The organism is Flavobacterium sp. (assembly GCF_036405015.1).
Taxonomy (GTDB): domain Bacteria; phylum Bacteroidota; class Bacteroidia; order Flavobacteriales; family Flavobacteriaceae; genus Flavobacterium.
Genome location: NZ_DASWYK010000016.1, coordinates 1 through 44627, shown reverse-complemented (window position 1 = coordinate 44627; position 44627 = coordinate 1). Strand labels below are relative to the sequence as shown.

The 44627-nt window shown below is 33.1% G+C and carries 43 protein-coding genes and 1 tRNA gene; 18 read left to right on the top strand and 26 right to left on the bottom strand.

The window, feature by feature from the left end:
• The first annotated feature begins 60 nt into the window (after nt 1–60).
• Genes VGE71_RS01760 through VGE71_RS01745 form a run of 4 tightly spaced genes read left to right on the top strand, consistent with a single transcriptional unit; the run spans nt 61 to nt 783 of the window.
• Nucleotides 61–201, top strand: a complete 141-nt coding sequence (locus VGE71_RS01760; protein ID WP_331136760.1) for an rSAM-modified peptide — start codon at nt 61–63, stop codon at nt 199–201.
• A gap of 53 nt (nt 202–254) precedes the next feature.
• Entirely contained in the window at nt 255–395 is a 141-nt protein-coding gene (locus tag VGE71_RS01755; RefSeq protein WP_331136759.1) for an rSAM-modified peptide, read from the top strand.
• Nucleotides 396–449: 54 nt separating this feature from the next.
• Complete coding sequence (locus VGE71_RS01750; protein ID WP_331136758.1) at nt 450–590, top strand: rSAM-modified peptide; 141 nt, start codon at nt 450–452, stop codon at nt 588–590.
• A 52-nt stretch (nt 591–642) separates the two neighbouring features.
• A complete protein-coding gene (locus tag VGE71_RS01745; RefSeq protein WP_331136757.1) occupies nt 643–783 on the top strand; it encodes an rSAM-modified peptide in 141 nt (46 codons plus the stop codon).
• 11 nt (nt 784–794) lie between these two features.
• Here VGE71_RS01745 and VGE71_RS01740 read toward each other — a convergent pair whose 3' ends face one another.
• Entirely contained in the window at nt 795–2567 is a 1773-nt protein-coding gene (locus VGE71_RS01740; protein WP_331136756.1) for an AraC family transcriptional regulator, read from the bottom strand.
• Between the two features lie 165 nt (nt 2568–2732).
• Here VGE71_RS01740 and VGE71_RS01735 point away from each other — a divergent pair, with 165 nt between their 5' ends.
• The 3 genes from VGE71_RS01735 (at nt 2733) to VGE71_RS01725 (ending at nt 5608) form a co-directional block, all read left to right on the top strand.
• Nucleotides 2733–3911, top strand: coding sequence for an acyl-CoA dehydrogenase family protein (locus VGE71_RS01735; protein WP_144215928.1), 1179 nt, complete (start codon nt 2733–2735; stop codon nt 3909–3911).
• Between the two features lie 90 nt (nt 3912–4001).
• Entirely contained in the window at nt 4002–4784 is a 783-nt protein-coding gene (locus tag VGE71_RS01730) for a DUF3050 domain-containing protein (protein ID WP_331136755.1), read from the top strand.
• Between the two features lie 65 nt (nt 4785–4849).
• Nucleotides 4850–5608, top strand: a complete 759-nt coding sequence (locus tag VGE71_RS01725) for an SGNH/GDSL hydrolase family protein (RefSeq protein ID WP_331136754.1) — start codon at nt 4850–4852, stop codon at nt 5606–5608.
• A 143-nt stretch (nt 5609–5751) separates the two neighbouring features.
• Here the strand turns inward: VGE71_RS01725 and VGE71_RS01720 are convergent, their stop codons facing one another.
• From VGE71_RS01720 to VGE71_RS01680, 9 genes are all read right to left on the bottom strand, one after another.
• Nucleotides 5752–6771, bottom strand: a complete 1020-nt coding sequence (locus VGE71_RS01720) for a hypothetical protein (protein WP_331136753.1) — start codon at nt 6769–6771, stop codon at nt 5752–5754.
• Entirely contained in the window at nt 6749–8377 is a 1629-nt protein-coding gene (locus tag VGE71_RS01715) for an NAD(P)/FAD-dependent oxidoreductase (RefSeq protein ID WP_331136752.1), read from the bottom strand. Before VGE71_RS01715 ends, VGE71_RS01720 begins: the two co-directional genes overlap by 23 nt.
• On the bottom strand, nt 8352–9872 hold the full coding sequence (locus VGE71_RS01710) for a polyamine aminopropyltransferase (protein WP_331136751.1): 1521 nt from the start codon (nt 9870–9872) through the stop codon (nt 8352–8354). The genes VGE71_RS01715 and VGE71_RS01710 overlap by 26 nt, the downstream gene beginning before the upstream one ends.
• Nucleotides 9865–10080, bottom strand: a complete 216-nt coding sequence (locus VGE71_RS01705) for a DUF350 domain-containing protein (protein ID WP_223707051.1) — start codon at nt 10078–10080, stop codon at nt 9865–9867. The genes VGE71_RS01710 and VGE71_RS01705 overlap by 8 nt, the downstream gene beginning before the upstream one ends.
• A 13-nt stretch (nt 10081–10093) precedes the next feature.
• On the bottom strand, nt 10094–10279 hold the full coding sequence (locus VGE71_RS01700) for a hypothetical protein (protein ID WP_331136750.1): 186 nt from the start codon (nt 10277–10279) through the stop codon (nt 10094–10096).
• Between the two features lie 6 nt (nt 10280–10285).
• A complete protein-coding gene (locus VGE71_RS01695; protein ID WP_331136749.1) occupies nt 10286–11512 on the bottom strand; it encodes a DUF4178 domain-containing protein in 1227 nt (408 codons plus the stop codon).
• Nucleotides 11513–11515: 3 nt separating this feature from the next.
• Entirely contained in the window at nt 11516–11878 is a 363-nt protein-coding gene (locus VGE71_RS01690) for an S-adenosylmethionine decarboxylase (RefSeq protein WP_331136748.1), read from the bottom strand.
• A gap of 334 nt (nt 11879–12212) precedes the next feature.
• A complete protein-coding gene (locus VGE71_RS01685; RefSeq protein ID WP_331136747.1) occupies nt 12213–12548 on the bottom strand; it encodes a hypothetical protein in 336 nt (111 codons plus the stop codon).
• A complete protein-coding gene (locus VGE71_RS01680; RefSeq protein ID WP_331136746.1) occupies nt 12548–13123 on the bottom strand; it encodes a hypothetical protein in 576 nt (191 codons plus the stop codon). The genes VGE71_RS01685 and VGE71_RS01680 overlap by 1 nt, the downstream gene beginning before the upstream one ends.
• A gap of 160 nt (nt 13124–13283) precedes the next feature.
• On the opposite strand from VGE71_RS01680, the gene VGE71_RS01675 reads away from it, so the two are divergent.
• The gene (locus VGE71_RS01675) at nt 13284–13703 is read left to right on the top strand and encodes a helix-turn-helix transcriptional regulator (protein WP_331136745.1); all 420 of its coding nucleotides are present in this window, start codon (nt 13284–13286) and stop codon (nt 13701–13703) included.
• 267 nt (nt 13704–13970) lie between these two features.
• On the top strand, nt 13971–14414 hold the full coding sequence (locus VGE71_RS01670; RefSeq protein WP_331136744.1) for a hypothetical protein: 444 nt from the start codon (nt 13971–13973) through the stop codon (nt 14412–14414).
• Nucleotides 14415–14473: 59 nt separating this feature from the next.
• Here VGE71_RS01670 and VGE71_RS01665 read toward each other — a convergent pair.
• Both VGE71_RS01665 and VGE71_RS01660 read right to left on the bottom strand, forming a co-directional pair.
• A tRNA-Ser gene (locus tag VGE71_RS01665) sits at nt 14474–14560 on the bottom strand.
• 49 nt (nt 14561–14609) lie between these two features.
• Nucleotides 14610–15491, bottom strand: a complete 882-nt coding sequence (locus VGE71_RS01660) for a LysR family transcriptional regulator (RefSeq protein ID WP_331136743.1) — start codon at nt 15489–15491, stop codon at nt 14610–14612.
• Nucleotides 15492–15582: 91 nt separating this feature from the next.
• On the opposite strand from VGE71_RS01660, the gene VGE71_RS01655 reads away from it, so the two are divergent.
• Entirely contained in the window at nt 15583–16824 is a 1242-nt protein-coding gene (locus VGE71_RS01655; RefSeq protein ID WP_331136742.1) for an MFS transporter, read from the top strand.
• A 219-nt stretch (nt 16825–17043) separates the two neighbouring features.
• Here VGE71_RS01655 and VGE71_RS01650 read toward each other — a convergent pair whose 3' ends face one another.
• The 6 genes from VGE71_RS01650 to VGE71_RS01625 form a co-directional block, all read right to left on the bottom strand.
• Entirely contained in the window at nt 17044–18072 is a 1029-nt protein-coding gene (locus VGE71_RS01650) for an asparaginase (RefSeq protein WP_331136741.1), read from the bottom strand.
• Complete coding sequence (locus VGE71_RS01645; RefSeq protein ID WP_144215964.1) at nt 18062–19198, bottom strand: 1-acyl-sn-glycerol-3-phosphate acyltransferase; 1137 nt, start codon at nt 19196–19198, stop codon at nt 18062–18064. Before VGE71_RS01645 ends, VGE71_RS01650 begins: the two co-directional genes overlap by 11 nt.
• A gap of 64 nt (nt 19199–19262) precedes the next feature.
• The gene (locus VGE71_RS01640) at nt 19263–20042 is read right to left on the bottom strand and encodes a TatD family hydrolase (protein ID WP_331136740.1); all 780 of its coding nucleotides are present in this window, start codon (nt 20040–20042) and stop codon (nt 19263–19265) included.
• Between the two features lie 286 nt (nt 20043–20328).
• Nucleotides 20329–21981, bottom strand: coding sequence for a S41 family peptidase (locus VGE71_RS01635; protein ID WP_144215966.1), 1653 nt, complete (start codon nt 21979–21981; stop codon nt 20329–20331).
• A 132-nt stretch (nt 21982–22113) separates the two neighbouring features.
• Complete coding sequence (locus tag VGE71_RS01630) at nt 22114–22839, bottom strand: tetratricopeptide repeat protein (RefSeq protein ID WP_331136739.1); 726 nt, start codon at nt 22837–22839, stop codon at nt 22114–22116.
• Nucleotides 22840–22841: 2 nt separating this feature from the next.
• Nucleotides 22842–23426 (bottom strand): sigma-70 family RNA polymerase sigma factor, encoded by a 585-nt coding sequence (locus VGE71_RS01625; protein ID WP_331136738.1) that lies wholly within the window; start codon nt 23424–23426, stop codon nt 22842–22844.
• Nucleotides 23427–23556: 130 nt separating this feature from the next.
• Between VGE71_RS01625 and VGE71_RS01620 the strand changes: the two genes are divergently transcribed.
• From VGE71_RS01620 to VGE71_RS01600, 5 genes are all read left to right on the top strand, one after another.
• Complete coding sequence (locus VGE71_RS01620) at nt 23557–23856, top strand: hypothetical protein (RefSeq protein WP_144219789.1); 300 nt, start codon at nt 23557–23559, stop codon at nt 23854–23856.
• A 190-nt stretch (nt 23857–24046) separates the two neighbouring features.
• The gene (locus VGE71_RS01615) at nt 24047–25018 is read left to right on the top strand and encodes a hypothetical protein (RefSeq protein ID WP_331136737.1); all 972 of its coding nucleotides are present in this window, start codon (nt 24047–24049) and stop codon (nt 25016–25018) included.
• A 113-nt stretch (nt 25019–25131) separates the two neighbouring features.
• Complete coding sequence (locus VGE71_RS01610) at nt 25132–27084, top strand: PKD domain-containing protein (RefSeq protein WP_331136736.1); 1953 nt, start codon at nt 25132–25134, stop codon at nt 27082–27084.
• Nucleotides 27085–27258: 174 nt separating this feature from the next.
• A complete protein-coding gene (locus VGE71_RS01605) occupies nt 27259–29904 on the top strand; it encodes a CHAT domain-containing tetratricopeptide repeat protein (RefSeq protein WP_331136735.1) in 2646 nt (881 codons plus the stop codon).
• Nucleotides 29856–30293: a retropepsin-like aspartic protease gene (locus VGE71_RS01600; protein WP_331136734.1), complete on the top strand. Its 438-nt coding sequence runs from the start codon at nt 29856–29858 to the stop codon at nt 30291–30293. The genes VGE71_RS01605 and VGE71_RS01600 overlap by 49 nt, the downstream gene beginning before the upstream one ends.
• Before the next feature lie 46 nt (nt 30294–30339).
• Here the strand turns inward: VGE71_RS01600 and VGE71_RS01595 are convergent, their stop codons facing one another.
• The 6 genes from VGE71_RS01595 to VGE71_RS01570 form a co-directional block, all read right to left on the bottom strand.
• Complete coding sequence (locus VGE71_RS01595) at nt 30340–31584, bottom strand: TCR/Tet family MFS transporter (RefSeq protein WP_331136733.1); 1245 nt, start codon at nt 31582–31584, stop codon at nt 30340–30342.
• A gap of 335 nt (nt 31585–31919) precedes the next feature.
• Nucleotides 31920–35096: an efflux RND transporter permease subunit gene (locus VGE71_RS01590; protein WP_331136732.1), complete on the bottom strand. Its 3177-nt coding sequence runs from the start codon at nt 35094–35096 to the stop codon at nt 31920–31922.
• 93 nt (nt 35097–35189) lie between these two features.
• Nucleotides 35190–36257 carry an efflux RND transporter periplasmic adaptor subunit gene (locus VGE71_RS01585; protein ID WP_331136731.1) on the bottom strand — a complete coding sequence of 356 codons (1068 nt, stop codon included), beginning with the start codon at nt 36255–36257 and terminating at the stop codon, nt 35190–35192.
• Nucleotides 36258–36269: 12 nt separating this feature from the next.
• A complete protein-coding gene (locus VGE71_RS01580) occupies nt 36270–37604 on the bottom strand; it encodes a TolC family protein (protein ID WP_331136730.1) in 1335 nt (444 codons plus the stop codon).
• A gap of 88 nt (nt 37605–37692) precedes the next feature.
• The gene (locus VGE71_RS01575; RefSeq protein WP_331136729.1) at nt 37693–38292 is read right to left on the bottom strand and encodes a TetR/AcrR family transcriptional regulator; all 600 of its coding nucleotides are present in this window, start codon (nt 38290–38292) and stop codon (nt 37693–37695) included.
• 110 nt (nt 38293–38402) lie between these two features.
• A complete protein-coding gene (locus VGE71_RS01570; protein WP_144215997.1) occupies nt 38403–38921 on the bottom strand; it encodes a YceI family protein in 519 nt (172 codons plus the stop codon).
• Between the two features lie 267 nt (nt 38922–39188).
• On the opposite strand from VGE71_RS01570, the gene VGE71_RS01565 reads away from it, so the two are divergent.
• Both VGE71_RS01565 and VGE71_RS01560 read left to right on the top strand, forming a co-directional pair.
• Nucleotides 39189–40163, top strand: a complete 975-nt coding sequence (locus VGE71_RS01565; protein WP_331136728.1) for a polyprenyl synthetase family protein — start codon at nt 39189–39191, stop codon at nt 40161–40163.
• 64 nt (nt 40164–40227) lie between these two features.
• Nucleotides 40228–40581: a hypothetical protein gene (locus VGE71_RS01560; RefSeq protein ID WP_331136727.1), complete on the top strand. Its 354-nt coding sequence runs from the start codon at nt 40228–40230 to the stop codon at nt 40579–40581.
• A 38-nt stretch (nt 40582–40619) separates the two neighbouring features.
• Here VGE71_RS01560 and VGE71_RS01555 read toward each other — a convergent pair whose 3' ends face one another.
• Complete coding sequence (locus VGE71_RS01555) at nt 40620–41288, bottom strand: hypothetical protein (RefSeq protein WP_331136726.1); 669 nt, start codon at nt 41286–41288, stop codon at nt 40620–40622.
• A gap of 31 nt (nt 41289–41319) precedes the next feature.
• Nucleotides 41320–41871: a hypothetical protein gene (locus tag VGE71_RS01550; RefSeq protein WP_331136725.1), complete on the bottom strand. Its 552-nt coding sequence runs from the start codon at nt 41869–41871 to the stop codon at nt 41320–41322.
• 116 nt (nt 41872–41987) lie between these two features.
• Between VGE71_RS01550 and VGE71_RS01545 the strand changes: the two genes are divergently transcribed.
• The coding region (locus VGE71_RS01545; RefSeq protein ID WP_331136724.1) for a 2-oxoglutarate dehydrogenase E1 component at nt 41988–44627 on the top strand (2640 nt) is incomplete at its 3' end.

Below are 44627 nucleotides of genomic sequence, written 5' to 3'. Positions count from 1 at the left end.
CGGTTAATCACCAATTGAAATAAAAACATAAAGAAAATCTCATCCAAAAAAATTTAAATCATGAAAACTAAAATATTCACATTCAAAGATTTCCAAACAGAAACAATTTCTAGAAAAGAGCAAAAAATAATTATTGGCGGTGGAAATGATACCGATCCTAATGATCCAAGAAAAAACAATGGCGGAAACGGAAACGGTTAATCACCAATTGAAATAAAAACATAAAGAAAATCTCATCCAAAAAAATTTAAATCATGAAAACTAAAATATTCACATTCAAAGATTTCCAAACAGAAACAATTTCTAGAAAAGAGCAAAAAACAATTATTGGCGGTGGTGACGATATAGATCCTAATGACCCAAGAAAAAATAATGGTGGAAACGGAAACGGTTAATCACCAATTGAAATAAAAACATAAAGAAAATCTCATCCAAAAAAATTAAAATCCATGAAAACTAAAATATTCACATTCAAAGATTTCCAAGCAGAAACAATCTCTAGAAAAGAGCAAAAAACAATTATTGGCGGTGGTGACGACATAGATCCTAATGATCCAAGAAAAAACAATGGTGGAAACGGAAACGGTTAATTACCAATCGAAAGAAAACTTACTGAAAAGCTAATCCAAAAAATTTAAAATCATGAAAACTAAAATATTCACATTCAAAGATTTCCAAACAGAAACAATCTCTAAAAAAGAGCAAAAAACAATTATTGGCGGTGGTGACGACATAGATCCTAATGATCCAAGAAAAAACAATGGTGGAAACGGAAATCCTTGATTTTTTCTTACCTATATATTATTCGCAAATTGAGCTGGAGATACTCCAGTTCTTTTGCGAAATGATTTTGCAAAAGAAACAGCATTTTTAAACCCTACACTTTCAGCAATAGCCTGGGTTGAATATTTTCTATACAGATGATTCGTAATCATTTGATTAATTACATAATTTATTTTTAATTCGTTAGAGTATTCTCCAAAAGATTTTCCAAATCTTTTATTTACTACGTAAGACAAATAAGTCGTGTTGGTTTTTATTTTCTTAGCAGCGTACGAAAGCGTAAAATCTGCATTGAGGTATTCTAATTTTTCTTCAAGTGCTAATAATTTCTCTACGATTTTATTTTCTTTAGCCTCGTCAATACTCAAATTAGCATTTTCTTTTTTGAGCTGAACATCTTCAAGTTCAGCAATTTCAACTACAGGTATTTCCTGTTGTGTTTTCTCAATTTCAGCTTTTTCAAGTTCTTTTTTCTCCAGATTTGCTTTAAATTCTTCTATTAAAGCATTCATTTTCTTCTGAGCTTTATTTTTATCTCTAATATTTTTAATCAGGAAGAAGATAATTCCTATTACAAGAATTACGTAAAATATTTTTAAAGCTTTATTCCAGAATACCTCATATTTATACTTTTCTTGTACACTTAACATTTCATCACTTAAGTCAGCTGTACCAAGTTTATAGTTAACATCCAGAGCTTCTTCTCTCATATTTCCTTCATATTTTTCATATGAATCCAAATATAATTTGGAGTGTTTGTAGGCAAGTTCTGGTTCGTTCTTAATACTATAAATTTTTGCCTGAATATAATTTGACTTAAAATAGCTATTATCAATAGTTTTGTTTTTTACACTAATAGAATCTACCTTTTTTAAGAAAATAAGTGCTCTGTCATATTTTTTAAGAGAATAATACAGATCTCCCAAATTATAACTTGCGATCTGAAACAACGATTCGTTATTGGTTTGCTTAGAATAAAATGAGATATCGTAATAGATCTTTTCGGCACTATCAAAATCTTTTTTAAACAGATAGATGTTTCCTAAGCTTAATTTGGAAGTAATTTTATTATCAATAAATTTATCAGAATAAGAGATTGCTTTTTTATAAAAATATTCGGCAGAGTCTAAAAGTTCAACTTTATCTCTGTTTTTGGAATAATATCCTTCATAACAGTTACCTAAATTGGTATAAGTATTACTTTTTGAATTCTGAAACTGCTCTTTTTCATAGAGATTTTCATTTTTGTCCAAAAAAGCATCATTCTGTCTTAAAATTTTAATTGATAATTGATAATTTCCAACACCTTCATTTAGTAATGCAATATTGGCTTTAAATTTTACAATCTGAATTACATCATTAATCTTGGTCGATAATTTAATTCCTTCCTGATAATTACTAAGAGCTTTACCATAGTTACCACGTTTCCAATAAGTCAATCCTCTGTAATTACATATATAAGAATGAAGTTTTGTTTTCCTATCCGATTCCGGAATTTTCTGTAAATGCTTTAATGCCTCTTCATATCTGTGATCAGACTTAACTACGTCACCTTTTAATTGATATAAATAGGATCCAGCAGAATAAGCAAATGCTAGTCGCTCCTCATTTTTTGATTGGTATAATTTTTCAAGATATGACAATCCCTCATCGAAATCTCCATTTATGGCGAAGCGAATCTTATCTTGCAGATCTAAATACTCCTGTTCAGTAAGCTCTTTTGTAGGTTGAGCCATACTAGTATTAAGTACGAATAAAAATAAAAAAGAGATGATCAGCCTCATTTAATTTAGTTTTGGTATTCAAAAATAGTCTATAAATTATCAATAAACTACAATTTATTTGCCAAATTCCTATTAATTTTATTTTTGACATAAATAAATATAACAAAATAACATGTATTTGTTATATTTTTATTGTGTAAATTTGTTTTGTTAAAAATTAAAAACATGAAACCAGACCTATTTCAATCTCCAGATTACTATAACTTAGACGATTTACTATCCGATGAACATAAATTGGTTCGCGAATCTGCTCGTGCGTGGGTAAAAAAAGAAGTTTCTCCTATAATAGAAGAATATGCTCAAAAAGCTGAATTCCCGAAACAAATTATTAAAGGTCTCGGAGAAATTGGTGGTTTTGGACCGTATATTCCAGTTGAATATGGCGGCGCAGGATTAGATCAAATTTCTTACGGTTTAATCATGCAGGAAATCGAAAGAGGTGATTCTGGTGTTCGATCTACGTCATCTGTCCAATCTTCATTAGTTATGTATCCAATTTGGAAATATGGAAATGAAGAACAAAGAATGAAATACCTTCCAAAACTGGCAACAGGAGAATTTATTGGTTGTTTTGGTTTAACCGAACCAGATCACGGTTCTGATCCTGGAAGTATGATTACCAATTTTAAAGATATGGGAGATCATTATCTTTTAAATGGTGCCAAAATGTGGATTTCAAATGCACCTTTTGCTGATATTGCTATTGTCTGGGCTAAAAATGAAGAAGGAAGAATTCACGGTTTAATTGTAGAGCGTGGTATGGAAGGTTTTACAACTCCAGAAACACACAATAAATGGTCACTTCGCGCCTCTGCAACCGGCGAATTAATTTTCGATAATGTAAAAGTACCAAAAGAAAATCTTTTACCAAATAAATCTGGTCTTGGAGCTCCACTTGGTTGTTTAGATTCAGCTCGTTACGGAATTGCCTGGGGAGCAATTGGTGCCGCAATGGATTGTTATGATACGGCTTTAAGATATTCTAAAGAAAGAATTCAGTTTGGAAAACCAATTGGAGGAACACAATTACAGCAAAAAAAATTAGCCGAAATGATTACCGAAATCACAAAAGCACAATTATTAACCTGGCGTTTAGGTGTTTTGAGAAACGAAGGCAAAGCTACAACTGCACAAATTTCGATGGCAAAACGCAACAACGTAAACATGGCAATTAACATCGCTCGTGAAGCCAGACAAATGCTCGGAGGTATGGGAATTACTGGCGAATACTCAATTATGCGCCACATGATGAACCTTGAAAGTGTTATTACTTACGAAGGAACTCATGACATACATTTATTGATTACCGGAATGGATGTAACCGGAATTCCAGCATTTAAATAATTGATAATTATTAAAATATATACAAAATCAATCTAAAAAGCTTCTTCTAACAAAGAAGCTTTTTATCTTTGCATCAAAATTTTTCCAAAAATGAATATCGAAACGATAAACAAAAGCATCCAACCACAAAAAGACCAACTATTAAACCATTCTTTATACAATAAGATTCAAAGCATAGACGACCTGCATAGTTTTCTTGAAACCCACGTTTTTGCAGTTTGGGATTTTATGTCTTTATTAAAAGCATTACAAGCCAAACTTACTTGTACTACAACACCTTGGTTTGCTACTAAAAATCCAGATACACGATATTTAATCAACGAAATTGTTCTTGCAGAAGAAACCGATTTAACATTGGACGGAAGAAGACAAAGCCATTACGAAATGTATCTAGAAGCAATGGAAGCTTGTGGCGCCAATACAACCGGAATTTTAAGTTTCTTATCAGAAGTACATTCTCTTCATAATATATTTGTTGCTATTAAACAAAGTCCAATGCAACCAAATGTAAAAGCTTTCCTTGATTTTACTTTTAGAGTAATCGAAGAAGGAAAACCACACGAAATTGCAGCAGCCTTTACTTTTGGAAGAGAAGATTTGATTCCGAGTATGTTTACTCAAATTCTGAAAAATTTCCAGAAAAACCTTCCAGAAACCGATTTGACAAAATTATTATACTATTTTGAAAGACATATCGAACTGGATGCTGATGAACACGGACCAATGGCCATGCAAATGATCACAGAATTATGTGAAGATGATGCACAAAAATGGAAAGAAGTAGAAGAAGTTTCTATTCTTGCCCTAGAAAAACGTATCGGACTTTGGAATGCCATCGAAGAAGATATCTTGATGAAAACCGAAATGGTTTAAAATCCAAAACAACATATTTCACGTAACTATTTGTTTAAAGCGACCTCAATTAATTTAAACAAATTATGAAATCAGAGTTTAAACAAATAGTTACTATTATCCTTTCTGTGTTTCTTCTGAGCTGTAATTCAGACGAAAATACTCCTGCGCCTGTTACAACTACTCCACCTGTTACAAACCCGCCTGTAACGCCAAATCCTCCCATTGCAACTTCTATAAATTATTTAGCCTTAGGAGACAGTTATACAATTGGCCAAAGCGTTTGTGCTACCTGTCGTTTTCCCGAACAACTCAAAACAAGTTTGACCGCAATGTATTCCAGTACTATTTCGCTCAAAATAATTGCTACAACGGGCTGGACAACAGCTGATTTACTTTCGGCAATCGAATCTCAAAAACCAGAATCTAATTATGATTTGGTAACGCTTTTAATTGGCGTCAATAATCAATATCAGCACAAAAACTTTTCTCTTTACGAGAAACAATTCCCCGAATTGGTCAACAAAGCCATTATGCTTGCAAAAGGTGACAAAAAAAATGTTGTGGTAATTTCTATTCCAGATTACGCTTACACACCTTACGGAAAAAGTCTTGCTGGAGATCAAAGCAACAAAATTTCGGCAGAAATTACCCAATACAATAATTTTGCAGAAAACTACTGTAACAACAATCAAATTGCATTTGTATCGATTACAGAAATAACCCGCGAAGGACTTAATAATCCAAGTTTGGTGGCATCAGACGGTTTGCATCCTTCCGAAAACGCATATAAAATGTTTGTTGATAAAATGATGCCGAAAATTAGAACAGCTTTACAAAATTAATTTTCAGCAGCAGAAGATTCATTTTCAAAACAACGTTTACTCCCGCTATTCGCTATATCTTTTGTGTTGAACCCCAACACAAAAGGATATCGCTCCTATCGGGGCTAGATTGGAAGTTTTGATTTTTATTAGAAGTAAAAACATCACTTTTTAGATTTCCAGATAAAACCATCCAATAAATAATGTGTAAACTGAGGAACCGTCAGCAAAGGAACCAATAAAATCTGCCAGCTCGAAAAATCAAAATTCGTCACGCTGATGTTTTCATTCCAGACAAAAAGCTCCCAAAGAAATTCTTCCGAAAAGGCAATTATTAAAAGAATTCCAATGTAAATCAAGAGTCCTTTACATTGTTTTAAAAAAGACAAACGCCCCAATTCTACTTCCGATTTCCCGTCAATTTCTTTAAAATAAACCAAAGCCATGTATGGAATTCCATGCGAAACTACATTCAGTAAAGTAAAAATCAAATCGTCATTAAAATAAACGATTCCGAAATACCAAGACAGCGCAGTTCCCAAAATAATACTGTTCTTCGGGATATTAAAAAAGCGATTTTGAATGGATTTCACAACAGTATAAACTACATACAAAATCAAAATTGCAATATAAATCCAAAACAGAATTTCTAAAATCAATTGATTTTCAAACCTAAAAAACTCATTTTCTACAAACCAGTTGAACTTTCGCTTTGACGAAAAAAACCAATACAGCATTGGAAATCCCGTTGAAGCATAAATCGCTAAATTATCAATCCAAACCGAGATTTTGGTTTTTACTTCTTTTCTCGCATACAATCTCATGAATCCGTATTGCTGTCTGATGAAATGAAAAACAGCGACGTAAGCCAAAAACGACCAAAATACTAAACTTCCAAAGGAGAAAAGCACAATTCCGATAACAAAACAAAAAAGAGGCAAAAGAATCAATCTGCGTTTCTGTTTCTGAAATTCATCGGCAACAAAATACGTTTTGAATAATGTCGCATAAACGTGTGCTACATCAATAAAAACAATCAGGAAAAGCCATGTGTAAAAAGAATAATTTCCCTCAATTTCAGTAATATAATCCTGAAAAATAAAGATAATCGCCAATACAAAAAACGAGGGCCAGATGATAAAAGTTAAATCGGTTTTGGCTTTATGAATCCACGGTTGTTCCATCTAAAATCTCATTTACAATATTAATTCCTTGATGAAAAGCTTCTTCAAAAATAGAAATGCCAGATAAATCGGTATGCGCGAAATAAATCTTCTTTTCAATATTTTGTTTGGCTTGTTTCTTTGCTTCACCAAAAATAAATCCTGGCGCAGGCGAAATCATTCCGTGACCTAAAAGAAAAACTTCAATATCTTCTGTATATTCTTCAATATCGGGATGCGCGATTTTTAAATCATTTAGAACAAATTGTTTCCAATATTCTTTGTCTTTTTTATAAAGTTCTTTTCTGGTTTTCCTTAAATCTCCAGATGAAAAACTATAATAATACGTAATCACTTTTTTATCCTGAACCTGATTTACAGTCTGATGCTGATCGTAAACATAACCCAAACCTTTGGCATCGTAAATGACATTATCCCACGAAAGTGGAAAACTAAAATTATCGGATAAATCATTGACAATCAAAGTCGCTAAGAGCCAAGGCGTATAATGAAAATCTTTTATAAACGTTTTTCGATCTGGAATCAAATATTGATTTACAAATTGTGGTGAAGCCATAATTACTTTATCAGCAACAATTTCAACAGACGTTTTTGTTGCATCGTCAAAAGCTTTTGCCACCACTTTTTGATTTTCAATTTTCACTTCATAAACCAAATGATTCTGCAATGATTTATCTTTAGTATATTTTTTCAGATGAGTTGCCAAGCGGGCATTTCCTTCGGCCCAAGTCAAAACGCTATCATGTTTTTCGGGTGTACTATCTTGCTTTCTTCCTGCAAAATAATGAATTCCAGCCCAAGCCGAAACGTATTCAATTCCTAAACCGAAATCGTCTTTACAGCAATAATCGATATAATTAAACAGCGGCTCAGAAGTAAAATGATTGTCTTGAAACCATTGTTTCATTGTGATTTTATCTAAAGATCTAGTCTTTTCATCTTTTGAAGAAAGGTACATCGGAATATCAAATAAATACTTTTGATCTTCTCCTTTAGAAGTTCTAAAAACATCCATTTGTTTGAAGAATTTATTAAACTCCAAATCATCCGAAATTAAATTTCCTTCTTTTGGCACTACGCCTTCCTGCCAATTGTTTTTGTAAAACAAACGTTCATCTGGTGCAAAAGTCAATTGCAATTCATCAAAAATGGGAAATCCTTTTTCGTTGTAACCCAGAATTATTTTTTCTTCTTCTAAAAATTGAAGCAATTCTTTGTCCTGAAAATTCGGCAAAGGCAAATAATGCGCACCCAAAGGATATTTCGAATATTTGTTTTCTCCGTTTGAAGAATTTCCTCCCAAATGATTTTCCAATTCTACCATTAAAAAATCTGAAATTCCTCTTTTTTGAAATTGTCGAGCTGCACTCAAACCCGAAATTCCACCGCCAACAATCAAATACGGAATCTCAATTTGTTTCGTCGGTTTTGGAAAATCCTTGATCCATAAACGATGTCCGAGCAAATGTTTGGTTCCAGACAAACGAATCATTAGCACCGCAATTTTATCAGAACAAAACTGCAGAAACGGAATTAAAAGCAAAGAAGCTCCAACGCCTTTTATAAAATTTCTTCTGGATTTATTGCAATTTTCCCCACTCTTCATCAAAATAACGTACTAAAATCTGGTTGTCTAAACGATTAATTTCAACTTGATTCGAAATCATATCGTTGGTAAAATAATTGAAACGGTCAAATTGATAATTATAGAATTTCAATTTGTCTGCTTTTCGGTTTACGGAATTAAAAGTAGTTCCAAAACCATTTATGGCAAGCGTATAACCCCATTCTCCAAATGACGGAACATAGGCGTGATACGCATCGACCTGCGGAAAAACCTGCATCACGGTTTTATTGATACACCAAAAAGATTTTGGCGCAAAATAAGGCGAAGTAGTCTGAATTACGACCGCTGCATCTGGTTTTAAAATAGTTTTAATAGTCTCATAAAAATTCAGCGAATACAATTTCCCCAAACTATAATTGGACGGATCTGGAAAGTCGATTATCGCAACATCAAACTGCTCTTTACAGCTTTTTGCCCAAATGTAGGCGTCTGTATTGATTACGGTAACTTTAGGGTTGTTCAGCGAATTTTGATTGAAATTGGTTAAAACTGTATTTGTTTTAAACAACTTTGTCATTCCTTCGTCCAAATCGACTAAAGTTACTTTTTCAACGTCTTTATATTTCAAGATTTCACGAACTGCCAAACCATCACCTCCGCCCAAAACCAAAACATGTTTAACACTTTTTGCCATTGACATTGCGGGATGCACTAAAGCCTCGTGATAACGATATTCATCAGCCGAACTAAATTGTAAGTTGTTATTCAAATAAAGTCTGTAATCGCTCTTATTATGCGTTAAAACGATACGCTGATACGGTGTTGAATTGGTATAAATGATATTTTCTCCGTATAACTTTCCTTCTGAATACGCGAGAATGTCATTCGAAAAAACAAAAACTCCAAGCAATAATACAAATGAGAAAACGGCTTTTGCTTTCAAAAAATAAACGTTTTTTAATTCTCTTTTCAAAAGAAAACATAAAACGATCGCAATACTCACATTAATCATTCCGAAGAAAAGAGAAGTTCCCATGATTCCTAATTTCGGAACCAAAACCAACGGAAACAAGATTGAAGCCAATAATGCTCCGATATAATCAAATGTAAAAACATTCGAAACCAGATCTTTGAATTCGACTCTATCTTTTAAAATATTCATTAAAAGCGGAATCTCTAAACCAACTAAAAATCCGGTTACGAAAACAAATAAATATAAAATGAACTGAAATGACCCAACATTTTCAAATAATAGAAACAAAACCACCGAACTCAATCCTCCGATAAGTCCGACCAGAATTTCGATTTCTACAAATGTGTTGAGTAGATTTTTATGAAAAAACTTTGAAAAAAAAGAGCCAATACCCATCGAAAATAGGTACACGCCAATAATAAACGAAAATTGTTTTACCGAATCGCCTAATAAATAACTCGCCAGCGTTCCTGCAACCAATTCGTAAATTAGTCCGCAGGTGGCAATTATAAATACGGCAAAGAGTAAAAGAAATTCAAACCTAAGAAACTTTTTACCCATGAATTGCGGCACTAATAATCATGGAAATTCCAATGATAAACGCTGCCAAAACTATAGCAACAGCAACATTATTTTTTTCTACCACTTCTTTCCAGGTATTTTCTGGAGTCAGTTTTTCGATAATAAAATAACCAATTAGCAAGATCACAATCCCTAAAAGAGAATAAATAATTGAATTTACTATTGGCTGAGCGTGAATTAATTCCATATTGTTAAAGTTTTTATTTGTGGTAAAAATGATTATAAGATGCACGGCTTCCTGAGCTGGTTGGTCTGTATTTTTCTGTGGTTTCGCAATCGCAAATTCTATTTCCTGCAAGGGCAAAATAGATGTAAACGCCAAAACAAAAGAATCCAATTGCTAGCGGAGCCCAATTATTTGTAAAGAAATTAGAAATTCTATTCATAATTAATTATCCGTAAGTCGAGTAGGAACTATCCGCCCATCTCTTTTTTTCAAATTCGTTCCTAGCATATCGTATTATAAAATAAAGCACAACCATACCAATAATAACCAGCCAAACATTTCGGTTTGAAGGCTGATTCCATACTACACTTACATTCATTGTACTATTTGAAAGATCTTCGGGAGCTTTCATCGGCGTGATCGAAAGATGATATTTCCCCGCTTTTACACCACAGATATTAAATTTCTCAGACTGACTACCTTCTGTCCAAGATTCTCCATCAGAACTACCATAATAGTATTCTATATCTTTATTAGCATAAATTTCATTACCGTTGTCTTCGTTAATTAAAGCGATATTTAAGTTGGCCCATGAATTATTGACACCCGTCGAAACATTAATCGTCATAGGAGCCGAAGCGCCATTGAGCACAAACGATGGACTGGTCATTTCTTTTTGATCAAATTCGCTGAATTTAATAGTACTGTCAAAAACTTTTTGCTCCACCTGATCTCTATAAATATACCAGTTTGCGGTTAAAATCAGCAAGGCAAAGAAACAGAAAATAACAGCAGTATTGGTAAGATCAAATCTAGAAGGCTCAATCATTCCAGCTCCAGACTGATAGGGCATTGTTCTTTTAGGAAATGCTTTTTTGATGACACTTTTTCTCACATACTCGCCATGAAAAGCGGTCTCTACATTATTCATTTTTTCAATAGAAATAATATAGGGTGGGTTTATAAATTCGGCCAAATGAATTAATCTAGGTCGAAGTTCAAAATCAAAAAAACCTTGTGCATCTATAATTTGAGCATCTGAATGTTCGTATAAATCATATCTTTCATTATTATGATTTAGAACTTTAATGCCTTTTTTTAGTGTATCCATTTTTTCCATTTCGGTAAGCATCATCCAATGCCCATTCGAAACCGATAAATAAAGAAACTCTTTAGCTTCATTCTGTAGAATAAACTCATTCCAGGTAAAATCTGGATTCACTTTTTTCTTCAAAATACCTGTAACCTTGTATTCGCTTCCTTTCAAATACCCAATATCGCCAAGTTCTAGAGGATAATCTTGAAGTATATTAGTATATTTATTTCTTCTTCGAAATTGTCCCTCATCATCACGTACATATACGCTGTGACATTTAGGACAAACAAAATTTACTACTTCAAAACCAACCTCTAATTCGGTTTCTGTATTACAATCGTAACAAGGAATCTTCATCTCTTATCGGTTAATTTCAAAATCTTTAATAATTTCTGCTTCAAAATAAGCCACATAATCTGTCATTACGGCGCGTACTTTTGCCGAATTATCCTGAAGATAATTGCACAAATAAACATCTAAAGTAAGCTGATTGTATTCTGGCCAAGTGTGTATACAAATATGTGATTCTTTTAGGCAGTACGAAATCGTAAAACTATCATTTTCAAAGTCGTGAACCACTGCCCCAACCTTCTCAAGTTCGTATTTTTCTAAAATAGAATTCGTAACGGCAACAAAACCACTACTGTCAGTAAGTTTCGAAGTTTTGTCGACCTGTAAAGTAACCAGTTTATGCAATCCTGGCGAATAAGGAGGTAAATCCATCAAGTTATTTATATTACACAGGAGCCAAATATATATAATTTCTAGAATAAAATAATGTGGGAAACCGTATTTTGAGTATAACTTTTCAGCACTATCTTTTTGTTGTTTTCAATGTTTTTAGGACAAAATATATTCTGGTTTCTCTTTAATAAAAAACATAAATTAAATATTTCAACTGCTTAAAGATCGCGAAAGGCTTATCTTTGAAGATTCATCATTTACCAGCTGCGGTTTTGAATACAAAGGAATAAGTACTATAGAATGGACAAACGAATTACCTGAACATTATAAGGAAGGTTTTTTTAGTTTATTTGAGATCAGATTGTAGAAAATGCTATCGGTACTTTTCGAAATCAACCTCAACTTTTTTAAACCATTTCGAATTTTGCAATATCGAATTAATGCGGATTAAACCATCCTGATTATTTTCGGCCATTATAAAAGCAAAACCCCAAATGTCTTTTGAAAGTGTAAATTGTCCAATCTCAGAATCATAAGAGAGTAGAATTTCATCATTCATCCATAAATCTGAAACTTCTATAATTTTAGGCTGTATTTCGCTTATGGCTGAAACAAAATCTGGAACAAAAGATTCATTTTCTGCGCCATCGAAAACTTCAATCAAAAGATTTTCTGACTTATAACCGGGACGAAAATAGTAATGATACATTATTCTATTTTTTTATAATGAAATCCCAGATTGTAAGCAGATCCAGCCCAAAACATAAACAATACAGCACCAGAATTATCATAAGCATAATTCACCAAAAGTCCGTTATCTTTAGAAAGTCCGATTCTGGTTTTACGATTATCGTAACCGCCAGCAAGATATGGAACTCCATTGCGTTTTAGGTATTTATTATCCAAGTAGAAAAATCCGTTTTTTAGTTCGCCACCTACTTCGGCATTCTCCATTATTTCATTGTCTTTTTTAGTAATAAACTGCAGTAGGTTTTTATTCAAAAGTTTTACCTCAACACTATAAGAATCTGAATAATCGACTTTTGATTTTTCTGACTTTACGAAATAATTCAGGTTATATCTCGAGCGAGATTCCTGAGAATCTATGGTTTGAACATTTCCTTTTTCATCATACTTCAAGTCTGGAAACAGTTCGTATTTACCTTCCAGCTTTGATAAATCATTTTCTAATAAGGGAGATTTGTTATCCTTAACCATTTTATCTGAAAATGAAGCGCAGGAACAAAAAAGGAAAACCATTGTAAAACCAATTATTATTCTCATGAATTATTTGTTTACTACTTTAAAGATAATCTTTATTTCGATAAAAACTCATTCGAAAAGCGTTACTTTTGTTTAGAAAATGAAAACCGTATCTTACAAAAAAGAACCTGTTTTTTACTGAAATCTATTTTCTTTAAGAATTTTAAAATACCTTTGATTGATGAGCACAGCAACAAAACCATATCACATAGGACGCAAAATTAGCCGAATTCGTGAATTGAAAGACATGAAACAAGAGGCATTGGCGCAAGCTTTAGGAACAAATCAGCAAGCAATTTCTGCTATGGAAAACAGCGAAACCATAGACGACGAAAAACTGAAAGAAGTGGCAAAAGCACTTGGTGTTACTGTTGAAGCAATTAAAAACTTTTCTGAAGAAAATGTGATTAATTATTTTAATAATATCTACGATAATGAAATTAATGGAAGTATTGTTGCTCCGCAATCTAATCATTGTACATTCAATCCATTAGATAAATTGGTTGAAGTTTATGAGGAAAATAAAAAACTTTACGAACGTTTATTGCAAGCTGAAAAAGAAAAAAATGAATATCTGGAGAAATTGTTGAATGGAAAATAATTCCTAAAAATAATATGGAAAAGAGATCTTTTAGATCTCTTTTTTTATGCAAATCCACCAATAGAAAAAACTACTCATTAAATAGAGAGAATTTCTAAATTCAATCTATTGACGTTTTATTTCATTGCAAGTTCCCACACTATTTGATGTTCGAGAATTGATTTGACAAAATTTTAGACACAACAACGCAACCATTTCACCATATCGCTATCTCATTAAAATACAGCATATTATTTCTTTAATTTTGTAACCATCAAACCTAAATAAATGAAAAACCTAATTTTAATTGCAGCTATATTTTTATTTGTCGGCTGTTCAAACGACGACAACGATAAAACAACTGAAAATATTACATTTACATCAGTTGGACAAGGAGCTTTACGCGGTTCAACTATTAAACAACAGAATATAGTAATTAAAGATCTTATAACTTGGGAAGCTTTAAAGAAAAAAATGAATGAAACGGATAAGTATCATACTGAAGAGTCTCTAAAAGAAACTGATATAGATTTTTCTAAATTCCAACTTATTGTCGCCTTTTATAAGCAAAGTAATAGTGCAACCACGATAGATATTACTAAGGTCACAATGCGTTCTGGTAAAATTTTCATTAAAATAGAAAACCTACAATTAAGTGTGATCCAAAACGTTGCACAACCTTTTCATATCGTAAAAATTCCTAAATCTTCAAAAAAAATCGTTTTTGAATAGATTACAGAAAATTACAAGCATAAAAAAACCTCAGCGTAAACTGAGGTTTTTATTTTTAGCAGAAAGGAAGGGATTCGAACCCTCGATACAGTTACCCATATACTAGCTTTCCAGGCTAGCTCCTTAAACCACTCGGACACCTTTCTAATTTGGTCTGCAAATAACACAAAAAAAAATGAGTTTAACAAAGTAAATTTAAGATTCGTTTATGCTTTTTCTGAATTCTTCCATAAATAGTTTGACCGCTTTTTTTTGATAACCTCCGATCGTTAACATGTAAGAATCGCGCTTGGTCACAACTCCTGTAATCTGAATCGCTTTAAGACTATGTTCCCAACCTTTCAATGCCTTTTCTGCTACAATTGTTGCCCAGTCACTATTTTCTACCATTTGCAGCAAGGCATTAATCGAATTTAACTCTATAGAAATCTTCGGTTTCATATGATGTTTTGCAAACAATATTTCAACATATTCCCTAGAATTCGATCCTTTTCCGGGAAGAATCAATGGTACTTCTTCTATTTTTTTAAATGGCATTTTTTCTAAAACCGCTAAAGAATTTGTTTTAGCAACTGCCATTACCATATTGGATGTAAACAAAAACACTTTTTGAATTGGAGGCCCAATTTCATGCGACGAAATTACCAAAACCAAATCTAATTCATTTGCCAGTAATTTCTGTTCCAAAACTTCGGTTGTGCCATGTTCTACTATAATTCTTAGATTTTGGTAGGTTTTGGCGAACGTATTTACAACGGGTAAAATTAAAAGACCAAAAATATAGGTAACCCCAATTCTAAGTTCTCCGCCAATCATTTCGTTTAAATCTTCAATAGCCTGTTTTCCATTTTCGACATTTTCGACTACTTTTTTGGCATGAATTAAAAAAACAGAACCAGCTTCTGTCAATTGTACTTTTTTACCAATTCGCTTAAACAAAGGCATTCCGAGTTCTTCTTCCAGTTTTTTAATTTGCTGCGAAAGTCCCGATTGCGTCACAAAACACAATTCTGCCGCTTTGGTAAAGTGCAAAACTTCAGCGGTTTTAATAAAATATTCGAGTTGATAGATTTCCATATTGATAAGTTTTAATACTTATTATAAGTAAAATTATTAATTTTTCTAATGAAATCATAATCCCGACCTTTGTATCAAATAATTTCAAGTCATGTTTAAAGCGTTAAAATCAAAAAATTTCAAGTTATTTTTCTACGGTCAATCTGTTTCTGTTATTGGAACCTGGATGCAAAAAACGGCCGTAAGCTGGATGGTTTACAGTATAACAGGATCTGTTTTTTTGCTTGGATTAGCGACTTTTTTAAGTATGATTCCTTCTTTATTTCTGGCTCCATTAGCCGGAAGTATTATTGGTCGTTATGACAGACACAAAACCATGTTGTTTTTACAATCTCTTGCCATGCTTCAGGCAGGAACTTTGGCTTTGCTTATTTATCTTAAAATCTACAATATCAATTTTATTTTGGCTTTGAGTCTTATTCAGGGAATTATCAATGCTTTTGATATGACCTGTCGTCAGACCATGATGATTGATATTGTCGACAATAAAGAAAATCTTCCGAATGCAGTTGCACTTAACTCAACTTTGAACAATTTTGCACGTATCGCGGGTCCTGCGCTTGCCGGAATCATTCTGCACGAATATGGTGAAGATATTTGTTTTATTGGGAATTTCATTAGTTATGTTCCTGTTTTGATTTCATTAATGATGATGAAAATTACACCGCACATTAAAGCCGAAAACAAATTAAACATGCTGGACGATTTAGTTGAAGGTCTGGATTATGTAAAAAAAGAAACCGAAATGGCGAGAATGCTTTTAATGTTAACCTGCAGTAGTTTGTTTGTAATTTCGTTCAACACTTTGATGCCAGTTTTCGCCAAAGATATTTTTAGAGGAAATGCCGAAACTTTTAGCTGGTTTGAAAGCGCTGCCGGAATTGGTTCTGTTTTATCTGCCATTTATTTAGCCAATCTAAAATCTGCTGAAAACATGAGCAAATTGATGATTGCCGCAAGTTTACTTTTAGGTTTCAGCGTCATTATTCTAGCCATTTCAAGCAGCATAACAATTGCTCTAATCTGTATGACTTTAAGCGGAATCGGAATGATGGGACAAACCTCATCTATCAATATTTACATTCAAACACACAGTTCTGTTAATATGCGTTCCAGAAGTATTAGTTATTATATGATGGCGTATCAGGGAATGATTCCTGTTGGAAGTCTAATTATTGGGTATGTTTCTCACTCTCTTGGAGTAAGAGCTACCGTTGCCATTCAGGGAATTATTTGTATTATTTCTGTTGTTGTTTATGTGTATTATAAAAAACATAAAGCTTCAGATGAATTGGAGACTTGCCCTGTTCCTTACGGAAATTCCAAAAAATAAATTTCAAATTTTACTTTTTACTTTTTGAACCATATAAGTGATATAAGTTCATTTAATTAAACTGGTTATTTTGCAAATAAGAACTCGTTAATACAAACTGTACCCTTCAACTTTGTCAAAGTTTGAAACTTTGACAAAGTTCTAACCGCAAAGTATTTGGAATTTGGACCCGAGCGATAGCGAACAGGCGAAACAATTTAAAAAAATTGGAATTTAACTCTAAGAAATCTCCCCACGCAAAGCCGTTTCAAAAATCTCTTTAAAACCTTTTTGAGGAATATTATGACCTAGCAAATACATCAATTTTGTAATTGCTGCTTCTGTAGTAATATCTTTTCCAGAAATAACTCCAAGTGATTTTAAGGCTGTACTGGTTTCGTACTGTCCCATGTTTACGCTTCCACCTGAGCATTGTGTTACGTTTACAATGTGCATTCCCGATTTGATGGCTTTTTCTATTAAGTTTAAAAACCACTCTTCTGTTGGTGCATTTCCAGAACCGTAAGTTTCCAGAACAATTCCGCGTAAACCAGATGTAGCAAGGATTGAAGCCAAAACAATTTCGCTCATTCCAGGGAACATTTTAATAATCGCTACATGATTATCCAGCCTTTTGTGAACAATCAGTTTTGCATCTTTATTTATAGGTAGAAATAAATGTTTATTCAATTTTAAATGAACACCAGATTCTACTAATTCCGGATAATTGGGTGCTGTAAAAGCTCTAAAATGTTCTGCATTTACTTTAGAAGTTCGGTTTCCGCGATATAATTTGTATTCAAAATACAAACATACTTCGTTAATAACTGGTTTTCCATTTTCTAAAAGTGAAGCAATCTGAATCGCTGTAATCAGGTTTTCTTTTGCATCGGTACGCAAATCTCCAATTGGCAATTGCGAACCTGTAAATACTACTGGTTTTGATAAATTTTCCAGCATAAAACTCAATGCCGAAGCCGAATAGGACATAGTATCCGATCCGTGAAGCACTACAAATCCGTCGAAAGAAGCATAACTTTCTTCAATAATAGTGGCAATTTTAGTCCACATTTCAGGATTCATATTCGAAGAATCTATTGGATGTTCAAATGAAATCGATTCGATTTCGCAATCCAATTGTTTGATTTCTGGAATCTTCTGTATTAATTTACCGAAATTGAAAGCTTTAAGTGCGCCAGTCTCAAAGTCTTTACTCATACCGATAGTTCCTCCGGTATAAATCAGTAATATTTTAGCTTTAGATGACATCTTGGTATTTTAATTTATTGACAACAGGATTGGCATACATGGCCAAAAACCCTTGTCTTGTAATAGGGTTATCGCTTCCGATACGCATTTCTAAACGACGCTCAAAAAGTTGTTTTTCGCTCTCTTTGTATTTGTCAGCAAATTTATTTGTTTCGTTTAAAATATCGTATGCGATAAAGTTAGTCGGCCATAATTGATAGTTTTTCAAAATAACATCATCAATAGTCTGTGCCAAAGCCTGAACTTGTTTGTTTGCATTATCATTTTCAGCCACGATCTGATCGATTTCTGTATCTAAAACATCGCCTACTGAAATGTGTATTCTTTTTTTAGTTCCCATGATACCACTTATAATGGTCATGAAATCCTCGTTTTTATCTTTAACGTAAACTTCGTTATTGGCTTCTGCCATTAATTGTGGCATTTTCAACACGTCTGTTGGATCATATTCATAAGAAATAGAAACTGGAACAATTTTTAATTTCTTAAAATAAGTCATTAAATCTTCTTCATCAGAACCCATTCCGATCATTTTTAAAACTCCTGGATTGGTTTCGTCATTTCCGTCTTTCGTTCTTCCTTCTCTTTGCGCAATCCAAACCGAACGATTTTCGCGAAGCAATAACTGTCCCATATATTCTGCCAAAAGTTTAGAACTTTGAAGCATTTCTCTAGGTGTTAATCCTCGTAAAACCAAGAAGTTTCGGTTTAATTTGGCTAAAGTTGCTAAAAAGGCCTTTTGTACTAAATTATCTCCAATCGCAGAAGCTGTCATTACCAAACCATGTTCGAACAAACAAACATTTAATAATGTAGTATCTAAAAGAATATCTCTATGATTTGAGATAAATAAATAAGAAGTATTGGGTTCCAATTTTTCAAAACCTGAAGTCGTTAATCCTTCAGAGCTTTTTTCAAGCACTTTTTGAATGGTGTTATAAATAAAATTGCATTGGAAATCACGAATTGAGTGTGTTTTCTTTAATTGTTCCTTCCAAACCTCATCTTCCACATCCGGAAAAGTAAAGTTCATCATGGTTTTCATCATCGGATGATTGACAACACCATGAAGTGCTTCATTTATTTCGGAATCATAAAAAGGTCGAATGGCATCAAATCTCTGCATTATTTATATTGGTTTTAAGTGGGCAAAAGAACAAAAAAAAAATTAAAGTTTTGTAAGGCACAGGTTAAATCCCAAAAACGTCTTTGGAATTTTGAGTTGTAATTGTGGCGATTTCTTCTTCAGAAACACCATAAATACTGCTTAACTTGGCTATAACATTGACCAAATAACTGCTTTCGTTTCTTTTTCCTCTATATGGAATTGGGGCTAAATAAGGTGAATCTGTCTCCAGAACGATGTGTTTTAAATCAATTTCATTTAAAAACTGATCAATTTTTCCGTTCTTAAAAGTCACAACACCTCCGATTCCTAATTTCATATTGTAAGAAATTGCCTGTAATGCTTGTTCTAAAGTTCCGGAAAAACAATGAAAAATCCCAAATAAATCTTCAGATTTTTCTTCTTCTAATACTTCAAAGATTTCATCAAAAGCTTCACGGCAATGAATTACAATAGGCAATTTGTGTTGTTTTGCCAACTGAATTTGTCTTTTAAATGCGATTTGCTGCTCTTTTAAATGTGTTTTATCCCAATATAAATCGATCCCGATTTCGCCAACTGCATAGAATTTTCGTTTTGATAATTCAGTTTCTACATGTTGTAATTCTTCCAGATAATTATCTTTCACATAAGTAGGATGCAATCCCATCATTAAGAACACATTATCAGGATAATTTTTCTCTAAATCGTACATAGACTGAGTTGCCGCAGCATCTATTGCAGGAATAAAAAAACGGGTTACTCCAGCAGCAATGGCACGTTCCATCATTTCGTCACGATCCTGATCAAATTCTTCAGAATATAAATGCGTGTGAGTATCGGTAATTATGGGTGTTGAATTCAAGGCTTGTAATTTTAAAGTGGTCAAAATTACGACAATATTAAAAGAATACCAATTCCGGATGAAATGGAACGCTGATGAAAACGGATTTTTACTTTTTTGAGATGACTTAAAAACAAAAACCTTTGCCAAAGCTTAAAAACTTTGACAAAGGTTTACAAATTAAAAACTAAATTTTTGTCTTCTTGAAGAACGAAGAACCTCACAAGTAGCTTCGCAAAGAAAACCCCCATTTTTTCCGCAAATTAACTAGTGTGGTCCTTCGTTCTTCAGGATTACAAATTGTGCTTTACTTTCCTGTTTCTATATATAGCAAAGCCCGTTCCAAAACCTCATCTTTTCCTGCTTGAATTCCTTTTATTGTTGGTTTTACTTCAATATCGGGTACAATTCCTACACGTTGGGTTTGTCTACGATCCGGATAATAAACTCCAAGTCCCGTATATCTGGTATGAAATCCTTTGAAATCAATATCAATTGCATTTCCGTCTGTACCTGCGGTTTGACTTCCAATAATTGTAGTATTATCAGCAGTTTGAAAACACATCGCTGTCCATTCTGACTGACTAAAAGCGTCTTCATTAAGCAAAACAATTACTTTTCCTTTATAATTGTCTTTGTTTGCAAAACCCGCTTTTCGTCCTTCTATCCATTGATATTTCCCTGGATATTTTAAATATGGTTCGGTATAATCACAAAATTTCTTTTCCTCAGCGTTTAAAAAATCTGAAATCTCTTTCCAAGTATCATTCGGATAATTTCTCATATCAAAAACAATTGCTTTTGTCGATTTAAGCGCATCAATCATGTCTGGAATGTTTTTTGATTTTATTACACCCATATCAACATAACCAATATTATTATCGAGAAGTTTAAATTTATCTTTCTTTTTTAGCGCTCCTTTTTTAAATTCATTTCTGTGAGAATCATGATAATCAGACCATATCATTGCTCTTGTTTCGTACTTACCATCAGATAAAAATTCAACTTTAACATTCTCAGATTCGCTAGTCAAAATTCTCTTTACGGCTTTATCCAAATAAGACGACTCGTTTGATGCGCAAATTAAATTTCTCTTTTCTTCCGCAAGTTCTTTGATAGTTTTATCGTTGATTTTAGTAATTACAGTTCCTATTTTAATGTTATTTGCTTCAGCCAAACTATCTGCTAAAATCTCCGTAATAACCAATTTATCATCAATTATTTTACCTGTTGCTGGTAAATAACGTCCTGTAGTAATTCCGGTTTTAGGAAAATCTCCATAAAGCACAAATTCAACATGCGTGTCGTTAAGTTTAGTCGACAATTTTTTTAATACAATATAGAAATCATATTCAGTTGTAGCATTTCTGACTTCTGGCAATGCTTGTTCTAAACTCAAGTCCCATTTTTGATCCATTATATATTTATAAGGAAAATAATATTCAATTAAATTCCAGTACGCAAAAAGCATTAACAGTCTAGAATTCTTATTATTATAATCCAAATCAAAATAGTTTTTTAGTTTTTTAAAACCGTCAAAACCATAACCAAATTCTTCTTCATTTTGAAATCTATTGTCTTCAATAAATTTCAATTTTTTAGAAAGTTTTTTAGAAAAAAGTTTATTATTAAACCAGCTTAAATCGAAGTTTTTGTCGAAAAGTTCAACCTCTTTTGGAATAATAATTGGCGCAATTTCTTGTACTGGACCAAGTTCATCGATCCAATTTTCTAGAATTAATGAAAACTCTTCTTTGGTTTGCGCTTTTTCAATTTTAGGTAATTTCTCCAAAAGCTGATTGTCCCAATTGAATTCTCCGTTGGCTACTTTCGGATGGTAATATTTTAAGAAACCCCATACTTTACAGGTTGCAGTCAATTTTTCTACTTCAGTAATTTTTGAAGCACTAAAAATAGTTTGCGACAACATAACAAGAAAAACTACAACAGTTTTTTTCATTTAGATTTCTGGGTTAAGTTAATTTGCGTTTGGGGCAATTCTTTTAAAAAGAAAATCGAATTTAGAACTAAAATTCCAAATTCGATTGAGGTTTCCCGTATTAGAGCTAATTTTTTTTAAAAAAGTTGAAATTTATTCCAATTCTTCTAATAAATGTTCTACTTCATCGTAATCTTCATAATTCTGAGAAATGGTCTGTAAAACCTCTTTACATTCTTTATATTTTCCTTGTTTCAACTTAGATAAAGCCATATTCCACTTTGCTTTTTCTTTATAGACTGAATTTCCAGATTCTAACTCTTTAAAGATAGTTTCAGCTTTTACGTATTTGCTTACTTGCAGTAATGAAACACCATAGAAATATTTAATTTCTGGTGAATTATCTTCTTTCAAAATACTTTCAAAAAGCGGAATTGCTTTTTCATATCGTTTGCCATTGAAATCATTTTCAGCTTTCTTTAATGTCTCCTCAGAAACACCTCTTTCTGTAAAATAAGCACTTTCGGGATGATTGTAATCTTCAAAATTCGGATAATGATTATAATCAAAATAAAACAGTGCAAACATAATAGCCACTGAAGCCGCAACCGCCAGATACCAAGGCTTAAGCGAAACAACTTTTGTTTTCTTTTTGTTGAAATATTTATTGGAAATTCGAGTCAGATTTTCTTTAAAAACTTCGCGTTCCTGTTCGTGACTGAATTTATTTTCTAATTGAAAATGCATTTCTTTGAAACTTTCCAATGCCGATGCCAATTCTGGATCTTCGGCTAATTGTTTCTCTAAATTGCTTCTTTCATCAACGGATAGTTCGCCCTGAAGATATTGATCAAATAAGATATAGCGTTCTTCGTTCATGATTAATTATTTTTTAAAGAGTTAAAATTTTTCGCTTCCTGAATCCACTGCGTTAACTGGCCCACACATAACGATTTCTTTTTTCGAACATAACCGTAAGTTACATTGAGTTTTTCGGCCACTTCTTCCATAGATTTTAAACTGAAACTAAGTTTTAAAACTTCCTGACATTTCTCTCCCAGTTTTTGAAACATGGTATCAAAAAGCTTTTGTTTTTCGTCAAATTCTTCTGTTTGAGCAATTAGTTCGTGTGCAGATTCATTGATAGATACTACATTCTCGTAAATTGTTACCCCTTTGTTAGATGATTTTTTCAATTCGTTTAGCCATCGTCTTTTGCATAATAGGAAAAAGTAAGCATCAAATGGACAAGTCAAATGAAGTGTTTTGGCTTTCGCCTGATTAAAAAGCAAAATCATAATTTCCTGAATCACATCCTGCGCCTGATCTTTATCTCCCGAGTTGTTGGTAATAAACATTACCACTTTTGGAGCATACTTCTTATATATCATTTCGATTACAACCGAATCATTTGCGGCTAGTCCATCGATATATTTTTGGTCAGGATGAATTTTGTTTTGATCCATAGAAAGAAATTTTAATAGCTAATTTAAAAAAAGAATCTCAAAAAATTTTAAAACAATGGGTAACAATAATTCAGTCAATTGTATCTATCGAAACAAAAGTCTTTTAAAAACCTTTAAAAAATTAAAAGAAATGGAAAGTTACCAATTTGTAAATGAGAAAAATTTAGATCGTTTTTACGAAATAATCGCAGCCAAAACACGCAGTGGTTTTGTAATTACAGAACATAGTGAGAAACTCCCTTATGTAGTTTTATCGAAAGAAAAAAAAGCAATCAATCACGCACTGCATTTATTCATCAGCTGTATGACTTTAGGTTTTTGGCTGATTGTATGGATTTATCTTATTCTAAATTTCTCCCGCAAAAAAGACATTCTCGTTGCTGTTGATGAAGACGGAAATCTCTTTGAAGACAAATGTCTTTCGGCTTAAATAAAAAAAAATCAAAAGCAGGGTAACAATTTTTAAAGCCAATTGATATAACGATATAAAAGCCTTTAAAATTATTTTTTTGAAAACAGGGGTAACAAAACAAAACCCAAATTGATTTAATCCTATAATTAACAACCAAATCTGAAAACCACTTGAAACAATCAAGCCAGATTTATAAAAACTAGAAATTATGAAAACAAATTTTAGAAAAATCGGACTTTTAATAATAGCTATGACAATTTTCGCAAGCTGCGATAACAGCGACGGAGAAGACATCAAACTTTCTCCTCCAACAGCAGCCGCTTTTAAAAGCATCAGTGAAAAAGGCTTAAAAAGAAACACGCAAAATTTTACCATGACAGCGGGCAACGGAGTAGTAACTCTAACATCCGCAAAGGGTGTCAAGCTTTACATTAACGGAGACTGTTTAACCAAAAATGGGAATCCAGTAACGGGACAAGTTGATATTGAGTTTGTCGAACTTTTTGATAAAGGAAATATGCTTGTGACCAATAAACCAACAATGGGAATTACAGCAGACGGAAAGAAAAACTTGTTAATCTCAGGGGGTGAATTCTTCATCAAAGCAACTCAGGGGGGAGTCGAATTACAAACTTCATGCTACATGAACATGATTGTTCCAACGGCACTAACAAATGGTTTTGATAACTTAATGACTTTATGGACTGGAGTTATTGATGAAGATGGCGAACTAGCCTGGAAAGATGCTAGAGGCGCTGACGGAAAAGGTGGCGTACAAGGCGAAGGAAACAATTATTATGTAACTTTTGGCAACTTTGGATGGACAAACGTGGATCGTTTTTACAGTGATCCAAGACCAAAAACAACTATTCTGGTTGACGTTCCTGAAGGTTATGACAATACAAACAGTGCTGTTTACCTTTCTTATGATGGTGAAGGAACAAATGCTCTGGCTAAATTAGACACGTACACAGCTGAAGGTTTGTTTAGCGAACACTATGGACAAATCCCGATTGGATTAGCTTGTCACATCATTTTTGCAACCGAAGACAATGGAAACTGGCGTTATGCAATCAAAGGAGTAACCACAACAGCAAATGCCGTATATACCTTTAATCTTGCCGAAACAACAGTCGGTACCGAAGCTCAACTTGTTGCTGCAATTAATGCCATTCAGTAACTTACAAATGCTTTTTTTAAGAAAAAGTGGTGATTTGCTCATCACTTTTTTTTACATTTAATCCTGTTTGAAAGTTTGACTAAGAAATTTTTGAACCCAAAAACTGTCTAGTTATGAAACCACAACTGTCTATTTTCTTTATTCTATTTTCTCTTTTTTCGATAGGACAAACCAAAGTCAAAGACACTATAACCCGAAGAGCCAATATTGGTTTTACCCAAAACGGAAATCGGGTGAGTTTTAAACCAGAAACACCGCCTTTGATTCCGATTGCGGGTGCTCCAAAACCAAGTTATTCCTATTTATGGGAATTGGGTGATGGACATTACAGTAAAGAAGCAGAACCTAAACACGTTTATAAAAAGAAAGGAAACTACACCACAAGACTGGCTGTAACTAATAATTACGATAATGGGAAACCGCCGGCAACACGTCCGAAAAAAGTAGCGATAAACGATATTACAGATACTAATTTCAACGACATTGCTTCTATTGCCGATCAAAATGGTTTTGCGATTATTAAGAACTGTGATCCTATTCCAGAACAGGAAATGGTAGTCGTAGTAAGTTATCAAAATCTGGAGAATTATGTTTCAAACGGAAAGCTGTATTTATTTTATAATGAAAAGCAATTCAAACACAATAATTTCGAATTGAGTGATTTTAGAACCTATGCCGGCGAACGTGAAGTAAAAGAAAACCTTGTTGCCTCGGTTAATGATCTAAACGATTCGAATCATTTTCTGGCTTCTGCCGAAGGGAATTTCAAAACCAAAAAATATAGAAATACAACTACAGAAGAAGATTTAGATGCTTCGCTTTTAGATGCCAATAAAACCTATCACAACGTTTCTGTTTTAGAATTTGATGATGCTAATCCGGGAGAAACACGTAATGTTTTTTATACTTTCAAAACTACTCCCGAAATGATAAAAGATACGAGTGCCACAGTCACCATACGTGGTATTTTTGTTCCAAATCGAAGTTATAAAAACCATAAAGTAAAAAAACTGGAAATGGAAATTGTAACTTCTCATGACCCGAACAAAATGGGGTCTAATGGAAGTTTTATGAATTATAGATTAGTTCGTTTTAAAAGGGTTAATTTCAAAACCCGTTTTCAAAACAACGGAGAAGGTCCTGCAAGAAAAATTCGTTTAGAAACCGATATTCCAGATATGTTTGATAAAAAGACTTTTCAGATCGAAAGTATGTATCCAGAATGTCCAATTTGCCCGAAAGGCGAAGAACCAACTGTAAGCTGTCTCGATACGATTATCAAACAAAAACAGATTATTTTTACTTTCAAAAACATTTATCTTCCTGGAAGCGAACAGAAAAATGTTCATGAAAAAGATTCTACAAAAGGTTTTGTCAAATATTCGATGAAGTTTGGAGAGGATTTTCATAAGGTAAAAACCAAAAGCCGAACTGCGATTATTTTTGATAAAAACGAACCGATAATTACCAATTATGCCACTACCCGATTCCTGCCTGGAATTTCGATTGGTGCAAAAGCAGGTTACAATTTTTATTCGGATCTGGATAAATCGACCAGTTATTTTGTTGGTGCAACGCTTTCGCCTTTTAAATCGTATCGTTTTTATTGGCAAGTCGAATGGGTAAATGCTTTAAACCAATATAACAGTGCAAACAATGTGGTGGATGCCTTTAATACCAATGCAAACGGAACGAGACAATTAGTACGCACAACAACGACAACAGAAAATAAAAACATCAATTGGGAAGTTCCTGTTTTAATTCGTTACAACATCAATAATTATATCGGAGTTGGAGCTGGAATTCAAGCCAATGTAAATGTCTCTGCCGAGCAAAATCAAAATATAACGGTTGATACTTATGAAGGCGACAAAGAGAATTTTTTAATCAGTTCGACTACGAGTTCTAACAAAATCAAAAACTCTTTTACAGATGTAAAAACAGGCGTATTATTTGATTTAACAGCCGGATTTGCAAGAATTGGTCCGAGTTTGGGCGCACGCTATGTGATTAATTTTGAACAGAATTTTAATTACTTTCAAGTTTATGGGATTTGGAAGTTTTGATTTTTTCACCATATAAGTAATATAAGATGATTTAAGTTTTATGCCGCAGATTAAAAGGATTGGATTGATTTCTCAGCTAATCTGATTGATAAAAAAAGTAATTTAGTATAAATTTAAAACACCTTTTGGCTTTTCTCAACCTATTTTAGAAATCCTTTTTAATCCTTTTAATCTGTGGCATACAAAAACTTACATAACTTATATGGTTTAATTTTCTTTTTCCTGAGTCTAAATGTTTTTGGACAAAATCAGGAAGATAAAATCTATAATGTTGTAGATAGTTTTACAGCTAATCCTTCCGCGGAAGCGTTACAAAATTTAAGAAATACAGAAAGTGTTTTTTGGAAAAGTGCTAAACCAAAAACCAAAGACGAACTGCTGGCAATCGTTATTTTAAATTGCAATAAAGCCTATTATGAAAATCAGTTTGGGCAGACTCAAAACGCGATTTCGAGTTATGAAAAAGCCTGGATGATTTACCAAAACTACAAACTACAAAATTATGATATTGTCGAATTCTGCCTGAAACCTTTGGGAAATTTGTACACGATTTTGGGCGATTATAAAAATGCCGAAAACACTATCAAACAATATTATTTTATTGCTAATGAAGAAAAGAATGAAAAACAAAAAACCGCCGCAATTTTAAACTTATCAAACGTTTATCAAAACTCAGGAAGAGTTACAGAAGCAATTAAAATGCTTGAAAAAACGATTCGTTCAGAAAAATTGGCGCCCACTCAAAAAGGACTTTTGTTAAACAATTTAGGCGCAAATTATCTTTTAAGGAATATTAACGAAGACAATTCTGAAGCAGAAAATGCTTTTTTGAAAGCTATTCCGCTATTAAAAAATGATAAAACCGTCTTAGAAAATTTATACAATACTTACATCAATCTTTATAGAATAAAAATAGCTTTTCATACAAAAGAAGCAGTACAATATTTTACAAAAGCAGAAGCAATTTTTGAAAAACTACCGCAACAGGAACCTAGAAAAAAAGCAAAATTTTATCTGGAAAAAGCATATCTGTTACTAAAACAAAACAATTTAGACGAAGCACAATCTGAACTAAAAACAGTTTATAAAATTTTAGTTCCTAATTATCAAAATCAGAAAAATGTGCTTCCAGACAAAAATACACTCTTTGCTGAAACTGTTTTGCTGGACGCTTTAGATTTACAAGCCGAACTTTATCTCGCTCTTGAAGAGCCCAAAAATGCATTAAAAAGTTATTCGCTTTCTTTTTATATTGAAGAATTATTTCGATCACTTTTGGTTTACGAAGATTCTAAAATTATAACTCAAATTAGAAATCGAAATCGCACTGAAAAATGTCTCGATATTTATCAATCTCTTTTTGAAACCGAAAAGAAAACAAGTTATATCGAAGCTGCTTTCAAGCTTGCCGAACATACTAAATCTGTTGTTCTAAAAGATCATCTTCGTAATTTGGAATCGCTTTCGAGAGAAGAAAAAATAATTTTGCAGCAGATGCAGAATTGGAATACCATTATTCTAAAAGAACAGCAGAAACAAGAACTGGCAGATATTTCAAAAATAAATGAAGCCATTCAAAAGCAAAATAAATTAATGCTTTTGTTGAAATCAAACGAAGAAAAAAACAACAAAAAGAATCAGACTTCATTTGATTTACAAAATTTATACACCAAACTCAACAAAGATAATGCTGCAATGTATGAGTATTTTTGGGGCTCTAAAACCATTTATTTATTTGTAATTCAAAACCATCATATTGAATTAAAATTTATTTGTATTGGTCACATATGTGGTGAATCTATACTATCTTACACTAATCTTTTTTTTAAACCAGAGTCTATTTTAAGCGATATTGGGTATTTTCAAAAAACAGCGTTCCATGCTTATAAAAATCTTCTTTTACCTGCAAAATCTAACTACAAAAATCTAATTATTATTCCAGACGGACTTTTGAGTTTATTGCCTTTTGAAGCCTTAATTACAAAACAATCCAAAACGACAAATTTTGCCAAAATGAATTATTTGCTAAATGATTTTGACATTTCGTATAATAATTCGGCTGAATTGTATTTGAATTCAAGTGCTATTTCAAACGACAAAAGAAATATTTTGGGTATTTTTCCAATTTTTGAAAAGACCAGTTATGCGCTTCGATTTTCTAAGAATGAATTACAATCTATCAAACAAAATTTTGACGGTCAGTTTTTTGAAAATGAAAATGCTACCTTTTCTAACTTTAAAAACAATATTACAGCGAAATCTATTATACACCTTAGTACTCATGCTTCTTCTGGTGATTTTGAAACGCCCGCCAGTATTAGATTTTACGATCAGGAAATCTTATTTTCTGAATTGTATAATTTACAACTCAATCCTGATTTGGTGGTGTTAAGTGCTTGCGAAACCGGAATTGGTAAATTGTATAAAGCAGAAGGCACAATGAGTATAGCAAGAGGTTTTCAGTTTGCAGGAGCACAAAACTTGTTGTTTTCTTTATGGAATGTAAATGATTATACGACTTCTGTTTTTATGGATTATTTTTATAAAGATCTGAAACATAATACTTCTTTTGTAAATGCCGTTTCAGATGCAAAAAGAGCATTTCTAAAAGACGAAAATATTCCGAATGCAAAAAAATCGCCTTATTACTGGAGTGCTTTTGTGTATTATGGGACGATTGAAAAGGAAGCCAAACCAACAAATTATATCTTCTATATCATTAGTTTTTTGGCTGTAATTGGCTTATTTTTGGTTTTCAATCATTACAGAAAATGGAAGATCTTCACAAAATTCTCAAAATTGGGAATTACAAAAAAATAAAATTCAAGATTACTAAAACGCAGCATTTGCAGATAAAAGCCAAAATTAATGGTATCAAGGGAAGTTTTATTTTAGATACGGGCGCATCAAATACCTGTGTTGGTTTTGAATGTATTGAACATTTTGAACTTGCTGCAAAAAATTCTAAGACCAAAGCTTCCGGAGCTGGCGGAACAGGAATGGATACACAGATTTCTTCTCAAAATAAATTACAATTAGGAAGCTGGAAAAATAAGGATTTTAGTATCGTTATTTTTGATCTTTCGCATGTTAATGAAGCCTTAGAATCTTTTAAGGCAAAACCAGTTCATGGAATTATTGGAGCTGATGTCTTACTGGAAGGAAAAGCAATTATTGATTATTTTAACCATTATTTGTATTTGAAGTAGAAATTCCAAATAATAAAAAAGTCTTCATTTTACTGAAGACTTTTTTTTATACTATTTCTTGATTTTCTAATTTTGGAGTAATATGCTTTTTCAAAGAAAAATAAGCTACAATTGTACTCAATAGCATTAAAACTCCACCCAAAATAAATGGCGCTCCTGCAAATTTAAAAGGGGCATCTTCGTGAGTAAAAAAGTAAAAAGTATTAGCCATCATCGGCGGGCCAATAATAGAAGACGCACTCATTAAACTGGTTAAAGTTCCCTGAATTTCTCCTTGCTCACTTGGTTCAACTTTACTTGCAACTACAGATTGTAATGCTGGACCGGCAATTCCTCCAAGGCAATACGGAATTAAAAACACAAACATCATCCAACTTTCAGTTGCAAAAGCGAATAACAACATTCCGATTGTATATAAAGCTAAACCTATATAAATACTTTTTTCATTTCCAATTTTCGGATTGATAAATCGAACCAAACCACCTTGTACAACTCCAACCAACAAACCGATTATTCCCAATGAAATTCCGATCATTCTTTCGTCCCAGTTAAATTGGTAAATGGTGAAGAAACTCCAGTTACTTTGTACGGCATGTGAACCCACATACAAGAAAAAAATCGCTGCAATTAATCCGATTAAAGTAGGATGTTTTCTTAAACCTAAAATGGCTCCAATTGGGTTGGCACGTTTCCAGTCAAAAGGTCTTCGGTTTTCTTTTTTAAGGGATTCTGGTAGAATGAAAAATCCGTAAAGGAAATTTACCATACATAAAATGGCTGCAGCATAAAAAGGAACTCTAGAACCGTATTGACCTAAAAGTCCTCCAATAACAGGTCCGATGATGAAACCTAATCCGAAAGCAGCACCAATTAATCCGAAGTTTTTAGCTCTGTTTTCAGCAGTACTCACATCGGCAATATAAGCCGAAGCGGTTGTAATACTTGCACCAGTTACACCAGCTATAATTCTTCCGATAAAAAGCCAAATAATTGTTGGTGAAAATGCTAATAAAATATAATCTAATGAAAATCCGAAAAGTGAAATTAAGATAATTGGCCTTCTTCCAAATTTATCACTCAAATTTCCAATTACTGGAGCAAATACAAATTGAGTTATCGCATACGCGAAAGTCAACCAGCCACCTATTTTTGCTGCTTCGCTGATGTCTCCATGAATCAGTTCTTCAATCAATTTCGGGATTACTGGAATAATAATTCCCCATCCTGTGATATCAATTAACATGGTTATGAAAATAAAACCAATTGCCGCAGATTTATCTTTTTGTAGCATAGTAATTTTTATAAGGTGATGCAAATAAACGAAAAAGCCTACTTATAATTAAATTTCAATATAAAAATCCCAAATTCCAATTTTAAGGAACTTGTCATTTTATTACTGAACAATTAAAAACTGATGATGATTTTTTCACGCAGATTTAATAGAATTTAAGCAGATAAATAGAGATTTTCTAATCTAATTTGATCTGCTAAAATCTGTATAATCTGCGTGAAATATTTAAAAAAAAATCAATAAAAAAATCCCAAATTCCATTTTTAAGGAACTTGGGATTTTTCATTTTGAAATTCCAATTCGGACTTTGGAATTTCGATCAAAAATTAAAACTATTAATGGGTATGTTTTGGATTAAAACCGTCTTCGCTTAATTCTGTGTGCTCATAATCGGCAACCATTTCAGCTTCATAGTCGATTTTTTCTCCTTTAGAGAATTTTCTAATGATTTTCTCCATAATATCATAGATAACTGGAACCACAATTAACGTTAGGAATAATGATGAAATCAAACCTCCAATAATTACCCAAGCTAATCCGTTTTTCCACTCAGCTCCTGCTCCAGATGCTAATGCAATTGGGAACATACCGAACACCATCGCAATTGTCGTCATCAAGATTGGACGTAAACGAGCGTGGTTTGCTTGGATTAACGCTTGTCTAATAGATTCTCCTGCAGCTCTACGCTGATTGGTATAATCTACAAGCATGATCGCGTTCTTACACACCAGACCAATCAACATGATTACCCCTAAGATGGTAAAGATATTTAATGTATTATTTGTTAATGCCAAGGCAAATAAAACTCCAATAAACGAAAGCGGAATAGCAAACAATACAACAAACGGGTGAACGAAACTGTCATATAATCCAACCATTACAAGGTAAACCAAAATAATAGCGGCTAATAATGCGATTCCTAAAGTACCAAATCCTTCTGATTGGTTCTCTTGGTCACCACCCCAGATGTAGTTTACTCCAGTTGGTTTTTGCAATTTATCTAATTTTTCTTGCCATTGCGTAACGATTGTTCCTGCTGGTACCCCAACGTTCTGACCTTGTACGGTTACAGAAGCTGTTTTATCTCTACGCTCTAATTTACTTGGTCCTGAACCTTCTGTAATAGTAGCAAATTGGTTTAATTTAATTTGTTGACCTGCATTGTTTATGAAAATCAAGTTACTAACGTCTGTGATATTTTTTCTATCAAATTCGTTGTATTTGATGTTGATATCATATTCGTATTCACCTGCTCTAAATTTACCATCAGTATTTCCACTATAAGCAGTTTGCATTGTTAAACCAACTGTTTGAAGTGTTAGTCCTAAAGCAGCCATTTTATCTCTGTCAACCTGAACGTTGATCTCTGGGTTTCCGTCTTCAACGGTTAATTTAATCTCCGTTGTTCCAGGAATAGTACGCAATTCAGCTTCTGCCATTTTCGCAAATTTCATCGCGCTTTCTACGTTTGGACCTGTTACAATCAAACCTAAAGTAGCATCCTCAGCAGTACCTAAGATACCTACTGGAACTGTTTTTACTTTAGCTCCAACTAATATCTTTTCTAGTTTACGTTTTGTTTTAGCAGCATAAACGTTGGCATCATCAGTACGATCTTTTTGCTCGATCATTTTAACGTCGATCTCCGCTTTGTAAGCAGTTGCTTGCGCCGCTCCTAAACCTTCACTGGTTTGTCCTACCGTTGTAATTTGGCTGAAAACATATTTCTCTCCTTTTAAGAAAGCTTCTGCTTTTTGCGTCATAAAGTTAGTTTGCTCTAAAGAAGCATCTTTTGGCATCTCGATTTGTACTAAGAACTCACCACTATCAGATGATGCAAAGAATTCTCCTCCAATATATCCACCTCCCATTAACCAGAAGATCGTTCCAAAGAACATCACTAGGATGATTCCCATCGTTTTGATATAGTGATCTAAACACCAGTTTAACAAATTAGACACCCAATCAGTAAAACGAGTTAAATAGCTTTCAAATCCAAGGATAACTCTTCCGAAAAGATTTTTACCTTCAATATGCTCTAATTTTCCAAAACGAGAAGACAACCATGGAATAATTGTAAACGAAGCCAATAAAGAGAACATGGTTGATATAATTACCGTAACACAGAACTGTGTAATAATGTTAGATACCAATCCAGTACTCATTGCAATTGGTAAGAACACCACCACAATTACCAACGTAATCGAAGTTACCGTACCGCCAATTTCGGCAGTACCATCGTAAGCTGCACGAATTCGGCTTTTACCCATCTCCATGTGTCGGTAAATATTCTCCAATACCACAATCGCGTCATCCACAAGAATACCAACCACAAGAGACAAACCAAGTAAAGACATTAAGTTAAGCGTATAACCTAACAAATAGATTCCGATAAATGTAGCAATCAAAGAGGCTGGAATCGATACCATTACGATTAAGGAGTTTCTAATACTGTGCAAGAAGAACAACATTACGAAAGCTACCAGAATAACCGCAATTAATAAATCGTGTACAACAGAATCTGCTGCTTCAAGAGTAAAGACTGTACTGTCTTTTGCTACTTCTAATTTTAATTGAGCCGATTTGTAATCGTTCTCTAAAGTCTTAATTGTTTTAATCAATTGCTCACTTACCGCAACGGCATTGGCATCTGATTGTTTCACGATTTGAAGTACAATCGCACTTTTCTGATCTACACGTGCAATTTTCTCTGCAATTTTTTGTGTATCCTGAACATCTGCGATTTCTCCTAAACGAACCTGAATTCCGTTTTGAGAAGAAACTACTAAGTTTCTTAATTCTTCAACGTTTTTGTATTTACCCGCTAAACGGATTAAGATTTTCTGATTACGAGTTTGAATGTTACCCGTTGGGAAATCTAAGTTAGAACTTAAAATAGTCTGCTGTACTTGTGGAACAGAAAGTCCGTAACCTTGCATTTTTACCGCATCAAGATTTACCTGAATCTCACGCTCTTGTCCACCAATAATATTTACCTGAGCAACCCCTTGTACACGAGATAAAACTGGAGCAATCTTTTTATCGATCAAATCGTAGAAAGCCGCTTCGTCCATTTTACCATTTGCACCCAGCGTCATAATTGGTAAATCACTCAAAGAGAATTTAGTCAATGACGGCGGATCTGCATCATCTGGTAAATCACTCAAAATCGCATTAATTTTACGCTGTGCATCATTCATCGAAATATCAACATTAGCAGTAGAAAGCAATGTGATAGACACTACAGAAAGAGATTCGTAAGATTTCGAGTCAATTTTCTTGATATTTTCTAAGGATGCAATCGCATCTTCAATTTTCTTTGTTACCGTATTTTCAACCTCACTTGGAGAAGCTCCAGGATAAACAGTTGAAACCGTAATAACGTTGGTTTCGAATTTTGGGATCAGCTCGTAGCCCAACTGGCTGTAGCTGAACAATCCACCTAATGTCAGAATTGTAAACAATACAATTACCAACGACGGACGTTTTATGGATATTTCGGCTAATTTCATATATTTTGTTTTAGGCTGTAGGCTGTAAACAGTCGGCTTTAGGCTTTTATTGAAATGCTTAAAGCTTAGTGCTTACGGCTTAAAGCGGTACAATTACTTAATAATTTCTACTGTATTTCCGTCTTGTAAGTTGATTTGACCTGTAACAATTACAACATCACCGTCATTCAAACCGTTAATGATTTCAACTTTATCTCCTAAGATTCTACCAGCTACTACTTTTTTCAATTTTGCGATGTTGTTTTCAACTACGAAAATTTCATTACTGCTTACACTTCCAACAAAAGCATTTCTAGGAACTACTTTTAAGTTTTGTTTTTGGTTGTTTGAACCAAAATTTGCTGTTCCGTACATACCTGCTTTTAGGTCGTTGTTAGCATTGTTTGTAATTTCGATTTCAACTGGGAAGTTTAATGACTCATTTGCTTTTGCAGCGATGAATGTAATTTTTCCAGAGAAAGTTTTATCAGGATAAACACTTGCAGTAATGTTTACTGTGTTTCCTAATTTTAAGCTTGCTACTTGGCTTTCGTTTACAGTAACTGTCAATTTCAATTTAGAAACATTTACGATGTCAAATAAAGCAGTTGCAGGCATTCCAGCCAAAATAGATCCTGGTTCGATGTATTTTTTGTTGATGTATCCGTTGATTGGAGCTTTTACTTTTGTATCACCAACGTTGATATTAGCTTGTGTTAAACTAGATTGTGCATTTGTCAAAGCCAATTTTGCCTGATCTAATTGTTGTTTTGTAACTCCACCTGTTTTAAAAGCATTTTCGTATCTCGCATAATCTGCTTTTGCATTTTGATAAACAGCCTGAGCTTGTTGTGCATTTACATTAATAACGTCACCTCTTACTGTTAAAAGAGTTTGTCCTACTCTTACATAGTCTCCTTCTTTTACTAAAACACTGATTACTTTTCCAGATTTTTCAGCAGAGAAAGTCAATTCCTGAATTGGCACAAAGTTTCCGTTTGCAGTAAAACCAAGATTTACATCTTCTGTTTTTACTGTTGCAACTTTTACAGAAACTGCAGCATTTTTTTCTGCTACGATTGCAGTTTTACCTTCATTTTCAGCCTTATTCTTATTTAAAATGTAGTTAATCCCGACAAGAGCCACGACTATGATTACGATTGTTATAATTATTTTCTTCATTGTAATAATTTGTTATTTAGTAAGAGATTTAAGTTCGCCTTTTGATTTGATTAGAGATATTTCGGCAATTTTATAATTTAAAACTGCTCTGGTATAGTTATTTTGAGCTTCAAGTGATGCATTTTCTGCGTCTAACAAATCGGTTAAAGATGCTAATCCCTGAAGGTAATTGTTTTTGGTATTGCTAAGAATTTCAGTCGCCAAACGCATATTTTCTTTTTGATTTTCGATTGTTACCAGATTATTATTAATCTGAGTCATAGCATTTCTATAATCTAAATCAAGAGATAATTTAGTGTCTTTGATATCTTCCTGAAGCGATCTGATTTCAACATCTGCCTGTCTTACTTTCGCACGAGTTCCAAAACCTGTAAAGATTGGCACGTGTAAGTTTAAAGCAATTGCAGAGAAATCTGACCAGTAAACTCCTTTTTCTGGTTTTGCAAACCAAGGAAATTCAGGTCCCTGACCAATATAGTTATAACCTGCAGACAAAGAAAGTGTTGGGTAATATCCTGCCTGCATTGCTTTTTTATTGAATACCAATAGCTCTTCTTGTTTTTTCAAAAGTAGATATTCTGTTCTGTTTTCAATATTAGGTTCTTGAGTTAAAGCAGCAGGAACAACTTCAAATTCTTCTTTTGGTAATACAATTTGAGTTTCAATTGGCATACCCATATAAAACTTCAATGCATTTTCCTGTAAAGTAATCTGGTTTTTAATTTGTTGACGCTCTGTATCGATATTAGACATTTTTACTATGATACGATCTAAATCAATTTTTTTAGCAAGACCATTATCAAATTGTCCTTGTACGATATCACGAACTTTTGTAGTATTAACGTAGTTACTGTCTAACAGAATCAATCTTTCTTGTTGTACATAAACTGAGTAATAGTTATTTGCTACTCTCTCAATAACCTGTTCTTCTGTTAATTGATCGTTTATTTGATAAAACTCACGTGTAGATCTCGCTGCTTTTAATCCTGTAAAAACAGATTGATCAAAGAGTGCCTGAGTCAAAGAAATCCCTGCAGTAGAAGTCCATTTTTGACCAAATGCTGCCTGAATTGCGGTTCCTGGTGCACCAAACGCAGCTCCATCAATAACAGTTGTTTGTATAATTGGATTGTGTGTTAAATTCCCGTTTGCACTAATTTGAGGCAAAGCTCTTGAACGCACTTCCTGAATTTTATATTCACTATTTTCAACCTGAAGTTTTGCTTTTTTAGCATCAGCTTTATTTTGAAGCGCATAATTGACTGCGTCTTTCAGAGTTAAAGTAGTGGTTTGTGCAGTGGCAGACAAGCCTATTGTACACAAAACTATTAGAAAGATTCTTTTCATAAATGTTACTATTTATTTTTAAATTTGAGATGAGACCGTCATTTCATCTTTACCCTAACAGAAAAATGACAGTCAATTTTTGGAATGGTTAATTATTAATTCTTTTTAATTGCTTTTCTAACTCGTCGACTCCTTTATCGGTAGCCATTGCTCGAGTGTGGTATTCTAAAGCTTCTAATTCTATTCTTTGCGCTTCGCTTTCAGAAACGGTATTTTCGTTAATATGAAAAACCAGCGTGTAATAAAACTTCACATAAACCTCCACATTCAAATCACTTCTGTAAAGTCCTTCTCTAATTCCTTTTTCGATATTATCTCTAAAACATTGTGTGCATTGCTCAATCTCAAACGAAAGAATGTTTTGGTAAATCTCAGGATAATGCTTTTTCAACTGATAAATTGGAGAAGTATCAATGTTATTTTTAAACATGTCTCGAAACATTTCTCTAATTTCAAAATTCTCATGAATAGCATTATAATTCTTTGCGATAATGGTATCCATAATTTCGTGTACCTGGCTGTGAACCATTGAAGTGCTTTCTTCAATCAAAACTTCTTTATTGCAGAAATATTTGTAAATCGTTTTTTTCGAAATACACATTTCTCCTGCAATATCATCCATTGTAACACTTTTAAAACCAAGCTTTAAAAAAAGTTCGCTTGCTTTTGCTATTATTTTCTCTTTCATCTTAAATTCCTCGTATTCTATTACAAATATACCTCGGAAACTCAAATCAAAAAAAATAGTTTCCGTTTTATTTGTAATAATTTTACATTAACTTATTGATTAAGTAAGATTTATATGCTAAATTCTAAATTTGCAATCAATTTTATATCTTTTCCTAACGCCGAACCATTGTGATGAAATGAATTATAATCTAATCCAAAATCTTGACGTTTAATATCTCCTTTAATTTCAAAAGCAACTTTTTTCTCTCCGTTATAAGTATTTACTCCAATAAATTCTGCATCAAGCTCTACCACTCTTGTTACATCTTTTATGGTTAAATCTCCTTTTATAAAGTTGATATTGTTGTTTACTTTTTGAAATGAAGTCGATTTAAAACTGATGATTGGATGCTCATCTTCTTCAAAAAAATCTTGAAGTTGTAAATAAGCGTCTACTTGCTGGAAACTCTCATCTTTATTATTAATATCAAGTGAAAACTCTACCGATGCATCTTCAAGTTCATTATCTTCTAGACTCACATAACCACCAAATTTATTGGTAGCTCCTCCTAAATAGGCAATTTTTGAATGTCTCATTTTTATTAAAACATCTGATTGTGTTGAATCTAAGGTCCATGTTGTTTTCATAAATAACTGATTTTAATGAGTTTATAAAATACTCTAATCTTACTCGGAAACTTTTCTAGTGTTCTTAGTTTCCGTTTTACGGTGCAAATATAAACAGGAAACTAAGAACACCAAAAAAGTTTCCGTATTTTTTTTTATTTTTTTAACAATTTAATTTTGAGTTCATTCTACAAGAAACATGAAATCTTTGTCAGCATTTGATATTTATCAGGAAATAATTCATAATTGAATTGTATCTTTGAGGCACTTAAATCAGAATTTCGTTTTATGCATGACATTACTCAGTACCAGGATTTTTTTATAAAATATTTAGAAAATCAGAACATACACAAAGAGCCTGTTAATCTTTATGAACCGATTGAATATATTTTAGGTCTTGGCGGGAAACGCATTCGTCCGGTTTTAACTTTGATGGCTGCGGAAGTTTTTAATACTGATTACACAATTGCTCTTCCTGCTGCAATGGCGGTAGAAGTTTTTCATAATTTCTCGTTAGTTCACGATGATATTATGGATGACGCACCTTTACGAAGAGGACAAGTGACCGTTCACGAAAAATGGAATTTAAATACAGGAATTCTTTCTGGAGATGCCATGTTGATTTTGGCTTATCAGTATTTTGAACAATACGAACCAATTGTCTTTAGAAATCTAGCAAAATTATTCAGCAAAACAGCTCTTGAAGTTTGTGAAGGACAACAATGGGATGTAGATTTTGAAGTTCGTAAAGACGTTACAATTCCAGAATATCTAAAAATGATTGAATACAAAACAGCTGTTTTGGTTGCTGCTGCAATGAAAATGGGTGCAATCGTTGCTAAAACTTCTGAAAAAGAAGGCGATTTAATTTACGATTTCGGATTGAATTTAGGATTGGCTTTCCAACTTCAGGATGATTATCTGGATGCTTTTGGCGATCCTGAAACCTTTGGAAAACAAGTTGGAGGTGATATCATCGAAAATAAAAAGACCTATTTATATCTTAAAGCTTTAGAATTTTCTTCTAAAGAAAAAGCTGCAGCATTAGAACAATTATTTACGCTTCAATTAGAAGATAATACTGAAAAAATAGAAACAGCAAAAGCTATTTTTAATGAATCTGGCGCTTCAAAAGCAACACAAGAAGCTATCGAAATGTATACTTTTAAAGCTTTTGAAACTTTAGAAAAAATGGAAATAAGTTCTGAAAAGAAGGAAGTTTTAAGAACTTTTGGAGAGAACTTAATGGGACGTAAAGTCTAGTTTTCAGTATTCAGTATCAGTATTCAGTAAAATCTACAATCATCAATCTAAAATCTAAAATATCATGTTTGTAGCACCCGTAAATACAGAAGCTTTATTGGCTCAGGCGCAAGCGGAGACGTTATACTTAAATCTTATTGAGCAGATTAATAAAGATTTTAATTTGGCGAATGAAGGAATTGATTTTCCGTTGAGCATTTCGCCAGATGAACTAAAGATTCAGCTTCACGAAAAAATCTACAGAATGATTCAGTACAAGTTTGCTGAATATTTGAATCTGCTTTACATTATTGATGTTCCTGAAAATGAGATCAAAAGTCTTGATGGATCTGATTTAGTCATTTTAGCAGAACAAGTTGCCTTTTTAATTTTAAAAAGGGAATGGCAGAAGGTTTGGTTTAGGAATTATTATAAGTAAGGTTCTAAGCTGCTGAGTTGCTAAGGGACTAAGGTTTTTTAGGCTTTTTCTCCTAACTTTTTATTTTCAATTATTTTTTGAACTAAATCTCGAAAAGTAATAATTTCACCCGCAGTTAAACTTCTTTTATAAATTAAATTCGGCACTATCTTGTCTATCCAATATTTATATCTTCTTTCAGATTTTATCTTTCCATATTCCAGCTTATCAAACACCTGAACGCCAGTCAAAGTAATTTCTTCTATAAGAGGAGAAAAATTATCATCTACATCTAAAAAATCTTCAATTTTTGTTGAAGGCCTTAAATTTGCCACATCAACACCTTTATTCTTTAGGTTTCTTTTTAAAGTCAAAAATGTAGAGGCTGAAAAGCATTCGGTTCCTAAAATCTTGATTGGATCCACAACTTCTTTTTCAGCAACTTTAGCTATAAAAACACATAAATCTCCTAAAGTTCTTTTATCATCTGGATTCAAAACAGAATCCCATGTTTCTAATGACTCTTCAATCTTAAATTCCTTATTGAAAAATTGAGCAAGTTTTTTCCAATGCAGTAAATCCAATGCTTCGCTCCATTCATAAATTAATGTTTTTTTTGTTAACACAAAAGAAACATCAGCCATAAAATCTAATGGACTACAAAGTCGATGCTGTTCATTAAATATTTCGAAAATTTCGTTAGATGTGTAACGTATCTTATTATTCATTTCAATACAAAACTTAGAATCTTAGCAACTTTTAAAAATAAACTCTCACAAAAGGCATAAATCCGGAACCATAAAGACTTTTATTAGGATCATAAAGAACATCGTAACGAGCACCAATTGTAACATTTCCAGTTCTATAACCTGCTCCGAGATAAAGTGCCGTATTCCAATAACTATCAGAAAAAGCGGGTCTATTTATATTAGATTCATATCTTGTGTCTACTTTTACTTGCTCTAATTCTGCAGACAATTGAATTTCTGGAATTGGGTTTACAAGCGTAATTAAGCTTCCTCCGTAAACATAAGATTCATAATAATTTCTTGAATTCAAATATCCAAACTGCAATCCAACTCCAACAGCAACAATTTCATTAACATTATAGATTGCACTAGGCATTACAGAAATATCTGTATATCCAGAACCGAAGCCTAGACCCAATCCACCTCCAAATTGAACTTTTTCCCAAAAATTATTGCTATTATCAATCACATACTTTTGCTGTGCAATTGTGTAACTTGAGAATAAGACTGCCAAAATCACAAAATAATATTTGCAATCGATTGAAAATTGAATTTTATTCATAGTTAACGTTTATTTTAACAAATTTTTACGTAAAAGTACGTAAAAAAAAGATTTAAATAAATGTGATTGTTGTACTTTTGCTTTTCTATATAACAAAAAGTATATTCACTCATATTATGGATAGGTTTTCATTTTTAAACGCAGCGCATACCGAGTTTTTTGCACAATTATACGATCAATATTTAGTTAACCCAGACAGCGTTGAGCCTAGCTGGAGAAGTTTCTTTCAAGGTTTTGACTTTGGACAAACAACTTATAACGACGAAAACCCTGTGCAAACGATCGTTGAGTACGTGACTAGCGACAATACAGATTACAGTCAAGTTTCAGAAAAACTAAAGAAAGAATTCAATGTTCTTAAATTAATTGACGGATACCGTACGCGCGGGCATTTATTCACGAAAACAAATCCTGTTCGTGACCGTAGAACTTCATCTCCAACTTTGGATATCGAAAACTTCGGATTATCAACAGCTGACCTTTCAACTGTTTTTGACGCTGCTCAAACAATTGGAATGGTACCATCTTCTTTACAAGATATCGTAAATCGTCTTAAAGCTATTTACTGCCAGCATATCGGTATTGAATATATGTATATCAGAAATCCTGGCGTTGTAAAATGGATTCAGGACAAATTATCCGTAAACGTTAATCAGCCTACTTTCTCTTCTGCAGAAAAGAAAACTATCTTAAATAAATTAAACGAAGCTGTATCTTTTGAGAACTTCCTTCATACGAAATATGTGGGTCAAAAACGTTTCTCATTAGAAGGTGGAGAATCTATCATTCCGGCTCTTGATGCTTTAATCGAACAAGCTGCTGAAAAAGGTGTTGAACAATTCGTAATGGGAATGGCTCACCGTGGTCGTTTGAACGTTTTGGCAAACATCTTCGGAAAATCTACTCAAGACATCTTTGGTGAATTTGACGGAAAAGATTACGATCAAGAATATTTTGACGGTGACGTAAAATACCACTTAGGTCTTACTGCCGACAGAAAAACAAGATCTGGAAAAAGCATCAACATCAATTTAGCACCAAACCCTTCTCACTTAGAAACTGTTGGAGCTGTAATTGAAGGTATTACAAGAGCAAAACAAGATAAATATTATGCTGACGATTTCTCTAAAGTATTGCCAATTGCGGTACACGGAGATGCTGCAATCGCAGGTCAAGGTATTTTATACGAAATCATTCAAATGGCACAACTTGATGGTTACAAAACTGGAGGAACAATCCACATTGTAATCAACAACCAAGTTGGATTTACAACAAACTACTTAGACGCTCGTTCTTCTACTTATTGTACAGACGTTGCTAAAGTAACTTTATCTCCAGTATTACACGTAAATGCTGATGATGCTGAAGCTGTTGTTCACGCAATGACTTTTGCATTAGACTACAGAATGCAATTTGGACGTGACGTATTTATTGACTTATTAGGTTATAGAAAATACGGACATAACGAAGGTGACGAACCTCGTTTCACGCAGCCAGTTTTATACAAAATCATTGCTAAACATAAAAACCCAAGAGACATTTATGCAGAGAAATTACTTTCTGAAGGTGTAATCGATGCTTCTTATGTGAATGCTTTAGAAAAAGAATACAAATCGGCTCTAGAAGAAAACTTAGAAGCTTCTCGTAAAAAAGATTTGACTATCATTACTCCATTCATGAAAAACGAATGGGACGGATTTGTTCAAGTAACAGATACGCAAATGCTTCAAAAAGTAGATACTACTTTTGCTAAAGAAGGATTAGATTCTATCATCAATACAATTTCAACTTTACCATCAGACAAAAAGTTCATCAATAAGATTACTAAAATTGTTACAGATAGAAAAGTAGGATACGATAACAATACTCTTGACTGGGGAACTGCAGAAGCATTAGCTTACGGATCTCTTTTAACAGAAGGATTTGATGTTCGTATTTCTGGTCAGGACGTAGAAAGAGGAACTTTCTCTCACCGTCATGCTGTTGTAAAAGTAGAAGATTCTGAAGAAGAAGTAATTCTTTTAAACGGAATCGAAAACAAAAAAGGAAACTTTGGCGTATTCAACTCTCTTTTATCTGAGTACGGAGTTTTAGGTTTTGATTATGGATATGCATTAGCAAATCCAAAAGCTTTAACAATCTGGGAAGCACAATTTGGAGATTTCTCTAACGGTGCTCAAATTATGATTGACCAATACATTTCTTGTGGAGAAGACAAATGGAACAACCAAAACGGTATCGTAATGTTATTGCCTCACGGTTATGAAGGACAAGGAGCAGAACACTCTTCTGCAAGAATGGAACGTTACTTACAACTTTGCGCAAGACATAATATGTATGTTGCAGATTGTACAACGCCAGCTAACTTCTTCCACTTGTTAAGAAGACAAATGAAAACGAATTTCCGTAAACCTTTAGTTGTTTTCTCTCCAAAAAGTTTATTGCGTGATCCAAGATGCGTATCAACTGTTGAAGAATTGGCAACTGGAAGTTTCCAAGAAACAATTGATGACAATACTGTAGATAAGAAGAAAGTTAAAACTTTGGTTTTCTGTACAGGTAAATTCTACTACGATATTGTTGCAGAAAGAGAAAACAACGGAAGAAATGACGTTGCAGTTGTTCGTATCGAGCAATTATTCCCTTTCCCAATTGAGCAGATCAAAGAAATCATTGCAAAATATCCAAATGCAGATGATTATGTTTGGGCGCAAGAAGAGCCTAAAAACATGGGAGCTTACAGCTTTATGTTAATG

Coding starts and splice junctions, on each gene's coding strand:
- VGE71_RS01760 (WP_331136760.1), top strand. CDS start 61: ATGAAAACTAAAATATTCACATTCAAAGATTTCCAAACAGAAACAATT.
- VGE71_RS01755 (WP_331136759.1), top strand. CDS start 255: ATGAAAACTAAAATATTCACATTCAAAGATTTCCAAACAGAAACAATT.
- VGE71_RS01750 (WP_331136758.1), top strand. CDS start 450: ATGAAAACTAAAATATTCACATTCAAAGATTTCCAAGCAGAAACAATC.
- VGE71_RS01745 (WP_331136757.1), top strand. CDS start 643: ATGAAAACTAAAATATTCACATTCAAAGATTTCCAAACAGAAACAATC.
- VGE71_RS01740 (WP_331136756.1), bottom strand. CDS start 2,567: ATGAGGCTGATCATCTCTTTTTTATTTTTATTCGTACTTAATACTAGT.
- VGE71_RS01735 (WP_144215928.1), top strand. CDS start 2,733: ATGAAACCAGACCTATTTCAATCTCCAGATTACTATAACTTAGACGAT.
- VGE71_RS01730 (WP_331136755.1), top strand. CDS start 4,002: ATGAATATCGAAACGATAAACAAAAGCATCCAACCACAAAAAGACCAA.
- VGE71_RS01725 (WP_331136754.1), top strand. CDS start 4,850: ATGAAATCAGAGTTTAAACAAATAGTTACTATTATCCTTTCTGTGTTT.
- VGE71_RS01720 (WP_331136753.1), bottom strand. CDS start 6,771: ATGGAACAACCGTGGATTCATAAAGCCAAAACCGATTTAACTTTTATC.
- VGE71_RS01715 (WP_331136752.1), bottom strand. CDS start 8,377: ATGAAGAGTGGGGAAAATTGCAATAAATCCAGAAGAAATTTTATAAAA.
- VGE71_RS01710 (WP_331136751.1), bottom strand. CDS start 9,872: ATGGGTAAAAAGTTTCTTAGGTTTGAATTTCTTTTACTCTTTGCCGTA.
- VGE71_RS01705 (WP_223707051.1), bottom strand. CDS start 10,080: ATGGAATTAATTCACGCTCAGCCAATAGTAAATTCAATTATTTATTCT.
- VGE71_RS01700 (WP_331136750.1), bottom strand. CDS start 10,279: ATGAATAGAATTTCTAATTTCTTTACAAATAATTGGGCTCCGCTAGCA.
- VGE71_RS01695 (WP_331136749.1), bottom strand. CDS start 11,512: ATGAAGATTCCTTGTTACGATTGTAATACAGAAACCGAATTAGAGGTT.
- VGE71_RS01690 (WP_331136748.1), bottom strand. CDS start 11,878: ATGGATTTACCTCCTTATTCGCCAGGATTGCATAAACTGGTTACTTTA.
- VGE71_RS01685 (WP_331136747.1), bottom strand. CDS start 12,548: ATGTATCATTACTATTTTCGTCCCGGTTATAAGTCAGAAAATCTTTTG.
- VGE71_RS01680 (WP_331136746.1), bottom strand. CDS start 13,123: ATGAGAATAATAATTGGTTTTACAATGGTTTTCCTTTTTTGTTCCTGC.
- VGE71_RS01675 (WP_331136745.1), top strand. CDS start 13,284: ATGAGCACAGCAACAAAACCATATCACATAGGACGCAAAATTAGCCGA.
- VGE71_RS01670 (WP_331136744.1), top strand. CDS start 13,971: ATGAAAAACCTAATTTTAATTGCAGCTATATTTTTATTTGTCGGCTGT.
- VGE71_RS01660 (WP_331136743.1), bottom strand. CDS start 15,491: ATGGAAATCTATCAACTCGAATATTTTATTAAAACCGCTGAAGTTTTG.
- VGE71_RS01655 (WP_331136742.1), top strand. CDS start 15,583: ATGTTTAAAGCGTTAAAATCAAAAAATTTCAAGTTATTTTTCTACGGT.
- VGE71_RS01650 (WP_331136741.1), bottom strand. CDS start 18,072: ATGTCATCTAAAGCTAAAATATTACTGATTTATACCGGAGGAACTATC.
- VGE71_RS01645 (WP_144215964.1), bottom strand. CDS start 19,198: ATGCAGAGATTTGATGCCATTCGACCTTTTTATGATTCCGAAATAAAT.
- VGE71_RS01635 (WP_144215966.1), bottom strand. CDS start 21,981: ATGAAAAAAACTGTTGTAGTTTTTCTTGTTATGTTGTCGCAAACTATT.
- VGE71_RS01630 (WP_331136739.1), bottom strand. CDS start 22,839: ATGAACGAAGAACGCTATATCTTATTTGATCAATATCTTCAGGGCGAA.
- VGE71_RS01625 (WP_331136738.1), bottom strand. CDS start 23,426: ATGGATCAAAACAAAATTCATCCTGACCAAAAATATATCGATGGACTA.
- VGE71_RS01620 (WP_144219789.1), top strand. CDS start 23,557: ATGGAAAGTTACCAATTTGTAAATGAGAAAAATTTAGATCGTTTTTAC.
- VGE71_RS01615 (WP_331136737.1), top strand. CDS start 24,047: ATGAAAACAAATTTTAGAAAAATCGGACTTTTAATAATAGCTATGACA.
- VGE71_RS01610 (WP_331136736.1), top strand. CDS start 25,132: ATGAAACCACAACTGTCTATTTTCTTTATTCTATTTTCTCTTTTTTCG.
- VGE71_RS01600 (WP_331136734.1), top strand. CDS start 29,856: ATGGAAGATCTTCACAAAATTCTCAAAATTGGGAATTACAAAAAAATA.
- VGE71_RS01595 (WP_331136733.1), bottom strand. CDS start 31,584: ATGCTACAAAAAGATAAATCTGCGGCAATTGGTTTTATTTTCATAACC.
- VGE71_RS01590 (WP_331136732.1), bottom strand. CDS start 35,096: ATGAAATTAGCCGAAATATCCATAAAACGTCCGTCGTTGGTAATTGTA.
- VGE71_RS01585 (WP_331136731.1), bottom strand. CDS start 36,257: ATGAAGAAAATAATTATAACAATCGTAATCATAGTCGTGGCTCTTGTC.
- VGE71_RS01580 (WP_331136730.1), bottom strand. CDS start 37,604: ATGAAAAGAATCTTTCTAATAGTTTTGTGTACAATAGGCTTGTCTGCC.
- VGE71_RS01575 (WP_331136729.1), bottom strand. CDS start 38,292: ATGAAAGAGAAAATAATAGCAAAAGCAAGCGAACTTTTTTTAAAGCTT.
- VGE71_RS01570 (WP_144215997.1), bottom strand. CDS start 38,921: ATGAAAACAACATGGACCTTAGATTCAACACAATCAGATGTTTTAATA.
- VGE71_RS01565 (WP_331136728.1), top strand. CDS start 39,189: ATGCATGACATTACTCAGTACCAGGATTTTTTTATAAAATATTTAGAA.
- VGE71_RS01560 (WP_331136727.1), top strand. CDS start 40,228: ATGTTTGTAGCACCCGTAAATACAGAAGCTTTATTGGCTCAGGCGCAA.
- VGE71_RS01555 (WP_331136726.1), bottom strand. CDS start 41,288: ATGAATAATAAGATACGTTACACATCTAACGAAATTTTCGAAATATTT.
- VGE71_RS01550 (WP_331136725.1), bottom strand. CDS start 41,871: ATGAATAAAATTCAATTTTCAATCGATTGCAAATATTATTTTGTGATT.